The organism is Pseudomonas lini (assembly GCF_030812475.1).
GTDB lineage: Bacteria > Pseudomonadota > Gammaproteobacteria > Pseudomonadales > Pseudomonadaceae > Aquipseudomonas > Aquipseudomonas lini_A.
In genome coordinates, this window is sequence record NZ_JAUSSR010000025.1 from 1 (window position 1) to 51,228 (window position 51,228).

The 51,228-nt window shown below is 61.0% G+C and carries 40 protein-coding genes and 1 pseudogene; 25 read left to right on the forward strand and 16 right to left on the reverse strand.

Annotated elements, in window-relative coordinates:
* The first annotated feature begins 292 nt into the window (after positions 1–292).
* On the forward strand, positions 293–544 hold the full coding sequence (gene tusA, locus J2W17_RS30255) for a sulfurtransferase TusA (RefSeq protein WP_373460065.1): 252 nt from the start codon (positions 293–295) through the stop codon (positions 542–544).
* Between the two features lie 262 nt (positions 545–806).
* On the opposite strand, the gene J2W17_RS30260 is transcribed toward tusA, so the two are convergent.
* The 3 genes from J2W17_RS30260 to J2W17_RS30270 form a co-directional block, all read right to left on the reverse strand.
* Positions 807–1,229, reverse strand: coding sequence for a type II toxin-antitoxin system HicB family antitoxin (locus J2W17_RS30260; protein WP_307343771.1), 423 nt, complete (start codon positions 1,227–1,229; stop codon positions 807–809).
* 32 nt (positions 1,230–1,261) lie between these two features.
* A complete protein-coding gene (locus tag J2W17_RS30265; RefSeq protein ID WP_307343773.1) occupies positions 1,262–1,438 on the reverse strand; it encodes a type II toxin-antitoxin system HicA family toxin in 177 nt (58 codons plus the stop codon).
* A gap of 287 nt (positions 1,439–1,725) precedes the next feature.
* A complete protein-coding gene (locus J2W17_RS30270; protein ID WP_307343777.1) occupies positions 1,726–3,135 on the reverse strand; it encodes an MATE family efflux transporter in 1,410 nt (469 codons plus the stop codon).
* A 448-nt stretch (positions 3,136–3,583) separates the two neighbouring features.
* Here J2W17_RS30270 and pdxB point away from each other — a divergent pair, with 448 nt between their 5' ends.
* Positions 3,584–4,726, forward strand: coding sequence for a 4-phosphoerythronate dehydrogenase PdxB (gene pdxB, locus J2W17_RS30275; RefSeq protein ID WP_307343780.1), 1,143 nt, complete (start codon positions 3,584–3,586; stop codon positions 4,724–4,726).
* A 286-nt stretch (positions 4,727–5,012) separates the two neighbouring features.
* Here pdxB and J2W17_RS30280 read toward each other — a convergent pair whose 3' ends face one another.
* The gene (locus J2W17_RS30280) at positions 5,013–5,192 is read right to left on the reverse strand and encodes a PA1571 family protein (RefSeq protein ID WP_307343783.1); all 180 of its coding nucleotides are present in this window, start codon (positions 5,190–5,192) and stop codon (positions 5,013–5,015) included.
* 264 nt (positions 5,193–5,456) lie between these two features.
* Between J2W17_RS30280 and J2W17_RS30285 the strand changes: the two genes are divergently transcribed.
* Together J2W17_RS30285 and J2W17_RS30290 are read left to right on the forward strand one after the other, a co-directional pair.
* Positions 5,457–7,244 (forward strand): ABC transporter transmembrane domain-containing protein, encoded by a 1,788-nt coding sequence (locus J2W17_RS30285; protein WP_307343787.1) that lies wholly within the window; start codon positions 5,457–5,459, stop codon positions 7,242–7,244.
* 341 nt (positions 7,245–7,585) lie between these two features.
* Positions 7,586–8,611, forward strand: coding sequence for a Fic family protein (locus J2W17_RS30290; RefSeq protein WP_307343791.1), 1,026 nt, complete (start codon positions 7,586–7,588; stop codon positions 8,609–8,611).
* A 426-nt stretch (positions 8,612–9,037) separates the two neighbouring features.
* Here the strand turns inward: J2W17_RS30290 and J2W17_RS30295 are convergent, their stop codons facing one another.
* The gene (locus tag J2W17_RS30295; protein ID WP_307343794.1) at positions 9,038–10,966 is read right to left on the reverse strand and encodes a transglycosylase SLT domain-containing protein; all 1,929 of its coding nucleotides are present in this window, start codon (positions 10,964–10,966) and stop codon (positions 9,038–9,040) included.
* 213 nt (positions 10,967–11,179) lie between these two features.
* Here J2W17_RS30295 and J2W17_RS30300 point away from each other — a divergent pair, with 213 nt between their 5' ends.
* Positions 11,180–13,096, forward strand: a complete 1,917-nt coding sequence (locus J2W17_RS30300) for an ATP-binding cassette domain-containing protein (protein ID WP_064676754.1) — start codon at positions 11,180–11,182, stop codon at positions 13,094–13,096.
* Positions 13,097–13,378: 282 nt separating this feature from the next.
* Here J2W17_RS30300 and J2W17_RS30305 read toward each other — a convergent pair whose 3' ends face one another.
* Positions 13,379–13,819, reverse strand: coding sequence for a universal stress protein (locus J2W17_RS30305; RefSeq protein ID WP_137807672.1), 441 nt, complete (start codon positions 13,817–13,819; stop codon positions 13,379–13,381).
* A 204-nt stretch (positions 13,820–14,023) separates the two neighbouring features.
* Between J2W17_RS30305 and J2W17_RS30310 the strand changes: the two genes are divergently transcribed.
* The 8 genes and pseudogenes from J2W17_RS30310 (at position 14,024) to J2W17_RS30345 (ending at position 23,249) form a co-directional block, all read left to right on the forward strand.
* A complete protein-coding gene (locus tag J2W17_RS30310; protein ID WP_307343801.1) occupies positions 14,024–14,461 on the forward strand; it encodes a hypothetical protein in 438 nt (145 codons plus the stop codon).
* 45 nt (positions 14,462–14,506) lie between these two features.
* Positions 14,507–14,584 (forward strand): annotated as a pseudogene (locus tag J2W17_RS30315) (outer membrane lipoprotein carrier protein LolA); the annotation flags it as partial.
* 749 nt (positions 14,585–15,333) lie between these two features.
* The gene (gene fadB / locus J2W17_RS30320; RefSeq protein WP_307343804.1) at positions 15,334–17,481 is read left to right on the forward strand and encodes a fatty acid oxidation complex subunit alpha FadB; all 2,148 of its coding nucleotides are present in this window, start codon (positions 15,334–15,336) and stop codon (positions 17,479–17,481) included.
* 30 nt (positions 17,482–17,511) lie between these two features.
* Complete coding sequence (gene fadA / locus J2W17_RS30325; protein ID WP_154977847.1) at positions 17,512–18,687, forward strand: acetyl-CoA C-acyltransferase FadA; 1,176 nt, start codon at positions 17,512–17,514, stop codon at positions 18,685–18,687.
* A gap of 98 nt (positions 18,688–18,785) precedes the next feature.
* On the forward strand, positions 18,786–19,031 hold the full coding sequence (locus J2W17_RS30330) for a DUF1653 domain-containing protein (RefSeq protein ID WP_307343809.1): 246 nt from the start codon (positions 18,786–18,788) through the stop codon (positions 19,029–19,031).
* A 105-nt stretch (positions 19,032–19,136) separates the two neighbouring features.
* Positions 19,137–21,770 (forward strand): type I DNA topoisomerase, encoded by a 2,634-nt coding sequence (gene topA / locus J2W17_RS30335; protein ID WP_307343812.1) that lies wholly within the window; start codon positions 19,137–19,139, stop codon positions 21,768–21,770.
* Between the two features lie 580 nt (positions 21,771–22,350).
* Positions 22,351–22,875 (forward strand): DUF6586 family protein, encoded by a 525-nt coding sequence (locus tag J2W17_RS30340; protein ID WP_307343815.1) that lies wholly within the window; start codon positions 22,351–22,353, stop codon positions 22,873–22,875.
* A gap of 140 nt (positions 22,876–23,015) precedes the next feature.
* Positions 23,016–23,249 carry a hypothetical protein gene (locus J2W17_RS30345; protein ID WP_307343818.1) on the forward strand — a complete coding sequence of 78 codons (234 nt, stop codon included), beginning with the start codon at positions 23,016–23,018 and terminating at the stop codon, positions 23,247–23,249.
* A gap of 94 nt (positions 23,250–23,343) precedes the next feature.
* Here the strand turns inward: J2W17_RS30345 and sulA are convergent, their stop codons facing one another.
* Together sulA and lexA are read right to left on the reverse strand one after the other, a co-directional pair.
* On the reverse strand, positions 23,344–23,817 hold the full coding sequence (gene sulA / locus J2W17_RS30350) for an SOS-induced cell division inhibitor SulA (protein ID WP_307343821.1): 474 nt from the start codon (positions 23,815–23,817) through the stop codon (positions 23,344–23,346).
* A gap of 10 nt (positions 23,818–23,827) precedes the next feature.
* Positions 23,828–24,436 (reverse strand): transcriptional repressor LexA, encoded by a 609-nt coding sequence (gene lexA, locus J2W17_RS30355; protein ID WP_128870862.1) that lies wholly within the window; start codon positions 24,434–24,436, stop codon positions 23,828–23,830.
* A 229-nt stretch (positions 24,437–24,665) separates the two neighbouring features.
* On the opposite strand from lexA, the gene J2W17_RS30360 reads away from it, so the two are divergent.
* The 3 genes from J2W17_RS30360 (at position 24,666) to J2W17_RS30370 (ending at position 27,289) form a co-directional block, all read left to right on the forward strand.
* On the forward strand, positions 24,666–25,373 hold the full coding sequence (locus tag J2W17_RS30360; protein WP_307343827.1) for a TetR/AcrR family transcriptional regulator: 708 nt from the start codon (positions 24,666–24,668) through the stop codon (positions 25,371–25,373).
* A gap of 167 nt (positions 25,374–25,540) precedes the next feature.
* Positions 25,541–26,539, forward strand: coding sequence for a beta-N-acetylhexosaminidase (gene nagZ / locus J2W17_RS30365; protein ID WP_307343889.1), 999 nt, complete (start codon positions 25,541–25,543; stop codon positions 26,537–26,539).
* Positions 26,540–26,551: 12 nt separating this feature from the next.
* Complete coding sequence (locus J2W17_RS30370) at positions 26,552–27,289, forward strand: S-methyl-5'-thioinosine phosphorylase (RefSeq protein WP_307343831.1); 738 nt, start codon at positions 26,552–26,554, stop codon at positions 27,287–27,289.
* 18 nt (positions 27,290–27,307) lie between these two features.
* On the opposite strand, the gene J2W17_RS30375 is transcribed toward J2W17_RS30370, so the two are convergent.
* Entirely contained in the window at positions 27,308–27,592 is a 285-nt protein-coding gene (locus J2W17_RS30375; protein ID WP_307343834.1) for a hypothetical protein, read from the reverse strand.
* 711 nt (positions 27,593–28,303) lie between these two features.
* Between J2W17_RS30375 and J2W17_RS30380 the strand changes: the two genes are divergently transcribed.
* Complete coding sequence (locus J2W17_RS30380) at positions 28,304–30,640, forward strand: DEAD/DEAH box helicase (RefSeq protein WP_373460066.1); 2,337 nt, start codon at positions 28,304–28,306, stop codon at positions 30,638–30,640.
* Between the two features lie 166 nt (positions 30,641–30,806).
* Here J2W17_RS30380 and J2W17_RS30385 read toward each other — a convergent pair whose 3' ends face one another.
* From J2W17_RS30385 to mfd, 3 genes are read right to left on the reverse strand one after another with little or no spacing between them, the layout of a single operon-like run.
* Positions 30,807–33,497 (reverse strand): DEAD/DEAH box helicase, encoded by a 2,691-nt coding sequence (locus J2W17_RS30385; protein ID WP_307343840.1) that lies wholly within the window; start codon positions 33,495–33,497, stop codon positions 30,807–30,809.
* Positions 33,498–33,508: 11 nt separating this feature from the next.
* The gene (locus tag J2W17_RS30390; RefSeq protein ID WP_307343843.1) at positions 33,509–34,087 is read right to left on the reverse strand and encodes a CsiV family protein; all 579 of its coding nucleotides are present in this window, start codon (positions 34,085–34,087) and stop codon (positions 33,509–33,511) included.
* A gap of 10 nt (positions 34,088–34,097) precedes the next feature.
* Positions 34,098–37,547 (reverse strand): transcription-repair coupling factor, encoded by a 3,450-nt coding sequence (mfd, locus tag J2W17_RS30395; protein ID WP_307343846.1) that lies wholly within the window; start codon positions 37,545–37,547, stop codon positions 34,098–34,100.
* Positions 37,548–37,909: 362 nt separating this feature from the next.
* Between mfd and J2W17_RS30400 the strand changes: the two genes are divergently transcribed.
* The 3 genes from J2W17_RS30400 to sthA all read left to right on the forward strand — a co-directional run bounded on the left by J2W17_RS30400 (position 37,910) and on the right by sthA (position 42,527).
* Entirely contained in the window at positions 37,910–39,373 is a 1,464-nt protein-coding gene (locus J2W17_RS30400) for a glyceraldehyde-3-phosphate dehydrogenase (protein ID WP_307343849.1), read from the forward strand.
* A 338-nt stretch (positions 39,374–39,711) separates the two neighbouring features.
* Positions 39,712–40,698, forward strand: a complete 987-nt coding sequence (locus J2W17_RS30405) for an FAD:protein FMN transferase (protein ID WP_307343892.1) — start codon at positions 39,712–39,714, stop codon at positions 40,696–40,698.
* Positions 40,699–41,132: 434 nt separating this feature from the next.
* Positions 41,133–42,527: a Si-specific NAD(P)(+) transhydrogenase gene (gene sthA, locus J2W17_RS30410; protein WP_307343853.1), complete on the forward strand. Its 1,395-nt coding sequence runs from the start codon at positions 41,133–41,135 to the stop codon at positions 42,525–42,527.
* 42 nt (positions 42,528–42,569) lie between these two features.
* Here sthA and J2W17_RS30415 read toward each other — a convergent pair whose 3' ends face one another.
* A complete protein-coding gene (locus tag J2W17_RS30415) occupies positions 42,570–43,292 on the reverse strand; it encodes a glycerophosphodiester phosphodiesterase (RefSeq protein ID WP_307343856.1) in 723 nt (240 codons plus the stop codon).
* A gap of 14 nt (positions 43,293–43,306) precedes the next feature.
* Positions 43,307–43,888, reverse strand: a complete 582-nt coding sequence (locus J2W17_RS30420) for a PilZ domain-containing protein (protein ID WP_307343861.1) — start codon at positions 43,886–43,888, stop codon at positions 43,307–43,309.
* Between the two features lie 94 nt (positions 43,889–43,982).
* On the opposite strand from J2W17_RS30420, the gene J2W17_RS30425 reads away from it, so the two are divergent.
* The 3 genes from J2W17_RS30425 to J2W17_RS30435 all read left to right on the forward strand — a co-directional run bounded on the left by J2W17_RS30425 (position 43,983) and on the right by J2W17_RS30435 (position 47,232).
* Positions 43,983–45,233, forward strand: coding sequence for a lipoprotein-releasing ABC transporter permease subunit (locus tag J2W17_RS30425; RefSeq protein ID WP_307343864.1), 1,251 nt, complete (start codon positions 43,983–43,985; stop codon positions 45,231–45,233).
* Between the two features lie 7 nt (positions 45,234–45,240).
* Positions 45,241–45,924, forward strand: a complete 684-nt coding sequence (gene lolD / locus J2W17_RS30430; RefSeq protein WP_307343868.1) for a lipoprotein-releasing ABC transporter ATP-binding protein LolD — start codon at positions 45,241–45,243, stop codon at positions 45,922–45,924.
* A 63-nt stretch (positions 45,925–45,987) separates the two neighbouring features.
* Complete coding sequence (locus tag J2W17_RS30435; protein ID WP_307343871.1) at positions 45,988–47,232, forward strand: lipoprotein-releasing ABC transporter permease subunit; 1,245 nt, start codon at positions 45,988–45,990, stop codon at positions 47,230–47,232.
* A 123-nt stretch (positions 47,233–47,355) separates the two neighbouring features.
* Here J2W17_RS30435 and J2W17_RS30440 read toward each other — a convergent pair whose 3' ends face one another.
* Complete coding sequence (locus J2W17_RS30440) at positions 47,356–48,705, reverse strand: heavy metal sensor histidine kinase (RefSeq protein WP_307343874.1); 1,350 nt, start codon at positions 48,703–48,705, stop codon at positions 47,356–47,358.
* Positions 48,705–49,385, reverse strand: coding sequence for a heavy metal response regulator transcription factor (locus tag J2W17_RS30445; protein WP_307343877.1), 681 nt, complete (start codon positions 49,383–49,385; stop codon positions 48,705–48,707). The genes J2W17_RS30440 and J2W17_RS30445 overlap by 1 nt, the downstream gene beginning before the upstream one ends.
* Positions 49,386–49,540: 155 nt before the next feature.
* On the opposite strand from J2W17_RS30445, the gene copI reads away from it, so the two are divergent.
* The gene (copI, locus tag J2W17_RS30450) at positions 49,541–50,062 is read left to right on the forward strand and encodes a copper-resistant cuproprotein CopI (protein WP_307343880.1); all 522 of its coding nucleotides are present in this window, start codon (positions 49,541–49,543) and stop codon (positions 50,060–50,062) included.
* A gap of 157 nt (positions 50,063–50,219) precedes the next feature.
* The gene (gene queF, locus J2W17_RS30455) at positions 50,220–51,050 is read left to right on the forward strand and encodes an NADPH-dependent 7-cyano-7-deazaguanine reductase QueF (RefSeq protein WP_307343883.1); all 831 of its coding nucleotides are present in this window, start codon (positions 50,220–50,222) and stop codon (positions 51,048–51,050) included.
* The last annotated feature ends 178 nt before the right edge of the window (positions 51,051–51,228 follow it).

The following is a 51,228-nucleotide window of genomic DNA, read 5'->3' on the forward strand; positions in this document are numbered from 1 at the left end:
GGAGCCGGCTTGCCGGCGAAAGCGGTGGGTCAGTCGACGTTGATGTTGGATGTTGGGCCGCCTTCGCTGGCAAGCCAGCTCCTACATGGAATTGGTGTCGTGCCTGGATCCAGTGATCGACACAGCCCCTGTAGGAGCCGGCTTGCCGGCGAAAGCGGTGGGTTAGTTGACGTTGATGTTGGATGTTGGGCCGCCTTCGCTGGCAAGCCAGCTCCTACAGGTGCGGTATACGCCACAGGTGACGTTAAACCCGGCAATGCGCGACAATGCCGGTAAGTTTCAGGAGTGAACCATGAGTGAAATGACCGATACGCCGGTAGACGGCACCCTCGACGCCACCGGCCTCAACTGTCCGGAGCCGGTGATGATGCTGCACCAGCACATCCGTGACCTGGTGCCCGGCGGCCTGCTGAAGGTGATCGCCACCGATCCGTCGACCCGTCGCGACATTCCCAAGTTTTGTGTGTTTCTCGACCATGAACTGGTGGCGCAGCAGGAAGAGGCAGGTACCTACCTTTACTGGATCCGCAAGAAGTCCGGTTAAAAACCTGCGTGGGCGCTATGGCCACCTGTAGGAGCTGGCTTGTCGGATCGCCGCACCGCAGCGAAGGCGGCCTCAAGCCTTGCAGCGCCCATGACGAAGCCCTCGCCTGTAGGAGCGAGGCTTGCCCGCGAAGGCGGCCTCAAGCCTTGCAGCGTCCATGAAGACGCTTTCGCCGGCAAGCCTGGCTCCTACGGTGAAGGCGGCCTCGAGCCTTGCGCCGCCCATGAAGACGCTTTCGCCGGCAAGCCTGGCTCCTACGAGGTCACGCGGCCTCCAGGACCAACATCAGGCGACGCCCCAACAGGCCCAGGGCGCGCTCGACCTGCTCGATTTTCGACGCGTGCAGAAAATCTACCAGCCGATCGACGACCTGGCGTGTACAACCCAGGCGGCGGGCCAGCTCGGCGCGGCTCACGCCCTCATCGAGCATGGCGTTCCACAGCATGATCTTGGCCACGGTCAACGCGGGCAGGTGCAGCACGTTGGCCGGATCGCTGGCCGGCGACGCGGGCGGGATCGGCCGGCGCTGATCGACGTACAGCGACAACGCCGACTCCATGCCGTTCAGGGCTTCGGCAAAGGCCTCGCCCAGAGTATCGCCTGCGGCGTTCATTTCCGGGATATCCGGGCACGACAGCCAGACGCCAGGGGCTTCGTGGTGCAGTTCCAGCGGGTATTGATACATAACGCCCTCACCGTTCAGGGTACAGCTGAGCCTCAATCCTTAAGGCCCAGCTGTTTGATGATGGTTTTGCGCAACCCTTCGTGCATTTCCTTGCTGCCGTGGTCCGCAAAAATGGTGGCTTTGCCATTCAAGGAGAACTTGAAATGACTGCCTTTGGCGCTTTTGAACTCAACGCCTTGGGCCAACAACCACCGCCGAAACCGCTGCACTTCATATCAAAGTCTCATGCCGTTTCGGTGAAGTCATGATGCAACACTTGTGTTGCTATGGCAACACGAGTGTTGCATATTTTTTGGCCGTGATTAACTAGCGGGAGACAACCGCACTTTCGTTTCGTCACCGCCATGAAGACGACTTCGTTGTAGGAGCGAGCTTGCTCCGGGCGGCGTTCCGACGATTGTCGTTAACGATAACGCGTGTTTACTGATTAAACGTGGCGCTCTTAAGTCCATCGCGAGCAAGCTCGCTCCTACAGGGGTTCAGCGTTCCCCACCATTCAGCGGTATGCATCCCCTACGCGAATCTGCCTGCGGGCACTGCGCGTCAGGCGGATCGACAGCATCAGCGCTGCGCAACTCAGGCCGACGATCAAGCCTTGCCATAGCCCGCTCGGGCCGCTCGGGGTGCCGAACCAGTCGGTCAGGCCCAATGCGTAGCCCACCGGCAATCCGATACCCCAGTAGGCGAACAGGGTCAGGATCATCGTTACCCGGGTGTCCTGGTAGCCACGCAACGCGCCGGCCGCGGTGACCTGGATTGCGTCGGAGAACTGGAACAGCGCCGAATACACGATCAGCATCGCCGCCACCCGGATCACCGTCGGGTCGGCGGTGTAGATGGTTGCGATCTGTTCGCGCAACAACAGCATCATGCTCGCGGAAATGCACGCATACGCCAGCGCCGTGCCCATGCCGACCCCGGCGGCGAAGCGCGCTTCACGGGGCTGCTGGCGCCCGAGGGCCTGGCCGACGCGCACGGTCACCGCCATGCCGAGGGAGTAGGGGATCATGAACACCAGCGAGCTGAAGTTCAGCGCGATCTGGTGCCCGGCGACCACGGTTGCGCCGAGGCTGCCGATCAGCAGGGCGATCACGGCGAAGATGCTCGATTCGGCGAACACTGCAATCCCGATCGGCAAGCCGATGCCCAGCAGGCGTTTGATCACCGACCATTGCGGCCAATCGAAGCGGCTGAACAGCTTGCTCGATTGGTAGGCCGGCGCCCAGCGTTCCCAGCCGGCCATGCCCAGGGCCATCACCCACATCACGATCGCCGTGGCCCAGCCGCAACCGACGCCGCCCATGGCCGGCACCCCGAAGTGGCCGTAGATGAAGATGTAGTTCAGCGGGATGTTCAGCGCCAGCCCGCACAAGCCCAGGACCATCGCCGGGCGCGTGCGGCCCAGGCCGTCACTGAAGCAACGCAGCACATGGTAGACCGCGACGGCGGGCAGGCCGCTGGCGATGCCGTGCAGGTATTGCATGCAGGGGCCGATCAGCTCGGGATCGACCTTCATCAGGTGCAGGATGGGTTCGGCGCCCAATAGCATGATGGTCGCAATCAAACCCACCACCAGGGCCAGCCACAGGGCCTGGCGCACGATCGGGCCGATTTCGCTGTGGGTGCCGGCGCCGAAACGCTGGGCGACTTTCGGCGTGGTGGCCAGCAGGGTGCCGGTCATCAACAGGAACACCGGGACCCAGATCGAATTGCCCAGCGCCACCGCCGCCAGGTCCCGCGGCCCGACCCGCCCGGCCATCACCGTATCGACGAAGCCCATGGCGGTGGTCGCCAGCTGCGCGACCATGATCGGCAGCGCCAGGGCGAGCAGGTTTTTAAGCTCCAGGCGGACCCGGGCGGGGCGGGTGAGGGCGGGAGCGGCGGGGCGGTCGGTTACGGAATTCAAGGGCGAAACGTCCAGAGGTGTTTGATGCGCGAGGCGGGGCATTCTACCTGTTGACGCAATGGTCAGGAAAAGTCCTGTGTTGGGGATTTGTAATCGCCTGTGCGCGGTACTCGATCCCTGTGGGAGCAAGCTTGCTCGCGAAGGTCTTCAACGATGACGAGGGCTACTTGAATGAACATGGCCTCCTGTAGGAGCAAGCTTGCTCGCGATGGTCGTCAACGATAACGCTGGAAGCCTGATACCCCGCGGCGCTCTCAGGTTTTTCGCGAGCAAGCTCGCTCCTACAGGGGGGGCGTGTCAGTTGACATTGATGTTGCCTGGCAGGTCGCTTTCGCGAGCAAGCTCGCTCCTGCAGGAGGCGGGGTCTTTTTATATAACGGTGAACGATGCCCGCTGGCCCACCACAGCCATCTACGCCTACACTGCCAACCCGCCAAAGGAGCCTGCCATGCTGATTGTTGCCGACGAAAATATCCCGCTGCTCGATGCCTTCTTCGAAGGCTTCGGTGAAATCCGCCGGGTGCCGGGACGTTCCATCGACCGCGCCACCGTCGAGCAGGCCGATGTGCTGCTGGTGCGTTCGGTGACCAACGTCAATCGCGCGCTGCTCGAGGGCAGCAAGGTGCGTTTTGTCGGCACCTGCACCATCGGCACCGATCACCTGGACCTGGATTACTTTCAGCGGGCCGGCATCACCTGGTCCAGTGCTCCCGGCTGCAATGCCCGGGGCGTGGTCGACTACGTGCTGGGCAGCCTGCTGACCCTGGCCGAGATCGAAGGCGCCGACCTGACGCAGCGCACCTACGGGGTAGTCGGTGCCGGCGAAGTGGGGGGCCGGTTGGTCAAGGTGCTGAAAGGGCTGGGCTGGAACGTGCTGGTCTGCGATCCACCCCGACAAGCCGCCGAAGGGGGCGACTACGTCAGCCTCGAGCAGATCATCGAGCAGTGCGACGTCATCAGCCTGCACACGCCGTTGAAGAAGCACGGTGCGCAGTCGACCTGGCATCTGTTCGACAGGCACCGCTTGAACCAACTCAAGCCCGGCACCTGGCTGATCAACGCCAGTCGTGGCCCGGTGGTGGATAACGCCGCGTTGCGCCAGGTGCTGTTGCAGCGTGAAGACCTGCAAGCGGTGCTGGACGTCTGGGAAGGCGAGCCTGAAGTCGATGTGGCGCTGGCCGAGCTCTGCGTGCTGGCGACGCCGCACATTGCCGGGTACAGCCTCGATGGCAAACAGCGCGGCACGGCGCAGATCTATCAGGCCTATTGCCAGTTCCTCGGGCAACCGGAGCAGGTGAGCTTGAGCGATCTGCTGCCGGCGCCGTGGTTGTCGCAGGTGACCTTGAGTGCGCAAAGCGACCCGGCCTGGGCGTTGGCGATGGTGTGCCGGGCGGTGTACGACCCGCGCCGGGACGATGCGGATTTTCGCCGCAGTCTGGTAGGCAATGTGAGTGAACAGCGGGCGGCGTTTGACGCGTTGCGCAAGCATTATCCGTTGCGGCGGGAGATTGATGGGTTGCAGGTGCGGATTGAGGGGGATTCGGCGGAGTTGCAAAAGATGGTGGTGGCACTGGGGGCGGTGGCGGTTTAGGACCGAGTCGGCCCAATCGCGTGCAAGCTCGCTCCCACAGGTCATGTGTCGATTTCGGCATCGCATTGATTCTGTGGGTGATGGTGGTGGCACTGGGGGCGGTGGCGGTTTAGGATCGGGTCGGCCCAATCGCGAGCAAGCTCGCTCCCACAGGTCATGCGTCAATTTCGGCATCGCGTTAATCCTGTGGGAGCGTGGCTTGCCCGCGATAGGGTGCGCAGCACCCTCAAAAAGCGCCCATAAAAAACCCGGCCACCTGGGCCGGGTCAAGAAGACGGTGGCTATATCACTTTTGTTTGGCAGGCTCGACCAACTTTTTCTCCAGTTCGCGGCAAGCGTCCTGGATCATGTTTTCAGTGATCGGTACTTCGCGCCCTTGTTCATCGATAATCGAGCAACCCAGAGACTGGTCTGGCTGTGTGCGGATCACTTCAATCTTGTCTTCGCTGCTGTTTTGCAAGGACATGCCTGTCTCCTCATCAGGTTGTGTGCTTACTGTAAAGCCGCCAGGTGACCGGGCTGTGACACCTCCCTGCGATCTTTCTGGCGGTACCATCAGTCCACCAGAAATACTGCGGACTCGCCACCCGGACTTTAGACCAATAGTGTCTAGGGCCTAGGCAATGCGGTCATAATTAAACCGACTCATTGTGATTTACACAATTGCCGCCCTGTCGAGCGGTGTAGGCTCCCCGATTAATGGTTCTATCGCGTACAGGGACGGTCCCCGATGCTTTCTGCTCGTCAACGCCGCGCGTTTCGCCTGGCCAGTCGATTTCTCTCGCCGTATCGTTGGCCGGCCCTCGGTGCCTTGATTGCCTTGGTCGTCACGGCCGGCATCACCCTGTCCATGGGGCAGGGCATTCGCCTGTTGGTGGACCAGGGGTTCATGACGCAGTCGCCGCACTTGCTCAATCAGTCCATCGGCCTGTTCCTGCTGCTGGTGCTCGGCCTGGCGATCGGCACGTTCGCGCGGTTTTACCTGGTGTCGTGGATCGGCGAGCGCGCGGTCGCAGACATCCGCCGCCAGGTGTTCAACCACCTGATTTACCTGCACCCGGGGTTCTACGAAGACAACCGCAGCTCTGAGATCCAGTCGCGCCTGACGGCCGATACCACCTTGTTGCAATCGGTGATCGGCTCTTCGCTGTCGTTGTTCCTGCGCAACCTGCTGATGGTGATCGGCGGGATCGTCCTGCTGTTCGTCACTAACCCCAAGCTGACCAGCATTGTGGTGATCGCCTTGCCCCTGGTGATCGCGCCGATCCTGATTTTCGGCCGCCGCGTGCGCAGCCTGTCGCGCCTGAGTCAGGACCGGATTGCCGATATCGGCAGCTACGTCGCCGAAACCCTGGGCCAGATCAAGACCGTGCAGGCCTACAACCATCAGGCGCAGGACGAGCAGCGCTTTGCGGTGACCGTGGAAGAGGCTTTCGACACCGCCCGCAAACGCATCTTCCAGCGTGCCTGGCTGATTACCCTGGTGATCGTGCTGGTGCTGGGCGCGGTTGGGGTGATGCTCTGGGTCGGGGGCATGGATGTGATTGCCGGGCGGATCTCCGCGGGTGAACTGGCGGCCTTTGTCTTTTACAGCCTGATTGTCGGCAGTGCGTTCGGTACCTTGAGCGAAGTGATCGGCGAATTGCAGCGCGCCGCCGGTGCCGCCGAGCGGATTGCCGAGTTGTTGCGCTCGGAAAACATCATCCAGCCCCCGACCACCGGCCTGGTGACCTTGCCGAAACGGGTCAAGGGGGACCTGGTGCTGCAAGACCTGCGTTTTTCCTACCCGTCGCGTCCGCAAAGCTACGCCGTCGATGGCTTGAATCTGACCATCAACGCCGGCGAAACCCTGGCGCTGGTCGGACCGTCCGGGGCCGGCAAGTCGACGGTGTATGACTTGCTGCTGCGCTTTTACGATCCCGCCGAAGGCCGCATCCTGCTCGATGGCATCCCCCTGACCCGACTCGATCCGCTGGACCTGCGTCGCTGCTTTGCATTGGTCTCGCAAAATCCGGCGCTGTTCTATGGCAGCATCGAAGAGAACATCCGCTACGGCAACCCGACAGCGACCCTGGCCCAGGTCAAGGAAGCGGCCGCCATCGCCTACGCCCATGATTTTATCGAGGCCATGCCCAACGGCTACCAGACCCACCTGGGTGACGCCGGCCTCGGCTTGTCCGGCGGCCAGCGCCAACGCCTGGCCATCGCCCGGGCGTTGCTGGTGGATGCACCGATCCTGCTGCTCGACGAAGCCACCAGCGCCCTCGATGCCCAGAGCGAGCACCTGATCCAGCAAGCCCTGCCCAGCCTGATGAAAAACCGCACCACCCTGGTCATCGCCCACCGCCTGGCCACGGTGAAAAATGCCGACCGGATTGCGGTGATGGATCAAGGGAAACTGGTGGCGGTGGGGACGCATCAGGAGTTGATTGCGAGCAATGCGTTGTATGCGCGGTTGGCGGCGTTGCAGTTCAGTGACGGGAAAGCCGAATCCGATCCCGGCAAAGAACCGGTGTAGGAGCCGGCTTGCCGGCGAAGGCGGTGGCCCATCTAGCAGATGTGTAGTCTGGCAGACCGCTTTCGCTGTGGTGCGGCGATCCGACACGCCAGCTGCTGCACGGGACTGGCGTCGTGCCTGGATCCTGCGACCGGTACGTCACCCTGTGGGAGCTGGCTTGCCAGCGATGGTCGTTAACGATTACGCGTGCTTATAGGTTGAACGCGTCGCCCTCAGGTTTTTCGCTGGCAAGCCAGCTCCTACAGGGGATCTTCAGTGAACACCAGATCGGTGAACGAGATTAATAAATCTGGCTGCGTTCGGGCATTATGTCGGCCTCAGTTGCGAGCCTGGATGAGGATATGAGCCGTTATCAACCACCTTTGACCCTGACCACCCGAATACTGGCGTTGATCGCCGAGATCAGTGAACAAATCGGTCAGCTGTTGGCTGTGGATGATCGTCGGCAGACGCCTCAATTGCGTCGCGGCAACCGGATTCGGACGATTCAGGCGTCCTTGGCCATCGAGAACAATACCCTCAGCATCGAGCAGGTAACTGCTGTGCTCGCGGGGCAGCGAGTGCTGGGGTTGCCTCGGGAAATCCAGGAAGTGCGCAATGCCTTTGCGGCCTACGAGGCCATGCCGGATTGGCAGCCAAGCAGTCGAGTCGACTTGCTGCAGGCTCATCAGCTGTTGATGCACGGTTTGATCGATGACTTTGGTCAGTTGCGCAAAGCCGGTGTGGGTATCTCCCGGGGCGAGCAACTGGTTCATATGGCGCCACCGCCCAGTCGCGTTGCGCATTTGATCGATGATCTGTTGGCGTGGCTGGGTGCTTCTGATTGGCACCCGCTGATCATCAGTTGCGTGTTCCATTACGAGTTTGAATTCATCCATCCATTCGCCGATGGCAATGGACGCATGGGGCGTCTTTGGCAGACCTTGATTCTGAGTCAGTGGCGTCCAGTGTTGGCTTACCTGCCGGTCGAGACGGTGATTCGGGAGCAGCAGGATGCTTATTACGCGGCGTTGTCGGCAGCTGATCAGTTGGCTGAATCGACGCCTTTTGTGGAGTTCATGCTGCAGGCATTGAGTCTTGCGCTTAAGGAGGCGACGCAGAGCGAACCAGCAACCGACCAAGTAACCGACCAAGTAACCGACCAAGTAGCGAGATTGCTTGGGTCGCTCCTTGGTAAGGGGCCGATGAAGGTCAGCGAGTTGATGGAAGAGGTCGGATTGGCACACAAGGCGACCTTCCGTGCTAACTACCTCAAGCCGGCGTTGGCTGCAGGTTTGATTGAAATGACAGACCCCGATTCGCCGAAAAGCCCGGCCCAACGATATCGGCTTACGGAGCTTGGCAAACGAGCCGCTACTACGAGATGAGGGCAGCACAGTCAACATCGACGTCGACTGGCACTTGGCGGCGAAGACGGCGGCACGTTTGGCAGAAGTGTTGGCTGACAGACCGCTTTCGCTGGCAAGCCAGCTCCTACAGGGGATTTTCAGTGAACGCCAGATCGGTGGACGCCACCGATCCGTGTAGCAGCCGGCTTGCCGGCGAAGGCGGTGGCACATTCAGTAGAGGTGTTGGCTGACAGACCGCTTTCGCTGGCAAGCCAGCTCCTACAGGGGATTTTCAGTGAACGCCAGATCGGTGGACGCCACCGATCTGTGTAGGAGCCGGCTTGCCGGCGAAGGCGGTGGCACATTCAGTAGAGATGTTGGCTGACAGACCGCTTTCGCTGCGGTGCGGCAATCCGACAAGCCAGCCCCTACAGGATGGTGTGCGAACGCAGGGGCGTGGCTGAATCACTGATCGTCAAAATACCGCTCATGCCAATCCACCAGCGGCTGTGGCGAGTTGAGTTTCTGGCCGTAGATCACCGAATACGACAACACGTTCTGCACGTATTGGCGGGTTTCGTCGAAGGGGATGCTTTCGACCCACACGTCAAAGCTCAGGTGATCCGCGCCGCGCAACCACTGGCGCACGCGGCCGGGGCCGGCGTTGTAGGCGGCGGAGGCGAGAACGCGGTTGCCGTTGAACTGCGCGTGGACCTGGCTCAGGTACGCGGCGCCGAGCTGGATGTTCTTGTCCGGATCGAACACCTGCTGCGGCGAGGCCAGCGGAATGCTGAACTTGCGCGCGGTTTCCTTGGCGGTGCCGGGCATCAGCTGCATCAGGCCGCTGGCGCCGACGCTGGAGCGGGCATCGTCCATGAAGGCGCTTTCCTGGCGGGTGATGGCGAACACCCAGCTCGAATGCAGCCCACGGACCTTGGCTTCTCGCACCAGGGTTTCGCGGTGGGCCATCGGGAAGCGGATGTTCAGGTCGTCCCAGTACTGCGCCTGGCTGATGGTGCGGATCGCAGGGAAATACCATTTCAGGTCGTAGGCCAGTTTCGCCTGGGCGACCATTTCATCACGGTTGAAATGGCGGCTGACGTGGTACCACTCGCGACGGCCGTCGACGATTTGCCCGCGGGCGTGGAACTCCAGTGCCCGACGGATGCCCGGGGTGTTGCGCACCTTGTTGATCAGTGCCTGGCTGAGCACCAGCGGTTTGTTGTTCAGCGAGTAGGACGACTGCGAGCGGTCGGCGGCCAGGAACCCGTAGAAATCACGCTCGCGGGCCAGGCTCTTGTAGAGCGTCTGCGCTTCCGCGCTCTGCGGCTGCGCCAGTTCCAGGCTGCGCGCCTGCCAGTAGCGCCAGCGGTTGGTCGTCGCCAGGTCCTGGGGCAGTCGGCGGCTCAACTGGTAGGCATCGTCCCAGCGGGCCAGGCGCAACAGCAGGCGCATGCGCCATTCCGACACGGTGTTGTCGCGCAGTTCCGGGTCGTACCTGGTCATCATGTCCAGCGCGCGAGGGTCGAACCGCTTGGCCAGGGACAGTCCGATTTCCCTGGCGATCGCCACTTTTTCGTCACGGGAGAAGTGCATGCTGCTGGCGTAGCCGTCGAGCATCTGCATCGCCCGGTCCGGGTCCTGCCGCGCCAGGCGGCGCAGGCCCAGGCTGACCACGTCGGACATCGGCTCGTCGGCCGGAATGAACCGTGACGGAGCGTTGAGCAATTCGGGTTTCTGCGCCACTTCCACCAGCAGGCGCCCGCGGGGGGCGAGGGTGGTCAGGCCGTTGACCAGGCTGTTGGCCAGCGGATAGTTGCGCGCCTGGGCCGCGAGCTTGGTGCGCTCCCAACGGCGTTGCTCGGTCAGCTGGCCTTCGGCGGCCCAGATGCCGAACAACGTGTCGCAAGCCTCAGGTTGGGATTTGCCTGTCAGCCAGAGTTTTTGCGCGTTGGCGTAGCCTTCGGTTTTCTGGTTATGGGTGATCTGGTACTGCGCGTTCAGGCAGTCCAGCTCGGTGAAATTCATCTTCGGGTCGTAATACTTGACGAAGGTCGCCCAGTCGCCGCGTTCGGACAACCAGCGCAACCAGCGCAATTTCATCCAGTTGGCCTGGGGCAGGTCACCGTGTTCGGCGAGAAATTGTTCGATTTCGGCATTGCTCGCGTATTTCAGGCGTGCGGTCAGTTCGTCATACGCCAGGTACGGTTCCAGCGGATAATCGCTGAGGGCCTGGCGGTAGCGGAAATACGGGCCGCTGTCACCCTTGGCCAGGGCGCGCTTGGCTTCATCGTAATACTGGCGTTGGGTGGACAGATCCACGGCCTGGGCGGAGTGGACGACAGTGGCAGTGAGAAGAAAACAGGACAAAAGACTAAAAAGGCGACTGCGCATGAGACGTCCGGGCAGAGAAATCATGACAAGCGCAAGCGATGCCCGCGCTGAATTGTCTGTAGCTTAGCCTTTTGCCAGCAACGCGCGAAAGCTTTGCGGGCGTGTCGGCATCAACTCGCAACATTTGTCATGCAGAGTGTCGCCAAGGTGAAATTGCCGGCCTTCTGCAGCCTCAAGTCAGGTAGAATGCGCGCCCGGTTTTTGGAGAAGCTCATGACCCTGCTCAAATTCAGCGATGTGTCCCTTGCTTTCGGCGCTATGCCGTTGTTGGACAAGGTGTCCTGGCAGATCGCCCGTGGTGAGCGGGTGTGCATCATCGGCCGCAACGGCACTGGCAAGTCCAGCATGATGAAGCTCGTCAAGGGCGACCAGAAGCCTGACGAGGGCTCCGTTTGGCGCGCGCCCGGTCTCAAGATCGGCGAATTGCCGCAAGAATTGCCGGTAGCCGACGAGCGGACCGTGTTCGACGTGGTGGCCGAAGGCCTGGACGGTGTCGGCGAACTGCTCGCGCAGTATCACCACCTGAGCCAGAACATCGTCACCGACGCCGACCTGGACAAGCTGATGCATGTCCAGCACGACCTCGAAGCCCGTGACGGCTGGCGTTTGCAGCAACTGGTCGACAGCACCTTGAGCCGTCTGCAGTTGCCGGCCGACAAGACCCTCGCCGAACTGTCCGGCGGCTGGCGTCGTCGCGTCCTGCTGGCCCAGGCCCTGGTCTCCGAACCGGATCTGTTGCTGCTCGACGAACCGACCAACCACCTGGACATCGGTGCCATTGCCTGGCTCGAAGAAGCGCTGAAGGATTTCCAGGGCGCCGTGCTGTTCATCACGCACGACCGTTCCTTCCTGCAGAACCTCGCGACGCGCATCCTCGAGCTGGATCGCGGTGGCCTGATCGACTGGAACGGCGATTACGCCAGTTTCCTGGTGCACAAGGAAGCCTCGTTGGCCGCTGAAGAAACCGCCAACGCACTGTTCGACAAGAAGCTGGCCCAGGAAGAAGTCTGGATCCGCCAGGGCATCAAGGCGCGCCGCACCCGTAACGAAGGCCGCGTGCGTGCCCTGAAAGCCCTGCGCGTCGAGCGCAGCGAGCGTCGTGAGCGCACCGGAAAGGCCAACATCCAGCTGGACACCGCCGACAAGTCCGGCAAGCAGGTAATGGTCCTCGAGAACGTGAGTTTCGCTCACCCGGGCGGCCCGTTCCTGATCAAGGATTTCTCCATGGTCCTGACGCGCGGCGACCGTATCGGCCTGCTGGGCGCCAACGGTACCGGCAAGACCACCCTGCTCAAACTGATGCTCAGCGGCCTGCAGCCTACCAGCGGCACCGTGGAGGAGGGGACGCGCATCGACGTGGCCTACTTCGACCAGTTGCGCCATCAGCTGGACCTGGAAAAGACCGTGATCGACAACGTGGCCGAAGGTCGCGACTTCATCGATATCGATGGCCAGAGCCGTCACGTGCTGAGCTACCTCGGCGACTTCCTGTTCAGCCCGCAGCGTGCCCGCACGCCGGTCAAGGCGCTGTCCGGTGGTGAGCGTGCCCGTCTGTTGCTGGCCAAACTGTTCAGCAAGCCGGCGAACCTGCTGGTGCTCGACGAACCGACCAACGACCTCGACGTCGAAACCCTCGAGCTGCTGGAAGAGGTCTTGCTGACCTTCAACGGCACCGTGCTGATGGTCAGCCACGACCGGGCATTCCTCGACAACGTGGTCACCAGCACCCTGGTCTTCGAAGGTGAAGGCAAGGTTCGCGAATACGTCGGTGGTTACCAAGACTGGCTGCGTCAGGGCGGCTCGCCGCGTTTGTTGGGCGTGACCGAGAGCAAATCGGGCAAGGCTGACCTGACTTCTGCGGTGGTTACGGCTGAGCCGGCGCCAGTCGCTGCAGTCGAAGCGCCTGTGGCGAAGAAGAAGCTCAGCTACAAGGTCCAGCGTGAGCTGGAAGCCTTGCCGGGGCAGATCGAAGCCATGGAGCAGCAGATCGCTGCCGTTGAAGCGCAGATGGCGGATGCCGGGTTTTACCAGCGTCCAGCGGCCGAAACCGCGGCAGTGATTGCCCAGCTGGAGCAGTTGAATGCTGAACTCGACATCATGGTCGAGCGCTGGGCCGAGCTGGATGCCTGATTGATCCCGCAATAAAAAAGCCCGGCGTTCGTGATGAACGCCGGGCTTTTCGTATGCAGCACGGTCTACAGCCTTTCGCAGATCCAATGTGGGAGCGAGCCTGCTCGCGATGAACCTGAGAACGCCACGGGGTGCCAGGTTTCAAGCGTCATCGTTGACGACCATCTTGTAGGAGCGAGCTTGCTCGCGATGAACCTGAGAGCGCTGCGGGGTGCCAGGTTTCAAGCGTCATCGTTGACGACCATCGCGAGCAGGCTCGCTCCTACAGGGGACGGCGTGTGGTCAGCTTTTGTTTTGCAGGCGCACCGCAAGCACGTCGCACGGCGCGCCGTGCAGCACGTCATTGGCGGTGGAGCCCAGCAGCAGCGCCAGGCCGTGCCGTCCGTGACTGCCGACCACGATCATGTCGCACCCTTGCTCCTTGGCCAGGTGGTGAATCTCCTGGCGGGGTTGGCCGTAGGTCAGGTGGCTGTATTCCTTGGACAGTTCCGGGTATTTGACGATGAGTCGGTCCAGACGCTCCCGGGCCTGATCGAACTGCTGTTGTTGCAGTTGTGACAGGTCCATCGGCACGTCGCCGCCGAAGGCCATGGCCATCGGCTCGACGATATGCACCAGGGACAGCTTGGCGCCGTTGCTCACCGACAGCTCGCGAGCGCGGTGGATGACAGGGTCGCACTCTTCGGTCAGGTCTACAGCGACCAGGATGTGGTTGTAGGGCATGAGGTGCTCCTCCTGAGGATTGCAATATAGGTAAGTATGGCTGGTTTCACGCGTATTGGTCTCAAGGTGACCTGGCGCGATCATTTAAGATCGGTGCATTTAAAAGCGGTGCGTTGAAAAGCGCTGCAAAATTTATGCATGTCGTAACGATGCATCTAAAAACGATGCATCTAAAACCGTGCATTCAAAAACCGGAGTACAGATATGACGGTCTGGATAGTGGTGTCAATCCTGTTAGTGGTCCTGAGCCCGCTGGCATGGTTGCGACCGTCCCGTGGCCAGAGCGGGCGCATGGCCCTGCGCATGGAGGCGCGGCGCATCGGCCTGGCCATGCAGCTGGCGCCTCAGGACTGGCCACACTGGCTCAGCCCGGAGCCGCCGAGCCCGTGCGCGCAATACCATAGGCCACGGCGTGGCAATCAGCCAGCGTGCTGGAGCTATTGGCAAAAATCCCCCGGGTTGTGGGTGAATCAGTGGCAGGAGGTCTGTGAGGATCCTGTGCTGCTCAATCATTTCGAAAAATTGCCGGGCAATGTGTACAAGGTCGAGGCGGACAAACAGATGATCACCCTGTACTGGGGCGAAAAGGGCGAAGCTGACGTCCTGCAGCAAATCGACGCCACCCTCAAAGCCCTGGCCTGAACCCCGATCCCCTGCCGCCCCCCTGTGGGAGCGAGCTTGCTCGCGATGGTCGTCAACGAAAACGCGGGAAGTCTGACACCGCGCGGTGCTCTCAGGTTTTTCGCGAGCAAGCTCGCTCCTACAGGGGGCGTCAACGATAACGCGGGGAGCCTGATACCCCGCGCTGTTCTCAGGTTTTTCGCGAGCAAGCTCGCTCCTACAGGGGGGGCGTCAACGATAACGCGGGGAGCCTGATACCCCGCGCTGTTCTCAGGTTTTTCGCGAGCAAGCTCGCTCCTACAGGGGGGGCGTTAACGATAACGCGGTAAGGCTGGTACCCCGCGGCGCTCTCAGGTTTTTCGCGAGCAGGCTCGCTCCCACAGGGGGATCGGGTGATTTTGGGCAATAAAAAGCCCGACATCATCATCGGGCGGAAGTTGGCCAGGCAGGCCGGAAATTACTTGTCACATAGATTGTGCGGCGGGTGTTCACCCAAAGCGTTGAAAAATATCCCGTCTCCCCGCCAGCGTAGCCTGTTAAACGCAGCCTGCCGCGTTTTAGGGCGACTTTTCTAACAATTGATCCTATGAATGGCCGTACATGCATACGCGTGTTGCAGGTCTTCGTGGTACGGAAGTGACCGTAAAGTCGCACTTCAACCAGTATTTTGGGCGATTGACAATTGTCGGAAATTCCGTGAAGGTGGCATACCCAAATCAAACGGGCGTATGAATTGAGCGTTTGTATTACAGAATGCTCCTACAGAATCCCGACTATCGCGTTGGCGGGTGTGCCGGGTGGATGGGCGTAGCATTGACGATAACCGTCCCTGCCAAGCCATTTGCCTGCGTCCGACGTGTACTGTTCAGCTTCCATATCGTGGAGATCAGTTGATGATTTACGAAGGTAAAGCCATCACGGTTAAGGCTCTTGAAAGTGGCATCGTCGAATTGAATTTCGATCTCAAGGGTGAGTCCGTCAACAAGTTCAACCGTCTAACCCTGAACGAACTGCGTCAGGCCGTAGACACCATCAAGGCAGATAATTCGATCAAGGGTGTGATCGTCAGCAGTGGCAAGGACGTGTTCATCGTTGGCGCCGACATCACCGAATTCGTCGAGAACTTCAAGCTGCCCGATGCAGAGCTTGTGGCAGGCAACCTCGAAGCCAACAGGATCTTCAGCGATTTCGAAGACCTGAATGTCCCGACTGTCGCCGCGATCAACGGCATCGCCCTGGGTGGCGGTCTGGAAATGTGCCTGGCGGCGGACTACCGCGTCATGGCCAACACCGCCAAGATCGGTTTGCCCGAAGTCAAGCTGGGCATCTACCCGGGCTTCGGCGGCACCGTGCGCCTGCCGCGCATCATCGGTGCCGACAACGCCATCGAGTGGATCGCCGCCGGTAAGGAAAACCGCGCCGAAGACGCACTGAAAGTCGGTGCCGTCGACGCCGTGGTCGCCCCGGAGAAACTCCTGGAAGCCGCACTGAACCTGGTCAAGGGCGCCATCTCCGGCGAATTCGACTACAAGGCCAAGCGTCAGCCGAAGCTGGAAAAGCTCAAGCTCAACGCCATCGAACAGATGATGTCGTTCGAAACCGCCAAGGGTTTCGTCGCCGGTCAAGCGGGCCCGAACTACCCGGCGCCGGTCGAAGCGATCAAGACCATCCAGAAAGCCGCGAACTTCGGTCGTGACAAGGCGCTGGAAGTCGAAGCCGCCGGTTTCGTCAAACTGGCCAAGAGCTCTGCCGCGCAGAGCCTGATCGGTCTGTTCCTGAACGATCAGGAACTGAAGAAAAAGGCCAAGGCCTACGACGAAATCGCCAAGGACGTGAAGCAGGCTGCCGTATTGGGCGCCGGCATCATGGGTGGCGGTATCGCTTATCAGTCGGCCTCCAAAGGCACGCCGATCCTGATGAAGGACATCAACGAGCACGGCATCGAGCAAGGCCTGGCTGAAGCCGCCAAGCTGCTGGTGAGCCGCGTTGATAAAGGTCGCATGACCGCGGCGAAAATGGCCGAAGTGCTCAACGGCATTCGTCCGACCCTGTCCTACGGTGACTTCGGTCACGTCGACCTGGTCGTCGAAGCGGTCGTCGAGAACCCCAAGGTCAAGCAAGCCGTGCTGGCTGAAGTGGAAGACAACGTCAAAGAGGACACCATCCTCGCATCCAACACCTCGACCATTTCCATCACCTTGTTGGCCAAGGCCCTCAAGCGTCCGGAAAACTTCGTCGGCATGCACTTCTTCAACCCGGTGCACATGATGCCGCTGGTGGAAGTGATCCGTGGCGAGAAGTCCAGCGAGCTGGCCATCGCCACCACCGTGGCCTACGCAAAGAAAATGGGCAAGAACCCGATCGTCGTCAACGACTGCCCGGGCTTTTTGGTCAACCGCGTGCTGTTCCCGTACTTCGGCGGTTTCGCCAAGCTGGTCAGCGCCGGTGTGGACTTCGTCCGGATCGACAAGGTCATGGAAAAGTTCGGCTGGCCGATGGGCCCGGCGTACCTGATGGACGTGGTCGGCATCGACACCGGCCACCACGGTCGCGACGTGATGGCTGAAGGCTTCCCGGACCGCATGAAAGACGACCGCCGTTCGGCCGTCGACGCGCTCTACGAAGCCAAGCGCCTGGGCCAGAAGAATGGCAAGGGCTTCTACGCCTACGAGACCGACAAGAACGGCAAGCAGAAGAAAGTCGCGGACCCGTCGGTGCAGGAAGTGCTCAAGCCGATCGTGTTCGAACAGCGCGAAGTCACCGACGAAGACATCGTCAACTGGCTGATGATCCCGCTGTGCCTGGAGACCGTGCGCTGCCTGGAAGACGGCATCGTCGAGACCGCTGCCGAAGCCGACATGGGCCTGGTCTACGGTATTGGTTTCCCTCCATTCCGCGGCGGTGCGCTGCGCTACATCGATTCGATCGGTGTGGCCGAGTTCGTTGCCCTGGCTGACCAGTACGCTGATTTGGGCGCGCTGTACCACCCGACCGCAAAACTGCGTGAAATGGCCAAAACCGGCCAACGGTTCTTCGGTTAAGCGCCCACACTAGAGCGAGAGTGAAATTTTATGAGCTTGAATCCTAGAGACGTCGTGATTGTCGACTTCGGTCGTACGCCGATGGGCCGCTCCAAGGGCGGCATGCACCGCAACACCCGCGCCGAAGACATGTCGGCGCACCTGATCAGCAAACTGCTGGAACGCAACGTCAAGGTCGACCCGAACGAAGTCGAAGACGTGATCTGGGGCTGTGTGAACCAGACCCTGGAGCAGGGCTGGAACATCGCCCGCATGGCGTCCCTGATGACGCAGATACCGCACACCGCGGCGGGCCAGACCGTCAGCCGCCTGTGTGGCTCGTCGATGAGTGCCCTGCACACTGCCGCGCAAGCGATCATGACCGGCAACGGTGACGTGTTCGTGGTGGGCGGCGTCGAGCACATGGGCCACGTGAGCATGATGCACGGTGTCGATCCGAACCCGCACATGTCGCTGTACGCGGCGAAAGCCTCGGGCATGATGGGCCTGACCGCGGAAATGCTGGGTAAAATGCACGGCATCACTCGCGAGCAACAGGATGCGTTCGGCCTGCGTTCCCACCAGCTCGCCCAAAAGGCGACGGTGGAAGGCAAGTTCAAGGACGAAATCATCCCGATGCAGGGCTACGACGAGAACGGTTTCCTTAAACTGTTCGACTATGACGAAACCATTCGTCCGGAAACCACCCTGGAAAGCCTGGCCGCTCTGAAGCCAGCGTTCAACCCGAAAGGTGGCACCGTGACAGCCGGTACTTCGTCGCAGATCACTGACGGTGCTTCGTGCATGATCGTGATGTCGGCGCAACGTGCCCAGGACCTGGGCATCCAGCCGCTGGCGGTGATCCGCTCGATGGCGGTGGCCGGTGTGGACCCGGCGATCATGGGCTATGGTCCAGTACCGGCGACGCACAAAGCACTGAAGCGCGCAGGCCTCGGCATCAACGATATCGACTTCTTCGAGCTCAACGAAGCCTTCGCCGCACAGGCCCTGCCGGTGCTGAAAGATTTGAAAGTGCTCGACAAGATGAACGAGAAGGTTAACCTGCACGGCGGCGCCATTGCCCTGGGTCATCCGTTCGGTTGCTCCGGTGCCCGTATCTCCGGCACCCTGTTGAACGTGATGAAGCAGAATGGCGGCACCTTCGGGGTAGCCACCATGTGCATTGGTCTCGGCCAAGGCATCTCCACCGTCTTCGAACGCGTTTAAGCGTTTCGTTGAAGGAAGCCGGGGCCAAGTGCCCCGGTTTTTGTTTTTCCGGATTTTTTTTGTTTTTATTTTGAAAAGATTTGAGCGAGGGCCAAAGCATGCCGATCCAACCGGGGCTCTACCAACATTTCAAAGGTCCGTATTACCGTGTATACGCTGTCGCGCTGGATTCGGAAACCGACGAAGAAATGGTCTTCTATCAAGCCCTGTATGGCAATTACACCTTTGGCGTGCGTTCCTTGAGCATGTTCGTTGAGTCGGTCGAGGTTGACGGTGAACAGGTGCCACGCTTTGCTTTGGTGAAAGCGGAAAAGAGCATTTTTCCCAAGCATAAAGCCGAGTGAGCGCAGAACCTCGCGCTTGACCTCACCTTGCAGCCACTATATATAGCGGTGCCGCGTCAGGCGCCAACCGCCTTTCACTTCTAGAATTCAGGAATTTTCTGATCCATGGGCAAATCGCTGGTCATTGTGGAATCCCCGGCTAAGGCCAAGACCATCAACAAGTATCTGGGTAACCAATACGTGGTGAAGTCGAGTATCGGCCATATCCGAGACCTGCCCACCAGCGGTTCGGCTAGCGCCAGTAAAGAGCCTGCCGCCAAGCGCGGCAAGGCCGCCGCGGGTGAAGGTCCGGTGCTCACGCCGAAAGAGAAAGCGCGCAAGCAGCTGGTCTCGCGCATGGGCGTCGATCCCGATCATGGCTGGAAAGCCAAGTACGAGATCCTCCCGGGCAAAGAAAAAGTCATCGAGGAGCTGCGCCGGCTCGCCAAGGATGCTGACACCATCTATCTCGCAACCGACTTGGATCGCGAGGGGGAAGCCATTGCCTGGCACCTGCGCGAAGCCATCGGGGGTGACGACACCCGCTACAAGCGCGTGGTGTTCAACGAAATCACCAAGAAGGCGATTCAGGAAGCCTTCTCCAAGCCGGGCGAGCTGGACATCGACCGTGTCAACGCCCAGCAGGCGCGTCGTTTCCTCGACCGCGTCGTCGGTTACATGGTGTCGCCGCTGCTGTGGGCCAAGGTCGCCCGTGGCCTGTCCGCCGGTCGCGTGCAATCGGTTGCGGTAAAACTGGTCGTTGAGCGTGAGCGGGAAATCCGTGCGTTCAACCCGGAAGAATACTGGGAAGTCCACGCCGACCTCGGCACCGCCAAGGGCGCTACCGTGCGCTTCGACGTGGCCCGCGAGAAGGGTGAAGCCTTCAAACCGCTCAACGAAGCCCAGGCCATGGCCGCGCTGGAGAAGCTCAAGGCTTCCAGCTACAGCATCGTCAAGCGCGAAGACAAACCGACCAGCAGCAAGCCGTCGGCGCCGTTCATCACCTCCACCCTGCAACAGGCCGCGAGCAACCGTCTGGGCTTCGGGGTGAAGAAGACCATGATGATGGCCCAGCGTTTGTACGAAGCGGGCTACATCACGTACATGCGTACCGACTCCACCAACCTCTCGGCCGATGCCGTGACGATGGCGCGCACTTATATTGAAGGGGAGTTCGGCAAGAAGTACCTGCCGGAAAACCCGAACGTCTACAGCAGCAAGGAAGGCGCACAAGAGGCTCACGAAGCGATTCGTCCCTCCGATGCCAATACCGAGCCAAGCAAGCTGACGGGCATGGAGCGTGACGCTGAGCGGCTCTACGAGCTGATCTGGCGCCAGTTCCTCGCTTGCCAGATGCTGCCGGCGCAATACCTGTCGACCACGGTCACCGTCGGTGCCGGCGACTTCGAGCTGCGCGCCAAGGGCCGCATCCTCAAGTTCGACGGTTACACCCGGGTGATGCCGCAGATTGCCAAGCCAGGCGACGACGACGTGCTGCCGGACATGGCCCAGGGCGACGCGATGAAGCTGATCAAGCTTGATCCGACCCAGCATTTCACCAAGCCGCCGGCGCGTTATTCGGAAGCGAGCCTGGTAAAAGAAATGGAAAAACGCGGCATCGGTCGTCCTTCGACCTACGCGGCGATTATTTCGACCATTCAGGATCGCGGCTACGTGGCGCTGCACAACCGTCGTTTCTATTCGGAAAAGATGGGCGACATCGTCACCGAGCGCCTGGCCGAGAGCTTCTCCAATCTCATGGACTACGGCTTCACCGCCGGCATGGAAGAGAACCTCGATGACGTGGCCCAGGGCGAACGCGACTGGAAAAACGTGCTCGACGAGTTCTACGGCGACTTCAAGAAGAAGCTCGAAGTGGCCGAAAGCGCCGAAGGCGGCATGCGTGCCAACCAGCCGGTGATGACCGACATTCCGTGCGTGGTGTGCGGTCGTCCGATGCAGATTCGTACCGCGTCGACCGGCGTGTTCCTTGGTTGCTCGGGCTACAGCCTGCCGCCGAAAGAACGCTGCAAGGCTACGGTCAACCTGGTGCCAGGCGATGAAATCGCGGCGGACGACGAGGGTGAGTCGGAGTCGCTGGTGCTGCGTGGCAAGCATCGTTGCCCGATCTGCAGCACGGCGATGGACGCTTACCTGCTGGACGAGAAGCGCAAGCTGCACATCTGCGGCAACAACCCGGATTGCGACGGCTACGAAATCGAAGAGGGCAGTTATCGCATCAAGGGCTACGAAGGTCCGAGCCTGGAATGCGACAAGTGCGGCAGCGAGATGCAACTCAAGACCGGCCGTTTCGGCAAGTTCTTCGGCTGCACCAACCCGACCTGCAAGAACACCCGCAAACTGCTGAAAAGCGGTGATGCGGCGCCGCCGAAGATGGACCCGGTGAAGATGCCTGAGCTGAAATGCGAAAAGGTCAACGACACCTACATCCTGCGCGACGGGGCTTCCGGGCTGTTCCTGGCCGCCAGCCAGTTCCCGAAAAACCGCGAGACCCGTGCGCCGTTGGTCATGGAAATCGTGCCGCACAAGGACGAGATCGATCCGAAGTACCACTTCCTGTGCGAAGCACCGAAGAAAGACCCGGACGGCCTGCCAGCGGTGATCCGTTACAGCCGCAAGACCAAAGAGCAGTACGTGCAGACTGAAGTCGACGGTAAGCCGACTGGCTGGAAGGCGTACTACGACGGCGGCAAGTGGACAGTCGAAGACAAGCGCCCGGCAAAAACCGCCAAGGCCTGAAACATGCTGTCTGATTGAACACGCGGTCCCTGTAGGAGCCGGCTTGCCGGCGAAGGACGTCAACGATAACGCGTACTGTCTGGATGAACGCGCCGCCCTCGGGTTTTTCGCGAGCAAGCTTGCTCCTACAGGCAGGCAGGCAGGCAAACGGCGTCAGCGTTAGCGGAGGTTGTCTGGGGGGGCGCCGTTCACCTGTGGGAGCGAGCTTGCTCGCGATGGACGTCAACGAAAACGCGCGCTGTCTGGATGAACGCGCCGCCCTCGGGTTTTTCGCGAGCAAGCTTGCTCCTACAGGCAGGCAGACGGCGTCAGCGTTAGCGGAGGTTGTCTGGGGGGGACGCGTTCACCTGTGGGAGCGAGCTTGCTCGCGATGGACGTCAACGATAACGCGCGCTGTCTGGATGAACGCGCCGCCCTCGGGTTTTTCGCGAGCAAGCTTGCTCCTACAGGCACCAAAGGCCGCATGACCACCCTTGGGTGTGCATGCGGCCTTTGTGTTTTGTGCTTGCGGGAGGCGCAGGTGATCCACGACACTGTCTGACCTGCGTGAAGCAATTATTTCGTTGTGGAGGCTGCCGTCATGGCCCACGAACTCTATACCCGTACCAACCAGAAGATTTATTTTGCCGGCCTGTCGCTCGAAGCGCTCGCCAAGGCTGAAGAGGGGCGGGCGATGAACTCGCTGGCGCTGATCCAGGCGGGGCGCGAATCGGCGTTGTTTCACCTGTATGGCGCGCTGCTGGGGTTGTGCCATGAAATCGCCGGTTTCTATCGCCTGCCCCAGGCCAATGCGCCGCGGGCGGAGATGCTGCTGACCCGGGAAGTGCTGGAAACCATCGCCATCCCTGAAATGGCCGAAATGGTCGAGCTCGCGCAGAATCCCGAAACCTGGCTGGCCAAGCTGCTGGCCGCCCATGCGGCGCTGTTCCAGCCGCCACGGGCCCCGCACAAACCAAAAGGCGATGTAACCCAGCCCCTGATCCTGGCCGTAAACCTGGATGAAGAAGAGGCGCCTCAGGAGTTGAGCCGGGAAGAGCTGGAAAGCTGGCGTCAGAACCTCAAGGGCCTGGCGATCCGGTTTCGCGAAGGGTTGAACGAGTGCTGAAAAACTGAGTGTCTGGCCAGGTTTAGCTCAGGGAAGTGTGTTGTGGGAAATTTCCCTGAGTGATGACATCTGGTCAAGATCCCGAGCGAAGCCGGGAAGATGCCTATATAATCCCCGCCTTTCTTGGAGAACTCATCCTTATGCCAACGTCCTTTTTAGAAATTGTCGAGCTACCAGACGGCCGTATCGAGCTGCGCAGGGCCGAGGACGAGGGTTCTCTGGTGACTTTGGATTTCTCCGAGGATGCCAAGGCGTTCCTGCAAGGCCAGCATGTGGAGGTCGCCAAGGCGATGTTGAGCGTCGGCGTTCAGATGGCCGGTCGCCTGGTTGAAGGCGAATTCGAGTCGGATCAGGGGACGCGGGTTCTTCATTGATCCCGTCCGTCGATTTATTAAGGTTACTTTTACCTATCGGCTTCTCAATCCCTGGAGAAGCCCCGCGCTGCTCAGCGCATCCCCTGTTTTCCAGTTAACCCAGTCGAATATTCAGACTTTGCGCGTCCCCGATCCGGGCGGCGTTGATCAACTGTTGGCGTGAAGCTGAGTTCAGCGGATTGAGCCAGCTGACCACCGTATGGCTGCGGCCCAGGCGCAGGGCTTCGCAGGTCAGTTGCTGAGCGCTCTGGGTGCCACGGGGCTGCAGCAACAGGATACGTTCGCGATTCAGGCCGGCATCGCGCAACCAGGCCTGGGTCAGGCTGGCGGGCGGGGCGATCAGGGTCAGCCAGCGAGCGTCCTGGTCCTCGCTCAACTCCCTGAGGATCGGTGCCAGAAGGTTCAGGCAGTTCCCGGCCGCACCACGCAGTGACAGCTCGCTGAAAACGTCCGGTTCGGCACTCCAGGGCGACTCGACCACCTCTTTCAGGATCGGCGCCAACGGTTGCATCATGAACGCCTCGAACAACGGCAACTGGGCTTGCTGTGGTGTATGTGGGAACTGCATAAAGCCTCCTTTAGCGGCGAATGACGCCGACGCTCAAGCCTTCGATCACCAGTTCCTGATCTTTCAGGTTCACTTCGATTGGGGCGAATTCAGGGTTTTCGGCCAGCAGCCAGACTTTGCTGCCATCGCGCTTGAAGCGCTTGACGGTCACTTCGTCGCCGATCCGCGCGACCACGATCTGGCCGTTGCGGGCCTCACGGGTGGTATGGACGGCCAACAGGTCGCCATCGAAAATCCCCACGTCCTTCATGCTCATGCCATGGACCCGCAGCAGATAGTCGGCGCGGGGATGGAAGAACGTCGGGTTGATGTTGCAGGACTCTTCTATGTGCTGCTGGGCGAGGATGGGCGCGCCCGCCGCCACGCGGCCGATGATCGGCAGGGTGGATTCGTCGGCCTTGGCTTCGAAACCGGGAATGCGAATGCCGCGGGAGGCGCCCGGAGTCATCTCGATAGCACCCTTGCGGGCCAATGCCTTGAGGTGTTCTTCCGCCGCGTTGGGCGACTTGAAACCCAGTTCCTGAGCGATTTCCGCGCGGGTCGGCGGGTAGCCGTTGTCATCGAGGCAGCGTTTGATGAAGGCCAGAATCTCTGCTTGGCGTGGCGTCAGCTTTAGCATATTGATCGCTCTGTCTTTTTATACAGTGACTGGGATTATATACAGTGAAACGGTCTTGGCAATGCCCCTTTTTTTGCCCGCCGCCAGACGGTCGATCAGCTGGCTGATCAAAGCTTCGCCGATATATGGTTAAATAGCTGACCGACCATTCCGGATACGAACCGCCAGACTTGACAAGCCCGGGGCTGAAACGTATGTTTCAAACAAGTGTTTGTCAGGCGGAGTAGCCATGGCCCAGTCGGAAACCGTTGAACGCATTCTCGATGCTGCCGAGCAGTTGTTCGCGGAAAAAGGTTTTGCCGAAACCTCATTGCGCCTGATCACCAGCAAGGCCGGGGTCAATCTGGCGGCGGTGAACTATCACTTCGGCTCGAAGAAGGCGCTCATCCAGGCAGTCTTCTCGCGCTTTCTCGGCCCGTTCTGTCTCAGCCTCGACAAAGAGCTGGAGCGTCGCCAGGCCAAGCCGGAAAACAAGCCGAGCCTCGAAGAACTGCTGGAAATCCTCGTCGAACAAGCCCTGGTGGTGCAGCCCCGCAGCGGCAATGACCTGTCTATCTTCATGCGTTTGCTGGGCCTGGCCTTCAGTCAGAGCCAGGGCCATTTGCGGCGTTACCTGGAAGACATGTACGGCAAGGTGTTTCGCCGCTACATGACCCTGGTCAACGAGGCTGCGCCGCGGATTCCACCGATCGAACTGTTCTGGCGGGTGCACTTCATGCTCGGCGCCGCGGCGTTCAGCATGTCGGGGATCAAGGCGTTGCGCGCGATTGCCGAGACCGACTTCGGCGTCAACACCTCCATCGAGCAGGTCATGCGGCTGATGGTGCCGTTCCTCGCGGCCGGCATGCGCGCCGAAACCGGCGTGACCGACACGGCCATGGCCGCCGCGCAGTTGCGTCCGCGTAGCAAATCGACACCCATTGCCGCCAAGGTTTGACCCCGCACGGGTGGGCGCGGCAGCGGACATCCGCTAAGCTGGGCGCCCATGCCGACTCTCGTTTCGAACCTGCACCCCATTGTTTTCGTCAGCCGGGCTATTACCCGGGGTGACCAATGCGTGCGAGCCGGGTTCATCGTTCTCAAGGAATTCATATGACTGCTGGCCTGCAAGGCTCGTTGATGGTGGACGTCGCCGGTACCTGGCTGACGGCCGAAGATCGCCAACTGTTGCGTCAACCCGAAGTGGGTGGCCTGATCATTTTTGCGCGCAACATCGAACACCCGCGCCAGGTGCGTGAATTGAGTGCCGCGATCCGCGCCATTCGTCCCGATTTGCTGCTCGCCGTGGACCAGGAGGGCGGTCGGGTACAACGCCTGCGCCAGGGCTTCGTGCGGCTGCCGGCCATGCGCGCCATTGCCGACAACCCGAATGCCGAGTACCTGGCCGAGCAGTGCGGCTGGATCATGGCCACCGAGGTGCTGGCGGTCGGCCTCGACCTGAGCTTCGCCCCGGTGCTGGATCTGGACCACCAGCGCAGCGCCGTGGTCGGCACCCGTTCGTTCGAAGGTGACCCGGAGCGCGCGGCCTTGCTGGCGGGTGCCTTCATCCGCGGCATGGACAGCGCCGGCATGGCGGCCACCGGCAAGCACTTCCCCGGCCACGGCTGGGCCGAGGCCGACTCCCACGTTGCCATCCCCAACGACGAGCGTAGTCTCGATGAGATTCGCGCCCATGACCTGGTGCCGTTCGCCCGCTTGAGCAAGCAACTGGCCGCCGTCATGCCGGCCCACGTCATTTACCCCCAGGTCGATGCCCAGCCTGCCGGTTTCTCCCGCCGCTGGTTGCAGGACATCCTGCGCGGCGAGTTGCAATTCGACGGCGTGATCTTCAGTGACGACCTGTCGATGGCGGGTGCCCATGTGGTCGGCGATGCCGCCAGTCGCATCGAAGCGGCGCTGACGGCCGGTTGCGACATGGGCCTGGTGTGCAACGACCGCGCCGCCGCCGAGCTCGCGCTGAGCGCCGCCCAGCGCCTGAAAGTCAAACCGTCGCCACGCATTGCGCGGATGCGCGGCCAGGCCTTCGCCAACATCGAATATCGTCAGGACCCGCGCTGGCTGGCAGCTGTCGGCGCGCTCAAAGAAGCTCAACTGATTGATTGAGGACGTTTCGACATGACGGTTTACGCGATTATCGGTGGCAGCGGCCTGACTCAACTCGAAGGCCTGGACATTCGCCAGTCACTGGCGGTGGATACGCCCTACGGTGCGCCGTCGGCCGAGGTGCAGATCGGTGAGTATGCCGGCAAGGAAGTGCTGTTCCTCGCACGCCACGGCCATCCGCACCGTATTCCGCCGCATCGGGTGAACTACCGCGCCAATCTCTGGGCGCTGAAGCAGGCGGGAGCCGAGGCGATTCTCGCGGTCAATGCCGTGGGCGGGATTCATCCGTCGATGGTGACCGGTCATTTCTGCGTCCCGCATCAGTTGATCGACTACACCAGTGGTCGCGAACACACCTGTTTCGCCGATAACCTCGAACAGGTTACCCATATCGACTTCAGCTACCCCTACAGCGAACATTTGCGTCAGCAGCTGATGGCGGCGTTGGCGGCCGAAGGCGTTGGTTATAGCGGTCAGGGCGTATATGGCTGCACCCAGGGACCGCGCCTGGAAACCGCCGCGGAAATCGCCAGGCTGGAGCGCGACGGCTGCGACATCGTCGGCATGACCGGCATGCCTGAAGCGGCACTGGCCCGTGAGCTGGAACTGGATTACGCCTGCCTGGCGCTGGTGGTGAACCTGGCGGCGGGCAAGTCGACGGCGGTGATTGGCATGGCCGGGATCGAGCAGGCGTTGCGGGAGGGGATGGAGACGGTGACGTCGACGTTGGCGCGGGTGCTGAAACGCTGAGTTTTAAGCTGGCAAACTTCATTCATTTTCAGAAGCGTTGATTTTATGCTGACCATCATCGAGCAACTTCATGAGCTGCCGTGGGCAGAAGAATTCAGTCATAACGCTCTGAACAGGGCTCTGCGATATGCTGCAGAAAATCGGGTGCAAATCCAGGAAATGGAGGATGTCCTCGTTCTCGCCACCTGCCGAGGTTCCCAAGGAAATATTTACCAGCAAACCATCGAACTGGTTGAAGACATCAAGGGTGAGTTTGAGCTGATTTGCAGCTGTTCGTGTCCCATGGTGATCAATTGCAAGCACTGCGCAACCGTGCTTTATAACTTGCGGGATCTTCCTTCGGACTCGTTCAAACCTACTTCTACCGTTCAGCTGAACCGTGACCTGGAACGCTGGCTCGACGCTATTCCTGCCGAGACTGCGGATCGCCAAAAGGCTATACAGGGCACCGGCACCTGCTGGGTGTACAAACTCAAGGCAACGTCGACTGCCGGCAAATGGTTGCTGGAAATTCATAAAGCCCGTCAGCTCAAGGATGGCCGCTTGCAGGACATCAAGCCGGTGTTCTCGCTAGCGGACGCATTGATGCGAGAGCCGGGTTATCTGACCGAACATGATCTGAGAATCGGCAGATTGCTGGTTGTAATGCACTCCCATCATTCGTTTTACAGCGGGTATCCCCTGCAAGGCAGTAGCGGGGCCGAAATCCTGCAAATGGCGTTGAGCACTTCGCGACTGTTTCTCGACTTTGCACAAGTGCAGCCCTTGGCGCTCGGGATGAGCAGGCCTGCGCACTTTGCCTGGGTCGAGCACGCCAGCGGCAGCTTCCGTCCTCAATGGCGTAGTGACGCAACGCCTGAGGAAACATTCCTGGCGCTGGAGCCTTTGTACTACCTGGACCGCGACCGGATGGAAGTCGGACCGCTGCGCAGTGAAATGGATGACAAACTCGCCTGTCATTTGTCGCTGGCCCCTGATATTCCCGCGCGCCAGGCCGCGCAGTTCAGCCATCGCATGGGCGCTGCAACCCGAATCGTGCCGCCACCGCATGCGTTGACTGAACGGATTGTCAATGACGTCGAGCCCCAAGCCTGCCTGACGCTTGCAAGCACCAAGCGCTTAAGACACTGGAAGTACGAACCCGAGCACCGTGCGGCGTTGGCATTCAGCTACAACGGTCATTTGACGGAGGACAAAAAATCCTCGGAAATATTGATACTGTCCGGCACCGAAACCCAGCGCATTCAGCGTAACCCCGCAGCCGAAAAAACCTTGCGCCAGGCCTTGCAAAAACAAGGTTTGAAAAAGGCCACCCGCAAAAGCGATGCGTTACCTGATAGCGCCGGGGAAATGTTCGATTTGCCGGATGATTCGGCATGGCTGACTTTTGTCCAGTCCGGCGTTCCGGCACTTAAAGAGGCCAATTGGCAGATTCATATCCACGACGGGTTTCATTTCAATGTGCAGCCGGTAGAACACTGGTATGCCGACGTCGAGGAATCTGCGGGGCATGAGTGGTTCGACTTGCAGCTGGGTATCGTGGTCAACGGTGAGCGCCACAGTCTGCTACCCATCCTGCTGCAATTGATCCGCAGGCAACCACACCTGTTGAACCGGGCAGAACTGGCCTTGCGTGACGATGACGATCAAGTGCTGATCGATCTCAACAGCGGACAGTTGGGTGCCAGGCCAGGCATTAAAGTTGCCTTGTCCCTGGGGCGGATCAAGCCCTTGATGGCGACGCTCGGCGAATTGTATCTGGGTGAGAACAGCGGCGCCTCGTTACGTCTGAACGGCCCTGATGCCGCGCGCTTGAGTGAGCTGGAAGGATTGCCGCTGGTCTGGCAGGGTGGCGAGCGCTTGCGTAGTTTTGCCAAACGCTTGCGTGAGTCGACTCAGCAAAATGTCGCCGCGCCCGAAGGCCTCAATGCCACGTTGCGGCCTTATCAGCTTGAAGGCCTGAACTGGATGCAAACCCTTCGCGAGCTGGAAGTCGGCGGTATCCTCGGCGATGACATGGGCTTGGGCAAGACCCTGCAAACCCTCGCCCATCTGCTGTTGGAAAAGCAGGCCGGCAGGCTCGATGTGCCAGCACTCGTGGTGATGCCGACCAGCCTCATTCCCAATTGGCTTGACGAGGCGGCACGCTTCACCCCGCAACTGAAAGTGCTGGCGTTGCATGGCACCAGTCGCCAAAAAGACTTCGCGAACTTTGCCGAATACGATCTTGTCCTGACTACCTACGCGTTGTTGCTGCGAGATCTGGAGGTTTTGCAGCCGCAGGTCTGGAGTGTCCTGATTCTCGACGAAGCGCAGAACATCAAGAATCCGCTCAGCAAGGCTGCTCAGGCTGCCCGGGATCTGGAGGCCCGGCAGCGTTTGTGTCTGTCCGGCACGCCATTGGAAAATCATCTGGGCGAGTTGTGGTCGCTGTTCCATTTCCTGTTGCCCGGCTGGCTTGGCGACAGCAAATCCTTCAATCGCGATTACCGCACTCCGATCGAGAAGCACGGCAATAGCGAACGTATGCAGCATCTGACGGCCCGGATAAAGCCCTTCCTGCTACGTCGCAAGAAAGAACAGGTGGCCACCGAGTTGCCGCCAAAATCCGAGATCGTGCATTGGGTCGAGCTCAGCGACGGGCAGCGGGATGTCTATGAAACCGTGCGCGTGGCGATGGATAAGAAGGTACGTGACGAAATTGCCCGGAGCGGCGTTGCGCGCAGTCAGATCATCATCCTCGATGCGTTGCTCAAGCTGCGCCAGGTCTGCTGCGATCTGCGGCTGATCAAAATGCCTCTGACGGCGAAAGCGCTTCGTGCGGGCAGCGGCAAGTTGATCGGTCTGATGGAAATGCTCGAAGAGTTGCTCAGCGAAGGCCGCAGGATTTTGCTGTTCTCTCAGTTCACTTCGATGCTGGCATTGATCGAGGAAGAATTGCAGCAGCGCAGTATTGGTTATTCGTTGTTGACTGGCGAAACAACTGATCGGCGTACGCCTGTCAAAGACTTTCAGGGCGGCAAAGTGCCGTTGTTTCTGATCAGTCTGAAGGCGGGTGGCACCGGGCTGAACCTGACCGCGGCCGATACGGTGATCCACTTCGATCCGTGGTGGAACCCGGCTGTTGAAAACCAGGCGACCGACCGTGCGTATCGCATCGGCCAGGACAAGCCGGTATTTGTTTACAAGATGATCGCGCGCGGGACAGTGGAGGAAAAAATACAGGCGCTGCAGCAGGAGAAGGCAGCCTTGGCCGGAGCTGTCCTGGAAGGTGGGGCGAGTGGTGGGTGGAAGCTTGAACAGAGTGATATTGAGGCGCTGTTTGCACCGCTGCCAGAGCCGAAGTCCTGATAAAGCGTGGCTGCAGTGAGTCCGTGTCGACCCCATTCGCGAGCAGGCTCGCTCCCACAGGTTTTTTTGTCGATCACAAATAATGTGGGCAACACACATCCAGTGTGGGAGCGAGCCTGCTCCGGGCGGCGTTCCGACGAAGGCGATCTACAGGGCACTGCAAATTTCAGCGCTTCTCCAGCTTCTCCGGCAACGGCGCAAACAACGCTTCGATATCATCACTCTGCAACTTCCAGTCCCCGGCCTTGCGCCCGTCGAGCACGCCGGCCGCGAGGTCGGATTTTTCTTTTTGCAGGTGCTGGATCTTCTCTTCAACCGTGCCCCGGGCGATCAGCTTGTAGACGAATACCGGTTTCTCCTGGCCAATGCGATACGCACGGTCGGTCGCCTGGTTTTCCGTGGCCGGGTTCCACCATGGATCGTAGTGGATCACGGTGTCCGCTTCGGTCAGGTTCAGGCCAACGCCACCGGCCTTCAGGCTGATCAGAAAGATCTGACGCTTGCCGCTCTGGAAGTCCTTCACCGGCGTACGGCGGTCGCGGGTCTGGCCGGTCAGCAGGGCGTAGGCGACACCGCGTTTGGTCAGCTCGGCCTCGATCAACGCCAGCATCGAGGTGAACTGCGAAAACAGCAGCACCCGCCGTCCTTCCTCGAACAGCTCCTCGAGCATTTCCATCAGGCTGTCGAGCTTGCCCGAGGTGCTGCCGCGCGCGGGCAGGGTGGCTTCGTTGACCAGGCGCAAATCGCAGCACACCTGGCGCAGCTTGAGCAGCGCCTCGAGGATGATGATCTGGCTGCGGGCCACCCCCTTGCGGGTGATCTCGTCGCGAACTTTCTGGTCCATCGCCAGGCGCATGGTTTCGTACACGTCGCGCTGGGCTTCGTTGAGTTCGACCCAGTGGATGATCTCGGTTTTCGGCGGCAACTCGGTGGCCACCTGTTCCTTGGTCCGGCGTAACAGGAAGGGTTTGATCCGACCGTTGAGGTGTTGCAGCCTGACTTCGCTGCCGCGCTTTTCAATCGGCACGCGGTAATCGCGGTTGAAGCTTTTCACGTCGCCGAGCCAGCCTGGCAACAGGAAGTGAAACAGCGACCACAGCTCGCCCAGGTGATTTTCCAGTGGCGTGCCACTCAGGCACAGGCGCTGGCGCGCATTCAGCTCGCGCGCGGCCTGGGCGGCCTTGCTGTTGGGATTCTTGATGTATTGCGCCTCATCCAGCACCAGCACGTGCAACGGCTGCGCCGCCAGCCGTTCGACGTCCTTGGGCAGCAGCGCATAGGTGGTGAGGATCAGGTCGTAATCGGCCAACTGGTCGAAATGTTTTTTGCGACTGGCGCCGTACAGCGCCAGCACCTTGAGCTGCGGCGTGAAGTGCGCCGCTTCATCGAGCCAGTTGGGGATCAGGCTGGTGGGCATCACCACCATGCACGGCCGATCCAGGCGCCCGGCGTTCTTCTCGCTGAGAATGTGCGCCAGGGTCTGCAGGGTTTTACCCAGGCCCATGTCGTCCGCGAGAATCCCGCCGACTTCCAGCTGGCGCAACGACTGCATCCAGCTCAGGCCTTCCAGCTGGTAGGGGCGTAAGGTGGCGTTGAGGTCTTCAGGCGCGGTCGCCGTGTAGTCCTTGATGTCCCGCAGGCGTTGGGCAAAAGTGCGGATCTGTTCGCCGCCTTCCCACAGCAGCGGCAGGTCTTCCAGCGGGTTCAGGCGCGTGGCGTCGGCCTTGCTCAGGCGCAGGGTGGTCTCGCCGGGCTCTTGCAGGTAGAACTCGCCGAGGGTCGCCAGCACAGGTTTCAAACGGCCGAAGGGCAGGGCGACTTGCAACGGCCCGTGTTCGGAGTTGGGGCGATTGGGGATGTTGACCAGGATCAGCTCGTCGTCGCGCCGTCGGGCCAGGCGCTCCGGGTTGAGGATCTCGGTGTGGGAGCGCATCAGGTTCAGCAGGATCGGCAGCAGGCTCAGGCGCTCACCGTTGACGATGATCCCCAGTTCCAGGTCGAACCAGTCACGTTCCGGTGCCTGTTCGACCGTGGCGTACCAGTCGTCCACGGCGGTCAGGTCGAAACCGAAGTCCTCGTCGATCTGCAACTCCCAGCCCTGGAGGCGCAGCTTCGGCAGTTCGTTGAGGGTAAAGGTCAGCCAGGCGCTGTCGTTGACCATCTCGAACAGCTCGCCGGCGCTTTCGGGCAAGGCCTTGCTTTGCCGGGTGGCGACCCTGAAGCCGAGGATTCGCAACTGTTCCCTGTAGGACTGTTCGATTTCCGGATGACGTTTTATTCGCAGTGTCTGGGTTTCCTGGCGAATCAGCACGTCGGCGTTTTTCTGCCCGCTGACGTATTCATCCAGGTAGCTGAACGACAGCGCGGCGCGATGCTGGATGTAGCGCTGCATCTTGCCGTTGCGTGGTTCGAAGGCGCTGAACTCGACGCTCGCCAGCCACAGGCGCGGCACCGGTTGCACGTTGTCCACCAGCACTTGCGGTGCTTTCGGGCTGCGGTTTTCCAGCACCGCCTGGAGCTTTTCCAGCAGTTCGGCGTCTTTGGCAGCGGCCGGGTAGGCGAGGGTTTCCTGCACTTGCAACAACACCGCCGCGCAATGTTTGCAGTTGCTGTGGACCGGGCACGAGCAATGGGCGTCGATCATCAGCAATGTGCCTTTGGCCGACTCGCGCAGGCGAATGGTCTGACGGTAAACGTTACCGCCAGAGCCTTCGCAGGCGGCGATGATGGTGGCGTCGCCGGCCTCGACTATCCTGACGCGATTTTCCAGTGCGTAGCGGCGGCCACGCTCCAGGCTCTGTTCCTTGAATCGGCTGACCCAGGAAGGTGCCAGGGGTTTGCTCAGGGTTGATGACATAGGGACTTCAATCAGTCCGGAATTTCATCGGGGACTGGCCGGGGCGCAGGGGCGGTCAGCGAGGTGATCTTGATCAGCAGGCCGAGGTGGCCGTTGTCGAGGAAATTCAGCTGGCCGTTCTTGGTGTGGCTTTCCTGCTTCAGGCGTTCGCTGGCGGTGACCATGCCGTTGGCGTCGATCTGGTTGACCCAGAAATCCGCGTCGACGTCGGTAAAGCGCCCCAGTTTCAGGCTCAGCGTGCCCTCGATCGGGAATTGGCCGAACTGTTCCGGTCCGTCGCTGATCGCGACTTTGGTGGCTTCTTCACCGAGGTTTTGCTGCCACGCCTTGTGCAGCAACACCGTGTAGTCGTTGCTGGCGGTGAGCTTTTCCACTTCGGGATTGAGGCTCGGTGTGCGAAAGCTGTCGGGGTCGATGCGCTGGGCGCCGGCCGCCCAGTCTTCCGGGGCGGCTTTGCTGACAATGGCAGGCACGGCGTTTTGCCGCACCAGGATCATTTCGACCTGATACAGATCATCGGCAAATGCCGTAGAGACGAACAGCGATATCAAAACCGTCATCAACAAGGTCAGTGTGCGGAACAGGCGCATGCGGCGTCCTTCAAGCAGTTTTCGGAATGAGGCGCTCGAACAGCGCCTCTACAGTATTGAAGCGCTCTTCCGGGCGCTCCATCGGCACCTGGAATTTAAACATCGTCGCGCCTTCGAATTTGTAGCGTTTGGGCTGGCTCTGGATCAGTTTGATCAGGGTCAGCGGGTCGACCGGCGTTTGGGTGGCGAACTCGATCCGACCACCTTGCGGGCCGCCGTCGACTTTCTTTATGCCCAGCAACTCGGCCTGCAACTTCAGGGCGGTGATGCGCATCAGGTTCTTGGTCGGCTCCGGCAACAGGCCGAAACGGTCGATCATCTCCACTTGCAGGTCCTTGAGGCCATCTTCATCAGTGGCCGAGGCAATGCGTTTGTACAGGATCAGTCGCGCGTGCACGTCCGGCAGATAGTCTTCGGGAATCAACGCCGGCACCCGCAGATTGACTTCCGGACCGCCACCCAATGGCTGATCGAGGTTGGGTTGTTCGCCCTTGCGGATCGACTTCACCGCGCGCTCGAGCATTTCCATGTACAGGGTGAAGCCGACGGCCTGGATCTGCCCGCTCTGCCCGTCGCCGAGCAGTTCGCCGGCGCCACGGATTTCCAGGTCGTTGGTGGCGAGCACGAAGCCCGCGCCGAGGTCCTGGGTGTTGGCGATCGCTTCCAGGCGCTTTTCTGCGTCCGGGGTGATCTGTTGGCGCGGCGGCGTCAGCAGGTAAGCATACGCCTGGTGGTGACTGCGACCGACCCGGCCGCGCAGCTGGTGCAGCTGCGCCAGGCCGAATTTGTCGGCGCGCTCGATGATGATGGTGTTGGCGCTCGGCACGTCGATGCCGGTCTCGATGATGGTCGAGGCGATCAGCACGTTGAAGCGCTTGTGGTAGAAGTCGCTCATCACTTGTTCGAGATCGCGTTCGCGCATCTGCCCGTGGCCGATGCCGATCCGCGCTTCCGGCACCAGTTCGGCGAGGTCGGCGGCGCATTTCTCGATGGTCTTCACGTCGTTGTGCAGGTAATAGACCTGACCGCCACGCAGCAACTCACGCAGCAGCGCTTCTTTGACCGTGCTCTTGTTCTGCTCCATGACGAAGGTGCGCACCGACAGGCGTCGGGCCGGCGGCGTGGCGATGATCGACAGGTCGCGCATGCCCGACACCGCCATGTTCAGCGTGCGCGGAATCGGCGTGGCGGTCAGGGTGAGGATGTCGACTTCACTGCGCAGGGCCTTGAGCTGTTCCTTCTGGCGCACACCGAATCGGTGCTCTTCGTCGATGATCACCAGCCCGAGGTTTTTGATCTTTACGTCGTCCTGCAGCAGCTTGTGCGTGCCAATGACGATGTCGATCTTGCCTTCGGCCAGGTCGGCGACCGCGGCGTTGACTTCCTTGGTCGACTTGAAGCGGCTCATCACTTCCACGGTCACCGGCCAGTCGGCAAAGCGGTCCCGGAAGCTGTTATAGTGTTGCTGGGCGAGCAGGGTGGTGGGCACCAGGATCGCCACCTGGCGACCGCCGTGCACCGCGATGAACGCCGCGCGCATCGCCACTTCGGTCTTGCCGAAGCCAACGTCGCCGCAGACCAGGCGATCCATCGGTTTGGGCGCGAGCATGTCGCTGCGCACCGCTTCGATGGTGGTTTGCTGGTCCGGGGTTTCTTCGAACGGGAAGCCGGCGCTGAAAGTCGCGTAATCGGCTTTCGGGTCTTCGAAGGCATACCCCTCGCGAGCGGCGCGGCGGGCATAGATGTCGAGCAATTCGGCGGCCACGTCGCGCACCTGTTCGGCGGCTTTGCGCTTGGCTTTCTGCCAGGTCTCGGAACCGAGGCGGTGCAGCGGCGCCAGGGCGTCGTCGCTGCCGGTGTAGCGGGCGATCAGGTGCAGGTTGGCCACCGGCACGTACAGCTTGGCGTTTTCGGCGTATTCGAGGGTCAGGAATTCCGCGGCCTGGCTGTCGATCTCGAGAATGGTCAGGCCCAGGTAGCGCCCGACACCGTGGTCGATGTGCACCACCGGCGCGCCTTCGCGCAGCTCGGTGAGGTTTTTGATCACCGCATCGTTGTTGGCATCGGCGCGTTTTTCGCGACGCCGGCGCTGCATCACGCGCTGGCCGAACAACGGGCTTTCGGCGACCAGTGCCAGGGCCGGGTCGTCGAGCACCAGGCCTTCGTCGAGCGGCGCGATGGTGATCGCCAGGCGCTCCTTGCTGGCGACAAAGTCCGGCCAGCTGTCGACGGTTTTCGGGCGCAGCTTCAGGCGCTCCAGCAATTCGAGCAGCACTTCGCGACGACCCGCGGACTCGGCGGTGAACAGCACGCGCCCGGGGAATTCGTCGAGGAAGCCGGCCAGCGCCGCCAGCGGTTGGCTGGCCTTGGCTTCGATGGCCAGGTTCGGCAGTTCGCGGGCGGGGAAGCGCTCGCGGCCGACGCCGGGTTCCACGTCCTGTTGGCTGGCGACCACCCGTGGCCAGGCCTTCAGGCGCGCAAAGCAGTCTTCCACCGGCAGGAACAACTCGGCGGGCGGCAATAAAGGCCGCGCCGGATCGACGCGACGCTCTTCATAGCGATTGCGCACGTCGTTCCAGAAATTTTCCGCCGCCTGCTCGATGCCCGGCAGCGAGAACACTTGCGTGTCCTGGGGCAGGTAATCGAACAGCGTCGAGGTTTCGTCGAAGAACAGCGGCAGGTAGTACTCGATACCGGCCGGAGTGATGCCGCTGCTCAGGTCCTGAAAGATCGGGCAGCGCCGGAAGTCGACATCGAAGCGCTCGCGGAACCGCGCCTTGAAACGCGTGACCGCATCCTTTTGCAACGGAAACTCCCGCGCCGGCAGCAGGCGAACGGTGTCCACCTTGTCGATGGAGCGCTGGTTTTCCGGATCGAAGGTGCGCAGCGTCTCGATTTCGTCGTCGAACAGGTCGATACGGTAGGGCAGTTTGCTGCCCATCGGGAACAGGTCGATCAGCGAGCCGCGCACGGTGAATTCGCCGTGCTCGTACACCGTGTCGACGTAGCGATAGCCGCTGGCCTCGAGCCGGGTGCGCATCTGCTCGACGTCGAGTTTCTGGCCGATGTCCAGTACCAGGCTGCTGCCGAGCAGGAATCGGGTCGGCGCCAGGCGATGCAGGGCCGTGGTGATCGGCACCACCAGCACGCCATGACTCAGCTCCGGCAGCCGGTACAGGGCGGCGATGCGCTGGGAAATGATGTCCTGGTGTGGCGAGAACAGATCGTAGGGCAGGGTTTCCCAGTCCGGGAAATGCAGTACGGGCAAATCCGGGGCGAAGAAGCTCAGCTCCTGTTCCAGCCGTTCGGCACTTTGGCTGTCGGCGGTCACGAGCAGGGTAAAGCGCTTGGCTGCGCTGGCAGCCTCGGCAATGGCCAGGCTCAGGGCGGCACCGGGCAGGTTGCCCCAGTGCTGTTTACCTGCCGCGGCAGGGAGAAGCGGTAGACGCAGAACGGGCACGGAAGGTTGAGCTCCAAGCGTTGCGACAAAGTCGGTAATTGTAACGGTCCCGGGTGTCGCCTGTCAGTTGCAGACTGTGTCTATTCCTCAAGAGGGACAAATGTAGTGGTAATGACAAAATCGCGCTGTTTTTAAGTAAAAAACGCCGATTATGTAGTGGCAAATCGAACCAGTGTTACGGATGGTTACGGATAAGGCAGCGCTGTCTCCAAATTTTTGACTCCGCTGCAGGCCTCGGTTTTACTGGGCTCGAGCGACGCGTGATTTTTTTTAGGGAAAAGTTGTTACTGATTGCGCGACAGGCGCGCATTGCTACGGGGGCCACTCGGCGGCATAATGTAGCCCCTTTTTTCTGCCCCTACATGTGGAAGGTTCCCGTGACTCAGAAGCCCGACCAGTGTCTTGGTGAATGGATCGACCGTGAAGCACTCGCAGAAGCGATGATTCCGCTTATCGGCCAGCTCTACCGCAATAACAACGTGGTGAGCTCGATCTATGGCCGCAGTCTGATCAACCAGTCTGTCATCGCGATTCTCAAAGCTCACCGCTTTGCTCGCCATCGCCAGTCCGATGACAGCGAATTGTCCGTCCACGAAACATTCCCGCTGCTCAAGGCGATGAGCGAGCTCAAGCTGGGCGCCGCATCCGTCGACCTGGGCAAGCTTGCAGTCAAGTTCAAGGCCGAAGGCAATGGCCGCAGCGCCGAAGACTTCGTCCGTGACGAGCTGGCCGATGTGGTCGGCAAGCAGAATGGTTCCGGCCGTACCGGCACCGACGTTGTCCTGTATGGCTTCGGTCGTATCGGTCGTCTGCTCGCGCGCATCCTGATCGAGAAAACCGGCGGTGGCGACGGCCTGCGACTGCGCGCCATCGTGGTCCGCAAGGGCGCAGAGAACGATCTGGTCAAACGTGCCAGCCTGCTGCGTCGCGACTCGGTGCACGGTTCGTTCAATGGCACCATCACCATTGATGAAGCCAACAACACCATCACCGCCAACGGCAACCTGATCCAGGTTATCTACGCGAAAAACCCGACTGAAGTGGATTACACCCAGTACGGCATCAAAGACGCGCTGCTGGTGGACAACACCGGTGTATGGCGTGACGCCGACGGCCTGGGCCAGCACCTGGCTTGCCCGGGTATCGACCGCGTTGTTCTGACCGCGCCTGGCAAAGGCAAGCTGAAGAACATCGTTCACGGCATCAACCACGGTGAAATCACCGCTGACGACAAGATCGTGTCCGCCGCTTCCTGCACCACCAACGCCATCGTGCCGGTGCTGAAGGCTGTGAATGACAAGTTCGGCATCATCAACGGTCACGTTGAAACGGTTCACTCGTACACCAACGACCAGAACCTGATCGACAACTTCCACAAGGGCGATCGCCGTGGCCGTAGCGCCGCGCTGAACATGGTGATCACCGAGACCGGTGCTGCCACCGCTGCTGCGAAGGCGCTGCCTGAGCTGGCCGGCAAGCTGACCGGTAACGCGATTCGTGTTCCGACGCCAAACGTGTCGATGGCGATTCTCAACCTGAACCTTGAGAAAGGCGCCACCCGCGAAGAGATGAACGAGTACCTGCGCTACATGGCGCTGCACTCCGATCTGCACAAGCAAATCGACTACGTCAATTCGCAGGAAGTGGTTTCCACCGACTTCGTTGGCTCGCGCCACGCAGGCGTGGTGGACGCTGAAGCGACCATCGTCCAGGACAACCGCGTTGTGCTGTACGTCTGGTATGACAACGAGTTCGGCTACAGCTGCCAGGTGGTACGTGTGATGGAAGACATGGCCGGGGTAAACCCGCCAGCATTCCCGCGCTAAGCACTCGCTGCACATGAAAACGCCCCGGCTTTGATCGGGGCGTTTTTGTTTGTGGGGTTTGTCAGTTAAATGTGTGTTGTCTGGGCTGGCCTCATCGCGAGCAAGCTCGCTCCCACAGGGGTTTTGTGGTGTTTACACAATAGTGGTCACAACAAAAATCCTGTAGGAGCTGGCTTGCCAGCGAAGGTCTGTCAGTTGCTATCAATGTTGCCTGGCACACCGCTTTCGCTGGCAAGCCAGCTCCTGCAGTTCTATCGCATAGTGGCTGGCCTTGGCGGTGTGCCGGGGGGCTTCAGGAGATGCAGGTGTTGTTGAAGGGGCGGCTGATTGCAATGCTGATGCTGACTGGCGCATTGACCGGCTGCGGCAACGGCGGCTCCATGGAAAGCTTCAGCGGCCCGACCATGGGCAGTACTTATTCGATCACTTACCTGCGCCAAACCGGTCTGCCGGCACCGGCTGAAGTCCGGGTCGAGGTGGAAATGATCCTCGCGCAAGTCGATCAGCAAATGTCGACCTATCGCAGCGACTCCGTCATCGAACGTTTCAACGTGCTACCTGCCAACCGCTGTCAGAAAATGCCCGCGCCGATCCTCAAGCTGGTCCGTGTGGCCGAGCAGCTGTCGGAACAAAGCGAAGGCGCCTACGACCTGACGGTAGAACCCTTGCTCGATCTCTGGGGGTTCGGTCCGCAAGGCCGCGGGGAAAAAGTCCCTTCCGCCCAGGCACTGGCCGACGTGCGCCAACGAGTCGGTTACCAGCATCTGCGCATCGAAAACGATCAGCTGTGCAAGGACGCCGCGGTCGAAGTCGACTTCAACAGCCTCGCCGCCGGCTATGCCGTCGATACCATTGCTGCCCGGCTCGAGGCGATGGGGATCCACAATTACCTCGCCGAGGCCACCGGCGAGCTCAAGGCTGCCGGAAAGAAACCCGATGGTTCGCCCTGGCGCATCGCCCTCGAGGAGCCGCGGGACGATCGCCAGGTCGCGCAGCGCATCCTGGCGGTCAACGGCTACAGCGTTTCCACGTCCGGTGATTACCGCAATTATTTCGAGCAGGACGGCAAGCGCTATTCCCACACCTTCGACGCCCGCACCGGTGCACCGGTCTCACATGCCCTGGCGTCAGTCACGGTGATTCATCCATCAGCGTTGATGGCCGATGGCTTATCCACCCTGTTGTTGATTCTCGGCCCTGTACGCGGTTGGGATTACGCGGAAAAACACGATATCGGCGCATTTTTTGTGATTCGTGCCGATGACGGGTTCGTCATACGAACCAATCAGGCTTTCGAGCGCCTGAGCGAAGCAAAGGTCGAGTGAGCACGCGATGCCGTTCAGCAAATGACCTCACTGAGGGAGCGAGCTTGCTCCGGGCGGCATTCCGACGATGGTCGTCAACGATAACGCGTGTTGACTGGTTAAAACGCGCCGCTCTGTAGGAGCAAGCTTGCTCGCGATGATCGTCAACGATAACGCGTGTTGACTGGTTAAACGCGCCGCTCTTGACTCCATCGCGAGCAGGCTCGCTCCTACACCGGCGTTGCGAGTGAGCGCTTCACCCAGCGAAAACCGGCGTTTGTAGTGCAGGCAAAAGTAGCCTACGACGCGACCAAGGGTTAATGTGCCCGGCGTTGACGCTTCTATAGACTGTGTCCCGGGTTCTGCACTGGCCCCAAATTGTTCCTTCACGCCGCAGATCGGCGTGATTTAGCCGCAGGTGCCGAGGGCGCCGCGGCCTGTTCTGAGGAGTACGCATGGCTGTCTATAACTACGACGTGGTGGTACTGGGTTCCGGCCCGGCGGGAGAAGGCGCGGCAATGAATGCCGCCAAGGCAGGGCGCAAGGTGGCGATGGTCGATAGCCGTCGCCAGGTCGGCGGCAACTGCACCCACCTGGGTACCATCCCGTCCAAGGCACTGCGTCACTCGGTCCGGCAGATCATGCAGTTCAACACCAACCCGATGTTCCGGGCCATTGGTGAGCCGCGTTGGTTCTCGTTCCCGGACGTGCTGAAAAGCGCCGAGAAAGTCATTTCCAAACAAGTCGCTTCGCGCACTGGCTACTACGCCCGTAACCGCGTCGACGTGTTCTTCGGCACCGGCAGCTTCGCCGACGAGCAGACCATCGAAGTGGTCTGCGGCAACGGCGTAGTCGAAAAACTGGTGGCCAAGCACATCATCATCGCCACCGGCTCGCGTCCGTATCGTCCGGCGGACATCGATTTCCACCACCCGCGCATCTACGATAGCGACACCATCCTCAGCCTCGGCCACACCCCGCGCAAACTCATCGTTTACGGCGCCGGCGTGATCGGTTGCGAATACGCCTCGATCTTCAGCGGCCTTGGGGTGCTGGTCGAGCTGGTGGATAACCGCGGTCAGTTGCTGAGCTTCCTCGACTCGGAAATTTCCCAGGCCCTGAGCTACCACTTCAGCAACAACAACATCACGGTTCGCCACAACGAAGAATACGACCGCGTCGAAGGCGTGGACAACGGCGTGATCCTGCACCTCAAGTCCGGCAAGAAGATCAAGGCCGACGCCTTGCTCTGGTGCAACGGCCGTACCGGCAACACCGATCAGTTGGGTCTGGAAAACGTTGGCGTGAAGGTCAACGGCCGTGGCCAGATCGAAGTCGACGAGGCCTACCGCACCTGCAAGCCGAACATCTACGGCGCCGGTGACGTGATCGGTTGGCCGAGCCTGGCCAGTGCCGCGCACGACCAGGGGCGTTCGGCCGCCGGCAGCATCGTCGACAACCATAGCTGGCGCTTCGTCAACGACGTACCGACCGGCATCTACACCATTCCGGAGATCAGCTCGATCGGCAAGAACGAGCAGGAGCTGACCCAGGCGAAGGTGCCGTACGAGGTGGGCAAGGCGTTCTTCAAGGGAATGGCGCGGGCACAGATCGCCGGCGAGCCCCAGGGCATGCTGAAGATCCTGTTCCACCGCGAGACCCTGGAAGTGCTGGGCGTACACTGCTTCGGCTATCAGGCGTCGGAGATCGTGCACATCGGCCAGGCGATCATGAACCAGCCGGGCGATCTCAATACCCTGAAATACTTCGTCAACACCACGTTCAACTACCCGACCATGGCCGAAGCCTATCGGGTCGCCGCCTACGATGGCCTCAACCGGCTTTTTTGAGCGGCTCCGGCCGGTGGCCTGAGCCGGCCGGGGAGACCGATTTCAGCAATTCTCGAGCGTGGCGCTGGCCAAACCGGGAAAGTCTGTAATCAGGCTGTCAACGCCGAAGTCGGCGAGCCTGCGCATCAGCGCGGGCTCGTTGACTGTCCATACCGACACATGCAGCCCCTGACGTTGCGCCCGCTGCAGGCGTTCCGGCGTACACAGGGTCCAGTTCAGCGCCAGAATCTCACAGCCATAGCTTTGTGCGACCTTCAACGGGTCGAGCCAGGCATACTCGGCCACCAGTCCGCGGGACACGTCCGGCACCAGGTCCAGCGCGGCCTTGAGCACTTCCCGTGAGCTCGAGGTGATCGTCACCTTGTCCAGCAGGCCATGGCGCTGAGCCATTTCCCGTATCGCCAGCACGGTGGTCACGGCGCGGGTGCGGGACGCGCTTTTGACTTCCAGCTGCCAATGCTCGAAATCGCATTTCTCGAACAGTTCTTCCAGCGTCGGGATCGGGCACGGCTTGATCCAGCCCGGGCCGCCCTTGCGCGCGTCGTAGGTCACCAGTTCCGCGGCCGTGTGCTCGACCACCTTGCCGCGGCGGTCGGTGGTGCGCTTGAGGGTCGGGTCGTGGATGACCATCAACTCGCCATCCATGGACAGGTGCAGGTCCAGTTCGCAGCGGCGCACGCCGTGCTTGAGACATTCCTGAAAACCGGTCAGGGTATTTTCCGGTGCTTCGCCCTTGGCGCCGCGGTGGCCGTAGATGAGGGTCACGGTTCTTCCTTAAATTAAATGCCTGATTCTGATTGGTCGCGGGCCAGGCGTCGTTCCTGGGCCTGCTTCTGCAAGATGTAGCGGGCCAGCAATTGCCGCTGGGCATCGGTCGGATACTGGAACTCGGTGCCGATGTCGTAGCCATCGCCCTTGGGATCGCAATGGGTGACGCGAGCTCGCAGCAACAGGCCGAGGGCTTGCGGCATCAGCACCAGCTTGATCGACAGGTGCGCGCCGGCGGCAAAGGGTGTCGGGTGCTGGAAGTCGACGCCGCCTTCGGAAATGATCACCGGCTGCGGTTCGCCGATCTGCCCGAGCACGGTGATGGCGATCACCTGGCTGAGCAGATCGATGCGTTTGTTCTGGGATTTGAGGAACGCCGCGAGGTTACGGTCGCGCTCGCTGATCTGGCGCAACAGGTGTTGCGATTCGAATTCGCTGAGGTGCAGTTCGCTGAGCAAGTTGAAGAGTGGAGAAGCATCCTGCAACACTTCCTGGCCCGCGGCTTCGGAAGCGGGCAGAGGCCGAATTTCCAGTGCGATCGTGTCCTCGATACGGTAGTATTCGCGGCGATCTTCTTCATCTAATGTCGACATGGCGAACCCATGGTAGCGGCGGTGGTCTGAGTGTAAAGCTGGTTATCGACCCCCGCCACAAGGACGTTCCTTTTCCCTCCGAACAAGCCCCGACATGTTCAGACCTCTCTTCGTATTTATCGGCACGCGTTATACCCGTGCAAAGCGTCGCAACCATTTCGTCTCCTTCATTTCCCTGACCTCGATCATTGGACTCGCCCTCGGCGTGGTCGTGATGATCGTGGTGCTGTCGGTCATGAACGGCTTCGATCATGAGATGCGTACCCGCGTGCTGGGCATGGTGCCCCACGCGACCATCGAGTCCGGTGAACCGATCAACGACTGGCCGAGCCTGGCCGCCCAGGTCAAGCAGAACCCGCAGGTGACGGCCGTGGCGCCGTTCACCCAGATGCAGGGGTTGCTGACCAACAAGGGCAAGGTCTCCAAGGTCTTGCTCAATGGCATCGACCCGGCGCTGGAACGGCAGGTGTCGATCATCGACAAGTTCATGCTGCAGGGCCAGCTCGACGCCCTGGCGCCGGGCAATTTCGGCATCGTCATCGGCGACAAGGCGGCGGCCAAGCTCGGTACGGCGATCGGCGACAAGCTGACTTTCGTCGCGCCGGAAGTCACCGTGACCCCGGCCGGCATGTTCCCGCGCATGAAGCGCTTTACCGTGGTCGGCATCTTCCATGTCGGCGCCGGTGAAATCGACGGCTACCTGGGCGTGACCAACCTGCAGGACCTGGCCCGGCTGCATCGCTGGAAGCCGGAGCAGGTGCAGGGCATCCGCTTGAAGTTCGACGACCTGTTCCAGGCGCCGCGCACCGCGTGGAACATCGCCCAGCAGCTCGGCGAAGACCATTACTACGCCCGGGACTGGACCCGCACCCACGGCAATCTGTATCAGGCGATCCGCATGGAAAAAGCCATGATCGGCCTGCTGTTGCTGCTGATAGTCGCCGTGGCGGCGTTCAACATCATTTCCACGCTGGTGATGGTGGTGAACGACAAGAAGGGCGACATCGCGATCCTGCGTACCCTGGGCGCCACGCCGGGTTCGATCATGGCGATCTTCATGGTGCAGGGCACGGTGATCGGTGTGGTCGGGACGTTGATCGGCGCGGTGGTCGGGATTTTCGCCGCGCTGAACGTCAGTGCCGCGATCGCGGCTTTGGAAGGCCTGATCGGCCACAAGTTCCTCAACGCCGACGTGTACTTCATCGATTACCTGCCGTCGCAAGTGCAGAGCGATGACGTGTTGCTGGTCAGTGCCGCCGCGTTGATCCTGAGTTTCCTCGCCACCCTGTATCCAGCCTGGCGTGCCGCGCGCACCCAGCCTGCGGAGGCGCTACGTTATGAGTGAGTCGGGCATGAGTGATAAAGCAATCTTGAGCTGCCGCGACCTGGGCAAATCCTACGAGGAAGGCCCGGAGTCGGTAGAGGTCCTGGCCGGCCTGCAACTGGAGCTGCATCCGGGTGAGCGGGTGGCGATTGTCGGCACCTCGGGTTCGGGCAAGAGTACCTTGCTCAACCTGTTGGGCGGCCTCGACACGCCGACCAAGGGCAGCGTCTGGCTGGATGGCGAAGAGCTGTCGGCCTTGAGCGAGAAGAATCGCGGTCTGTTGCGCAATCGGTCGCTGGGATTCGTTTACCAGTTCCACCACTTGCTGCCGGAGTTCACCGCGCTGGAAAACGTCTGCATGCCGTTGCTGATCGGCAAGACCTCGATTCCGCAAGCGCGTCAACGGGCCACGGCATTGCTGGAGCGGGTAGGGCTGGGCCATCGCCTGGAACATAAACCGGCCGAGCTGTCCGGTGGCGAGCGTCAGCGCGTGGCCATCGCCCGTGCCCTGGTGAACCAGCCAGGCCTGGTGATGCTCGACGAGCCGACCGGCAACCTCGACTCCCACACCGCCCAGGGCATTCAGGATTTGATGCTGGAGCTCAGCACCTCGATGCGTACCGCGTTCCTGGTGGTGACCCACGACATGAACCTGGCCCGCCAGATGGATCGCGTCCTGCACTTGCAGGAAGGTTACCTGACACCCATCTGATTGGCCGAAACCCGGTGCCTGAAAAGGCGTCGGGTCTTTTATTTTTATACGGTGCCCCAGCGAATGTTCAGACCGTTATCGATCTTTATCGGCATGCGCTATACCCGCGCCAAGCGCCGCAATCGCTTCGTTTCCTTCATCTCGATGACCTCGATGATCGGCCTCGCCCTGGGCGTGCTGGCGATGATCGTGGTGCTGTCGGTGATGAACGGCTTCCAGCGCGAAATGAGTTCGCGCATCCTCGGCATGGTGCCCCACGCGACCATCGTCGGCGTCAATCCGATCGATGACTGGCAGCCGGTGGCCGCGGCCGCGATGAAAAATCCCGACGTGACCGCGGCCGTGCCGTTCACCGAGATGGAAGGCATGCTGTCCTACAAGGGCACGATGCAGCCGATCCAGGTCAGCGGGGTCGATCCGGCACTGGAAGGCAAGGTCTCGATCGTCGCCAAGCACATTGTCCAGGGTCGTCTCGACGCCTTGAAGCCGGGGGAGTTCGGCGTGGTGATCGGCGAGATCACGGCGCGGCGGTTCCGCTTGAACGTCGGCGACAAGATCACCCTGATCGTACCGGAAGTCAGTACCGCGCCGGGCGGGATCACCCCGCGCATGCAGCGGCTGAACGTGGTCGGCGTGTTCAAGGTCGGTGCCGAGCTGGATGGCTCGATGGCGCTGATCCACCTGGCCGATGCCGCGCAGATGCAGCACTGGGAACCGAACCAGGTGCAGAGCGTGCGCCTGGCGGTGAAGGATTTGTACGCGGCGCCCCAGGTTTCCAGCGATGTGGCTGCGGGCCTCGGCAGCGCCTACCGGGCTGACGACTGGACCCACACCCAGGGCAGCCTGTTCAGTGCGATGAAGATGGAAAAAACCATGATCGGCCTGCTGTTGCTGATGATCGTCGCCGTGGCGGCCTTCAACATCATTGCGACCCTGATCATGGTGGTGAACGACAAGGGCGCGGACATCGCGATCCTGCGCACCATCGGCGCCACCCCCCGGCAGATCATGGCGATCTTCATGGTCCAGGGCACGGTGATCGGGGTCGTCGGCACCTTGATCGGCGGCGTGCTCGGGGTGATTGCCGCGCTGAATGTCAGTGAACTGGTGGGCTGGGTGGAGCGGGTGAGCGGGCAGCACATCTTCAGTTCCGATGTGTATTTTGTCAGTAACTTGCCTTCGGAATTGCAGGGGGCGGATGTGTTGTTGATCTGCTCCGCCGGGTTCATCTTGAGCTTCCTGGCCACGGTTTACCCGGCCTGGCGTGCGGCGAAGACTGAGCCGGCTACCGCTTTGCGGTATTCGTAAGCCATCACACCGCTATCGCGAGCAAGCTCGCTCCCACAGGGTTTCGGGTCGTTCACAACATTGTGATTCAACTCGGTCACTGTGGGAGCGAGCTTGCTCGCGATGGGGCCGGCCCTACTAGCCTCAATCCCCCCTTGGCAATTCAATCACAAACCGCGTCCACCCCCGATCCGTCTCACACCGAATCTGCCCCCCGTGGGCCCGAATGATCGACCGGGTAATCGCCAACCCCAACCCCGCATGCTCATTGCTGCCTTCATGCCGCGCCGGATCAGCCCGATAGAACCGGTCAAACAAACGCGGTAGCAACGCCTCGTCAATGCCTTCGCCGCTGTTCTCGACAGTCAGGCGCAAACCATCGGGCTGTTCAACAATCCGCACCCGGACCTCACCTTCGGCCGGCGCAAACCGCAACGCATTATCCAGCAGATTGGACAGCGCCCGCCGCAACATACTGCGATCGCCGTCCATCCGCGCGCTGCCGTCACGGCTCAACCTGACCCGGGCGTCCTCCGCCAGCGGCGCGAAAAACTCCAGCAACACATCCACTTCCTCCGCCAGGTCCAGCGGCTCGCGCCTGGGCATCAATAACCCGTGGTCTGCCTTGGCCAGGTACAACATGTCGTTGACCAGTTGCGCCATCCATTGCAGCTCTTCGAGGTTGCTGTGCAGCGCTTCGCGATAATCCTCGATCGGCCGCGGGCGGGTGAGGGTGACCTGGGTGTGGGTCAGCAGGTTCGACAGCGGCGTACGCAACTCGTGGGCGATGTCGGCGGAGAACGCCGAGAGCCGCTGGAAAGAGTCGTCGAGGCGGCCGAGCATGGCGTTGAAGTGGTGGGCCATTTCCGCGAGTTCCGACGGCATGTCGGTTTCGGGCAGGCGCGCATTGAGCGATTGCGCCGACACGCCGCGGGCAACTTCACTCATGCGCCGCAAGGGGCGCAACCCGCTACGCGCCGCCCAGGCGCCGAGCAGGGCGGTGGCCAGGGCCGACAAGCCCACGGTCAGCCAGATCAGGTGCTGCATGCGTTGCAGAAAGTGTTGGTGATGGGTGATGTCCAGCAACAAGGTCAGCTGGGGCGAGTCGGGTCGTTCGGGGAACAACGGCGCATTCAATACGCGATAGTCAGTGCCGGCGTCGGTCAGGGTCGACAGGCCTGGTGTCTGTGGCAGCCTGGCGGGCAGGCGCGGCGAACTGTCGTACCAACGCTGACCGTCGCTGCCGGTGATCCGCAGCGACAAATCGGCCTGCCGGCTCAACTCATCCGCCAGCTTGACTTCGCTGTCGCTCGATTGAAGGTCCTGAAGCGCGCGGCGCAGACCGATCAACTTGCCGTCGAGCAATTGCTGATCCAGCTCGACAAAGTGCGCCTCGCTGGCGCGACTGAACAGCACCCCGGCGAACAGCGAAACCACGGCGGTGCAGGCGGCAAACAACAGCGCCAGGCGACTGCTCAGGGACAGTCGACGCATCAGGCGGGGCGCTCTTCCAGGACGTAGCCCATGCCGCGAACGGTATGGATCAGCTTGTTCGGGAACTCATCGTCGATCTTCAGGCGCAGGCGGCGGATCGCCACTTCGATGACGTTGGTGTCGCTGTCGAAATTCATGTCCCAGACCTGGGAGGCGATCAGCGACTTGGGCAGGACTTCGCCCTGACGTCGCAGGAGCATTTCCAACAGGGCAAATTCCTTGGCGGTCAGGTCGATGCGCTGGCCGCTGCGTTCGACCCGGCGGCGGATCAGGTCCAGGCGCAGGTCGGCCAGTTGCAGACTGGTTTCCTGAGGCGTGGTGCTGCCGCGACGCAACAGGCTGCGGACCCGGGCCAGCAGTTCGGAGAAGGCGAAGGGTTTGACCAGGTAATCGTCGGCGCCCAGTTCCAGGCCGTGAACCCTGTCCTCCACGGCGTCGCGGGCGGTCAGAAACAGTACCGGAGTGTCGAGACCGGCGCCTCGCACCGCCTGCAGGATCTGCCAGCCATCGCGGCCGGGCAGCATCACATCGAGAATCAATAGCGCGTAATCGCCGCTCAGCGCCAGTTGCTGGCCGGTGCTGCCGTCGGCCACCAGTTCGGTGTTGAACCCGGCTTCGGTCAGGCCCTGGCGCAGGTAGTGGCCGGTTTTCGGTTGGTCTTCGACGATCAGCAGTTTCATGGGCGACTCTGGGCAAATTGAACGAACGCTTTATACCGTGGGCAACCTCAGTACAGGCCAACCTGACAAAGTTGTAATCCGGGTGTCAGGTTGTCGGCAGCGATGGCAGTTTAGAGTTTTCCACAGACTGAACCTCATCTTGTTGGAGTACGACCATGTTTTTGCGCAAACCTCTGTTGCTGGCCGCGTGTTTGCTGGTGCTGGGTTCGCCGGTGTGGGCATCGCCGGCGCATACCTTCGACTTCGGCCAACCAGCGCCGGCCGCCAAGGCGACCCGCAGCGTTGAAGTGGTCATGGGCGACATGTCGTTCACACCGAAGGCGATCGAGATCACGGCCGGTGAGACGGTTCGCTTTGTACTGGTGAATAAAGGCCAGTTGCTGCACGAATTCAACCTCGGCGACGCGGCGATGCACGCCCGGCATCAGCAGGAAATGCTGAAGATGCAGCACAGTGGCATGCTCACGCCTACCGGCATGAAGGACATGGACCACGGCGCGGCCGGCATGGATCATGGAATGATGAAACACGACGACCCGAACAGCGTACTGGTTGAACCGGGCAAAACCGCCGAACTGATTTGGACCTTTACCAAGACCACCCAACTGGAATTTGCCTGCAATATTCCTGGGCATTATCAGGCGGGCATGGTCGGCAAGCTGACGGTGGGGCCGTAGACCCTGTAGGAGCGAGCTTGCTCGCGATGGACTCAAGAGCGCCGCGTTTAACCGGTAAACACGCATCATCGTTGACGACCATCGCGAGCAAGCTTGCTCCTACAGGGCGGGCGCAAAGACTGGTAGAATCCGCTGATTCTTCAGTCAGGTTTCCGCCATGCATCCCGCAGCCGAACACTCGCCGCTGGGTAAATCCAGTGAATACATCGCCACCTATACGCCGTCCTTGCTGTTCCCGATCCCGCGCACCGCGAAATGGGCGGAGCTGGGCCTGACGGCTGAAACCTTGCCCTACAAGGGTGTGGACTTCTGGAACTGCTTCGAGCTGTCGTGGTTGTTGCCGTCCGGCAAGCCGGTAGTGGCGATCGGCGAGTTCAGCATTCCGGCGGATTCACCGAACATCATCGAATCCAAGTCGTTCAAGCTGTACCTGAATTCCCTGAACCAGACGGCATTTGCCGATAACGCCAGCCTGGAAGCCACGCTGGTCAAGGACCTGTCGGCCGCGGCCGGCAAACCGGTCGGCGTGCGCATTCGCCGCCTGCAAGAAGTTGAAGCCGAAGGCGTCGTGGCGTTGCCGGGGGTGTGCATCGACGATCTGGACATCAGCGTCAGCAACTATGAGCATCCGCGTCCGGAGCTGCTGCGGTGCGACGAGTCGCGCACCGTCGAGGAGAGCCTGCACAGCCATTTGCTCAAATCCAACTGCCCGGTCACCAGCCAGCCGGACTGGGGCAGCGTGGCGGTGGAATACCGCGGCGCGGCGCTGGATCATGCCAGTTTGCTGGAGTACATCGTCAGCTTCCGCCAGCACTCGGACTTTCATGAACAGTGTGTTGAGCGGATTTTCCTCGACCTGCAGCGGCTGCTGAAACCGGAGAAGCTGACGGTGTATGCGCGGTATGTGCGCCGCGGTGGACTGGATATCAACCCCTATCGCAGCACCGAAGAAGTGCAACTGCCGAACCACCGCCTGGTTCGTCAATAACGATCCACTGTAGGCTCCGCACCGTAGCGAAGGCGGCCTGACAGGCAACCCGATTTTGCGCACGCACACCAAGCCCTGTAGGCGCTGGCTTGCCAGCGAAGGCGGCCTGACAGTCACCAAGATTTCACGGACACACCCGAGCCCTGTAGGAGCTGGCTTGCCAGCGAAGGCGGCCTGA

What these genes read in the sequence shown, in the direction of transcription:
- tusA (WP_373460065.1), top strand. Translation starts at nt 293, where the DNA reads ATGAGTGAAATGACCGATACGCCGGTAGACGGCACCCTCGACGCCACC.
- J2W17_RS30260 (WP_307343771.1), bottom strand. Translation starts at nt 1,229, where the DNA reads ATGTATCAATACCCGCTGGAACTGCACCACGAAGCCCCTGGCGTCTGG.
- pdxB (WP_307343780.1), top strand. Translation starts at nt 3,584, where the DNA reads ATGCTGATTGTTGCCGACGAAAATATCCCGCTGCTCGATGCCTTCTTC.
- J2W17_RS30280 (WP_307343783.1), bottom strand. Translation starts at nt 5,192, where the DNA reads ATGTCCTTGCAAAACAGCAGCGAAGACAAGATTGAAGTGATCCGCACA.
- J2W17_RS30285 (WP_307343787.1), top strand. Translation starts at nt 5,457, where the DNA reads ATGCTTTCTGCTCGTCAACGCCGCGCGTTTCGCCTGGCCAGTCGATTT.
- J2W17_RS30290 (WP_307343791.1), top strand. Translation starts at nt 7,586, where the DNA reads ATGAGCCGTTATCAACCACCTTTGACCCTGACCACCCGAATACTGGCG.
- J2W17_RS30295 (WP_307343794.1), bottom strand. Translation starts at nt 10,966, where the DNA reads ATGCGCAGTCGCCTTTTTAGTCTTTTGTCCTGTTTTCTTCTCACTGCC.
- J2W17_RS30300 (WP_064676754.1), top strand. Translation starts at nt 11,180, where the DNA reads ATGACCCTGCTCAAATTCAGCGATGTGTCCCTTGCTTTCGGCGCTATG.
- J2W17_RS30305 (WP_137807672.1), bottom strand. Translation starts at nt 13,819, where the DNA reads ATGCCCTACAACCACATCCTGGTCGCTGTAGACCTGACCGAAGAGTGC.
- J2W17_RS30310 (WP_307343801.1), top strand. Translation starts at nt 14,024, where the DNA reads ATGACGGTCTGGATAGTGGTGTCAATCCTGTTAGTGGTCCTGAGCCCG.
- fadB (WP_307343804.1), top strand. Translation starts at nt 15,334, where the DNA reads ATGATTTACGAAGGTAAAGCCATCACGGTTAAGGCTCTTGAAAGTGGC.
- fadA (WP_154977847.1), top strand. Translation starts at nt 17,512, where the DNA reads ATGAGCTTGAATCCTAGAGACGTCGTGATTGTCGACTTCGGTCGTACG.
- J2W17_RS30330 (WP_307343809.1), top strand. Translation starts at nt 18,786, where the DNA reads ATGCCGATCCAACCGGGGCTCTACCAACATTTCAAAGGTCCGTATTAC.
- topA (WP_307343812.1), top strand. Translation starts at nt 19,137, where the DNA reads ATGGGCAAATCGCTGGTCATTGTGGAATCCCCGGCTAAGGCCAAGACC.
- J2W17_RS30340 (WP_307343815.1), top strand. Translation starts at nt 22,351, where the DNA reads ATGGCCCACGAACTCTATACCCGTACCAACCAGAAGATTTATTTTGCC.
- J2W17_RS30345 (WP_307343818.1), top strand. Translation starts at nt 23,016, where the DNA reads ATGCCAACGTCCTTTTTAGAAATTGTCGAGCTACCAGACGGCCGTATC.
- sulA (WP_307343821.1), bottom strand. Translation starts at nt 23,817, where the DNA reads ATGCAGTTCCCACATACACCACAGCAAGCCCAGTTGCCGTTGTTCGAG.
- lexA (WP_128870862.1), bottom strand. Translation starts at nt 24,436, where the DNA reads ATGCTAAAGCTGACGCCACGCCAAGCAGAGATTCTGGCCTTCATCAAA.
- J2W17_RS30360 (WP_307343827.1), top strand. Translation starts at nt 24,666, where the DNA reads ATGGCCCAGTCGGAAACCGTTGAACGCATTCTCGATGCTGCCGAGCAG.
- J2W17_RS30370 (WP_307343831.1), top strand. Translation starts at nt 26,552, where the DNA reads ATGACGGTTTACGCGATTATCGGTGGCAGCGGCCTGACTCAACTCGAA.
- J2W17_RS30380 (WP_373460066.1), top strand. Translation starts at nt 28,304, where the DNA reads ATGGGCGCTGCAACCCGAATCGTGCCGCCACCGCATGCGTTGACTGAA.
- J2W17_RS30385 (WP_307343840.1), bottom strand. Translation starts at nt 33,497, where the DNA reads ATGTCATCAACCCTGAGCAAACCCCTGGCACCTTCCTGGGTCAGCCGA.
- J2W17_RS30390 (WP_307343843.1), bottom strand. Translation starts at nt 34,087, where the DNA reads ATGCGCCTGTTCCGCACACTGACCTTGTTGATGACGGTTTTGATATCG.
- J2W17_RS30400 (WP_307343849.1), top strand. Translation starts at nt 37,910, where the DNA reads ATGTGGAAGGTTCCCGTGACTCAGAAGCCCGACCAGTGTCTTGGTGAA.
- J2W17_RS30405 (WP_307343892.1), top strand. Translation starts at nt 39,712, where the DNA reads ATGCTGACTGGCGCATTGACCGGCTGCGGCAACGGCGGCTCCATGGAA.
- sthA (WP_307343853.1), top strand. Translation starts at nt 41,133, where the DNA reads ATGGCTGTCTATAACTACGACGTGGTGGTACTGGGTTCCGGCCCGGCG.
- J2W17_RS30420 (WP_307343861.1), bottom strand. Translation starts at nt 43,888, where the DNA reads ATGTCGACATTAGATGAAGAAGATCGCCGCGAATACTACCGTATCGAG.
- J2W17_RS30425 (WP_307343864.1), top strand. Translation starts at nt 43,983, where the DNA reads ATGTTCAGACCTCTCTTCGTATTTATCGGCACGCGTTATACCCGTGCA.
- lolD (WP_307343868.1), top strand. Translation starts at nt 45,241, where the DNA reads ATGAGTGATAAAGCAATCTTGAGCTGCCGCGACCTGGGCAAATCCTAC.
- J2W17_RS30435 (WP_307343871.1), top strand. Translation starts at nt 45,988, where the DNA reads ATGTTCAGACCGTTATCGATCTTTATCGGCATGCGCTATACCCGCGCC.
- J2W17_RS30440 (WP_307343874.1), bottom strand. Translation starts at nt 48,705, where the DNA reads ATGCGTCGACTGTCCCTGAGCAGTCGCCTGGCGCTGTTGTTTGCCGCC.
- J2W17_RS30445 (WP_307343877.1), bottom strand. Translation starts at nt 49,385, where the DNA reads ATGAAACTGCTGATCGTCGAAGACCAACCGAAAACCGGCCACTACCTG.
- copI (WP_307343880.1), top strand. Translation starts at nt 49,541, where the DNA reads ATGTTTTTGCGCAAACCTCTGTTGCTGGCCGCGTGTTTGCTGGTGCTG.
- queF (WP_307343883.1), top strand. Translation starts at nt 50,220, where the DNA reads ATGCATCCCGCAGCCGAACACTCGCCGCTGGGTAAATCCAGTGAATAC.